At 40.5% G+C, this 57671-nt stretch carries 43 protein-coding genes and 1 pseudogene (3 of these 44 only partly in view); 28 read left to right on the top strand and 16 right to left on the bottom strand.

Annotated elements, in window-relative coordinates; genetic code table 11:
* Nucleotides 1-31, top strand: partial view of a hypothetical protein gene (locus HNW13_RS06650; protein ID WP_192114959.1) — the final stretch only. It extends 1259 nt beyond the left edge of the window; 31 of the gene's 1290 nt are visible here — the last part of the coding sequence; the start codon falls outside the window, past its left edge; the stop codon is at nt 29-31.
* Here the strand turns inward: HNW13_RS06650 and HNW13_RS06645 are convergent.
* Nucleotides 1-748, bottom strand: partial view of an IS5 family transposase gene (locus tag HNW13_RS06645; protein WP_124011573.1) — the 5' portion only. The gene continues 2 nt to the left of window position 1, outside the view; the window shows 748 of its 750 coding nt (coding positions 1-748); the start codon lies at nt 746-748; only part of the stop codon is in view: it crosses the left edge, with 1 base visible at nt 1. The genes HNW13_RS06650 and HNW13_RS06645 overlap by 33 nt on opposite strands.
* A 185-nt stretch (nt 749-933) precedes the next feature.
* On the opposite strand from HNW13_RS06645, the gene HNW13_RS06640 reads away from it, so the two are divergent.
* The gene (locus HNW13_RS06640; protein ID WP_192114960.1) at nt 934-2700 is read left to right on the top strand and encodes an ATP-binding protein; all 1767 of its coding nucleotides are present in this window, start codon (nt 934-936) and stop codon (nt 2698-2700) included.
* On the opposite strand, the gene HNW13_RS06635 is transcribed toward HNW13_RS06640, so the two are convergent.
* From HNW13_RS06635 to HNW13_RS06625, 3 genes are read right to left on the bottom strand one after another with little or no spacing between them, the layout of a single operon-like run.
* Entirely contained in the window at nt 2689-3996 is a 1308-nt protein-coding gene (locus HNW13_RS06635) for an ATP-binding protein (protein WP_192115167.1), read from the bottom strand. The genes HNW13_RS06640 and HNW13_RS06635 overlap by 12 nt on opposite strands.
* Nucleotides 3996-4574 (bottom strand): chemotaxis protein CheC, encoded by a 579-nt coding sequence (locus HNW13_RS06630; protein WP_101087163.1) that lies wholly within the window; start codon nt 4572-4574, stop codon nt 3996-3998. Before HNW13_RS06630 ends, HNW13_RS06635 begins: the two co-directional genes overlap by 1 nt.
* Nucleotides 4571-4936, bottom strand: a complete 366-nt coding sequence (locus HNW13_RS06625; RefSeq protein WP_162023171.1) for a response regulator — start codon at nt 4934-4936, stop codon at nt 4571-4573. Before HNW13_RS06625 ends, HNW13_RS06630 begins: the two co-directional genes overlap by 4 nt.
* Before the next feature lie 185 nt (nt 4937-5121).
* On the opposite strand from HNW13_RS06625, the gene HNW13_RS06620 reads away from it, so the two are divergent.
* A complete protein-coding gene (locus HNW13_RS06620; RefSeq protein ID WP_162023172.1) occupies nt 5122-5667 on the top strand; it encodes a heme NO-binding domain-containing protein in 546 nt (181 codons plus the stop codon).
* Nucleotides 5660-6568 (top strand): ATP-binding protein, encoded by a 909-nt coding sequence (locus HNW13_RS06615; protein ID WP_101087160.1) that lies wholly within the window; start codon nt 5660-5662, stop codon nt 6566-6568. Before HNW13_RS06620 ends, HNW13_RS06615 begins: the two co-directional genes overlap by 8 nt.
* Nucleotides 6569-6590: 22 nt before the next feature.
* Here the strand turns inward: HNW13_RS06615 and HNW13_RS06610 are convergent, their stop codons facing one another.
* Both HNW13_RS06610 and HNW13_RS06605 read right to left on the bottom strand, forming a co-directional pair.
* Nucleotides 6591-7481, bottom strand: a complete 891-nt coding sequence (locus HNW13_RS06610) for a dienelactone hydrolase family protein (protein ID WP_101087159.1) — start codon at nt 7479-7481, stop codon at nt 6591-6593.
* A gap of 192 nt (nt 7482-7673) precedes the next feature.
* A complete protein-coding gene (locus tag HNW13_RS06605; protein ID WP_101087158.1) occupies nt 7674-8633 on the bottom strand; it encodes a helix-turn-helix domain-containing protein in 960 nt (319 codons plus the stop codon).
* A 215-nt stretch (nt 8634-8848) separates the two neighbouring features.
* Between HNW13_RS06605 and HNW13_RS06600 the strand changes: the two genes are divergently transcribed.
* The 3 genes from HNW13_RS06600 to eat are packed head-to-tail and all read left to right on the top strand — an operon-like array spanning nt 8849 to nt 12598.
* Nucleotides 8849-10252, top strand: a complete 1404-nt coding sequence (locus HNW13_RS06600) for an ethanolamine ammonia-lyase subunit EutB (RefSeq protein ID WP_192114961.1) — start codon at nt 8849-8851, stop codon at nt 10250-10252.
* Nucleotides 10252-11145, top strand: coding sequence for an ethanolamine ammonia-lyase subunit EutC (gene eutC, locus HNW13_RS06595; protein WP_101087156.1), 894 nt, complete (start codon nt 10252-10254; stop codon nt 11143-11145). Before HNW13_RS06600 ends, eutC begins: the two co-directional genes overlap by 1 nt.
* Before the next feature lie 49 nt (nt 11146-11194).
* Complete coding sequence (gene eat / locus HNW13_RS06590; RefSeq protein ID WP_101087155.1) at nt 11195-12598, top strand: ethanolamine permease; 1404 nt, start codon at nt 11195-11197, stop codon at nt 12596-12598.
* Nucleotides 12599-13149: 551 nt separating this feature from the next.
* Here the strand turns inward: eat and HNW13_RS06585 are convergent.
* The 4 genes from HNW13_RS06585 to HNW13_RS06570 form a co-directional block, all read right to left on the bottom strand.
* The gene (locus HNW13_RS06585) at nt 13150-14052 is read right to left on the bottom strand and encodes a homocysteine S-methyltransferase family protein (RefSeq protein WP_192114962.1); all 903 of its coding nucleotides are present in this window, start codon (nt 14050-14052) and stop codon (nt 13150-13152) included.
* A gap of 579 nt (nt 14053-14631) precedes the next feature.
* The gene (locus HNW13_RS06580) at nt 14632-17346 is read right to left on the bottom strand and encodes an EAL domain-containing protein (protein ID WP_192114963.1); all 2715 of its coding nucleotides are present in this window, start codon (nt 17344-17346) and stop codon (nt 14632-14634) included.
* A 556-nt stretch (nt 17347-17902) separates the two neighbouring features.
* Nucleotides 17903-18679, bottom strand: coding sequence for a hypothetical protein (locus tag HNW13_RS06575; RefSeq protein WP_192114964.1), 777 nt, complete (start codon nt 18677-18679; stop codon nt 17903-17905).
* 270 nt (nt 18680-18949) lie between these two features.
* Nucleotides 18950-20092 (bottom strand): PcfJ domain-containing protein, encoded by a 1143-nt coding sequence (locus HNW13_RS06570; protein ID WP_192114965.1) that lies wholly within the window; start codon nt 20090-20092, stop codon nt 18950-18952.
* 303 nt (nt 20093-20395) lie between these two features.
* On the opposite strand from HNW13_RS06570, the gene HNW13_RS06565 reads away from it, so the two are divergent.
* From HNW13_RS06565 to HNW13_RS06550, 4 genes are all read left to right on the top strand, one after another.
* Nucleotides 20396-21997, top strand: coding sequence for an ABC-F family ATPase (locus HNW13_RS06565; RefSeq protein ID WP_101087233.1), 1602 nt, complete (start codon nt 20396-20398; stop codon nt 21995-21997).
* 291 nt (nt 21998-22288) lie between these two features.
* Nucleotides 22289-24529 (top strand): peptidase U32 family protein, encoded by a 2241-nt coding sequence (locus HNW13_RS06560; protein ID WP_192114966.1) that lies wholly within the window; start codon nt 22289-22291, stop codon nt 24527-24529.
* 649 nt (nt 24530-25178) lie between these two features.
* Nucleotides 25179-28163, top strand: a complete 2985-nt coding sequence (locus HNW13_RS06555) for a TonB-dependent receptor (RefSeq protein WP_192114967.1) — start codon at nt 25179-25181, stop codon at nt 28161-28163.
* A gap of 589 nt (nt 28164-28752) precedes the next feature.
* The gene (locus tag HNW13_RS06550; RefSeq protein ID WP_192114968.1) at nt 28753-29631 is read left to right on the top strand and encodes an NAD(P)-dependent oxidoreductase; all 879 of its coding nucleotides are present in this window, start codon (nt 28753-28755) and stop codon (nt 29629-29631) included.
* A gap of 712 nt (nt 29632-30343) precedes the next feature.
* Here the strand turns inward: HNW13_RS06550 and HNW13_RS06545 are convergent.
* The gene (locus HNW13_RS06545; protein ID WP_192114969.1) at nt 30344-33094 is read right to left on the bottom strand and encodes a PAS domain-containing protein; all 2751 of its coding nucleotides are present in this window, start codon (nt 33092-33094) and stop codon (nt 30344-30346) included.
* 3 nt (nt 33095-33097) lie between these two features.
* Nucleotides 33098-33505: a response regulator gene (locus HNW13_RS06540; protein ID WP_192114970.1), complete on the bottom strand. Its 408-nt coding sequence runs from the start codon at nt 33503-33505 to the stop codon at nt 33098-33100.
* A gap of 219 nt (nt 33506-33724) precedes the next feature.
* Here HNW13_RS06540 and HNW13_RS06535 point away from each other — a divergent pair, with 219 nt between their 5' ends.
* Nucleotides 33725-34405 carry an Hpt domain-containing protein gene (locus HNW13_RS06535; protein ID WP_192114971.1) on the top strand — a complete coding sequence of 227 codons (681 nt, stop codon included), beginning with the start codon at nt 33725-33727 and terminating at the stop codon, nt 34403-34405.
* Nucleotides 34406-34633: 228 nt separating this feature from the next.
* The gene (locus tag HNW13_RS06530) at nt 34634-34987 is read left to right on the top strand and encodes a YkgJ family cysteine cluster protein (RefSeq protein ID WP_101031310.1); all 354 of its coding nucleotides are present in this window, start codon (nt 34634-34636) and stop codon (nt 34985-34987) included.
* Nucleotides 34988-35182: 195 nt separating this feature from the next.
* Here the strand turns inward: HNW13_RS06530 and HNW13_RS06525 are convergent, their stop codons facing one another.
* Nucleotides 35183-36187 (bottom strand): DUF4382 domain-containing protein, encoded by a 1005-nt coding sequence (locus tag HNW13_RS06525; protein ID WP_192114972.1) that lies wholly within the window; start codon nt 36185-36187, stop codon nt 35183-35185.
* Between the two features lie 372 nt (nt 36188-36559).
* Between HNW13_RS06525 and HNW13_RS06520 the strand changes: the two genes are divergently transcribed.
* The 4 genes from HNW13_RS06520 (at nt 36560) to HNW13_RS06505 (ending at nt 42341) form a co-directional block, all read left to right on the top strand.
* Entirely contained in the window at nt 36560-37150 is a 591-nt protein-coding gene (locus HNW13_RS06520; protein WP_192114973.1) for a hypothetical protein, read from the top strand.
* Nucleotides 37151-37230: 80 nt separating this feature from the next.
* Nucleotides 37231-37818 carry a class I SAM-dependent methyltransferase gene (locus HNW13_RS06515; protein WP_192114974.1) on the top strand — a complete coding sequence of 196 codons (588 nt, stop codon included), beginning with the start codon at nt 37231-37233 and terminating at the stop codon, nt 37816-37818.
* Nucleotides 37819-37828: 10 nt separating this feature from the next.
* A complete protein-coding gene (locus HNW13_RS06510) occupies nt 37829-40717 on the top strand; it encodes a DEAD/DEAH box helicase family protein (protein WP_192114975.1) in 2889 nt (962 codons plus the stop codon).
* A gap of 328 nt (nt 40718-41045) precedes the next feature.
* Complete coding sequence (locus HNW13_RS06505) at nt 41046-42341, top strand: amidohydrolase family protein (RefSeq protein ID WP_192114976.1); 1296 nt, start codon at nt 41046-41048, stop codon at nt 42339-42341.
* A 456-nt stretch (nt 42342-42797) separates the two neighbouring features.
* On the opposite strand, the gene HNW13_RS06500 is transcribed toward HNW13_RS06505, so the two are convergent.
* Nucleotides 42798-43694: a CLCA_X family protein gene (locus HNW13_RS06500; RefSeq protein ID WP_192114977.1), complete on the bottom strand. Its 897-nt coding sequence runs from the start codon at nt 43692-43694 to the stop codon at nt 42798-42800.
* Between the two features lie 612 nt (nt 43695-44306).
* Here HNW13_RS06500 and HNW13_RS06495 point away from each other — a divergent pair.
* The 7 genes and pseudogenes from HNW13_RS06495 to HNW13_RS06465 all read left to right on the top strand — a co-directional run bounded on the left by HNW13_RS06495 (nt 44307) and on the right by HNW13_RS06465 (nt 50988).
* Nucleotides 44307-44630, top strand: a pseudogene (locus tag HNW13_RS06495) (heavy metal-binding domain-containing protein).
* Between the two features lie 154 nt (nt 44631-44784).
* The gene (locus HNW13_RS06490; protein ID WP_192114978.1) at nt 44785-45237 is read left to right on the top strand and encodes a DUF302 domain-containing protein; all 453 of its coding nucleotides are present in this window, start codon (nt 44785-44787) and stop codon (nt 45235-45237) included.
* 388 nt (nt 45238-45625) lie between these two features.
* Entirely contained in the window at nt 45626-46333 is a 708-nt protein-coding gene (locus tag HNW13_RS06485) for an SDR family oxidoreductase (protein WP_192114979.1), read from the top strand.
* Nucleotides 46334-46826: 493 nt separating this feature from the next.
* Nucleotides 46827-47657, top strand: a complete 831-nt coding sequence (locus HNW13_RS06480) for an EAL domain-containing protein (protein ID WP_192114980.1) — start codon at nt 46827-46829, stop codon at nt 47655-47657.
* Nucleotides 47658-48450: 793 nt separating this feature from the next.
* Complete coding sequence (gene gloA, locus HNW13_RS06475) at nt 48451-48837, top strand: lactoylglutathione lyase (protein WP_192114981.1); 387 nt, start codon at nt 48451-48453, stop codon at nt 48835-48837.
* Nucleotides 48838-48850: 13 nt separating this feature from the next.
* Nucleotides 48851-49951 carry an alkene reductase gene (locus HNW13_RS06470; RefSeq protein ID WP_192114982.1) on the top strand — a complete coding sequence of 367 codons (1101 nt, stop codon included), beginning with the start codon at nt 48851-48853 and terminating at the stop codon, nt 49949-49951.
* Nucleotides 49952-50127: 176 nt separating this feature from the next.
* Nucleotides 50128-50988 carry a DMT family transporter gene (locus HNW13_RS06465; RefSeq protein WP_192114983.1) on the top strand — a complete coding sequence of 287 codons (861 nt, stop codon included), beginning with the start codon at nt 50128-50130 and terminating at the stop codon, nt 50986-50988.
* 382 nt (nt 50989-51370) lie between these two features.
* On the opposite strand, the gene HNW13_RS06460 is transcribed toward HNW13_RS06465, so the two are convergent.
* Nucleotides 51371-52204 carry a mechanosensitive ion channel family protein gene (locus tag HNW13_RS06460; protein ID WP_101087229.1) on the bottom strand — a complete coding sequence of 278 codons (834 nt, stop codon included), beginning with the start codon at nt 52202-52204 and terminating at the stop codon, nt 51371-51373.
* A 284-nt stretch (nt 52205-52488) separates the two neighbouring features.
* A complete protein-coding gene (locus HNW13_RS06455) occupies nt 52489-53322 on the bottom strand; it encodes a hypothetical protein (RefSeq protein WP_192114984.1) in 834 nt (277 codons plus the stop codon).
* A gap of 623 nt (nt 53323-53945) precedes the next feature.
* Between HNW13_RS06455 and hyaA the strand changes: the two genes are divergently transcribed.
* The 4 genes in view from hyaA to HNW13_RS06435 are tightly spaced (at most 31 nt apart) and all read left to right on the top strand, a layout consistent with a single transcriptional unit that may run on beyond the window.
* Entirely contained in the window at nt 53946-55082 is a 1137-nt protein-coding gene (gene hyaA / locus HNW13_RS06450; RefSeq protein WP_192114985.1) for a nickel-dependent hydrogenase small subunit, read from the top strand.
* A 2-nt stretch (nt 55083-55084) separates the two neighbouring features.
* Nucleotides 55085-56788, top strand: a complete 1704-nt coding sequence (hyaB, locus tag HNW13_RS06445) for a nickel-dependent hydrogenase large subunit (RefSeq protein ID WP_011637560.1) — start codon at nt 55085-55087, stop codon at nt 56786-56788.
* 31 nt (nt 56789-56819) lie between these two features.
* On the top strand, nt 56820-57488 hold the full coding sequence (cybH, locus tag HNW13_RS06440; protein WP_192114986.1) for a Ni/Fe-hydrogenase, b-type cytochrome subunit: 669 nt from the start codon (nt 56820-56822) through the stop codon (nt 57486-57488).
* A 15-nt stretch (nt 57489-57503) separates the two neighbouring features.
* Nucleotides 57504-57671: the 5' end (the start) of a HyaD/HybD family hydrogenase maturation endopeptidase gene (locus HNW13_RS06435; protein ID WP_101087100.1), read on the top strand. Its footprint extends 387 nt past the window's final position; the window shows 168 of its 555 coding nt (coding positions 1-168); the start codon lies at nt 57504-57506; its stop codon lies beyond the right edge, outside the window.

Here is a 57671-nt window from a genome sequence, read left to right as displayed (position 1 = left end):
ACATTGGCAGCCAAATTATAGAGCAAGCTAGAGCCAGCAGGCTTTCAAAATTAATTTTCAATTTATCATAGCGGGTCGCTATCGCTCTAAAATGCTTAAGCCGAGCAAAAGCATTTTCAACTAAATGCCGATATTTGTATAAACACCAATCGATATCTCCATTTCCTTGCTTCGAATTTTGTCTTCTAGGGATCACTGGCTTGGAACCACATTCACGCACTTTATCTCTAATCGCTTCACTGTCGTAGCCTTTGTCTGCAATAATAAAATGACTTTGTGGCAACAGTTCAATAAGGGCATTAGCTGCTTTACTATCATGAACTTCTCCACCTGTAACAATGAATTCTATCGGTAAACCATAGCTATCTACCGCGAGATGGATTTTGCTTGTATTACCACCACGACTTAGCCCAATTGCTTGATTTTCATCAGATGATGCACCTGAACTGTGTTGATGTGCTTTTACATAACTTCCATCAATAAATTCCCATTCAGTATCACTATTAGTCGATAATGTTTTGAACAGCCTGAGTAAAATACCTTTTCTTGACCACAGTAAAAAACGACGGTAAATGGTATTCCATAAGCCAAAATATTCAGGTAAATCTCGCCAAGGGCAGCCGACACGCAATCGGTAAAGGATCCCTTCCATCGTAAATCGATGCTCTTGCTTGTTATAAACTCTATCATCAAGCAGAATAGCTTTTAGCTTCGACCACATCTCATCAGTGAGCATTAATCGGGGCATGGTAATCTCGTTGTATTTGTTTTTGGCGAAGTGAATTATACGAGATTACCTTCTTCGCACAAAATTCAAACAAAGATCAACAGCCCCTAGTAAAAAGCCAATTAGATAAATTAAATTGGTCAACAATACATTATCAAGAAACAACCCCTTTTGTTGTTCGCTATTTAATTTATCTTAGTATCGCAATGCTATCTTCATTATTAGTATTGAAATATATCACGGCATTATCAGGTCGTTTAGTGCATAACTATACGGAAACACTCGAAAAAATTACAGAATTCACACATCAATTAGGCACTGATAAACGAATCAATCAACCGCTGCATTTTAACTATTCAGCGCGAGAATTTGAGATACTGACTCAAAGTATAAATAACCTTAATGAACGTGTTATTAATTCAAGAGAAGCAATGATGAATTCAATGGCTGAAGTCAAAGCGTTGAACAATCAATTAGAAGACAGAGTGAAAGAAAGAACATTACAACTAGAACAAGAGCGCGACAGAGCAAATCAATTAGCAGCTATCAAGACTCGTTTTTTAGCGAATATGAGCCATGAGATACGCACGCCTATCACTATCATAAAAGGATTCACAGAAGAGTTACTTAACCACACAAATGGTGAAACCCAACAAGTGTTGAATCGTATTCGGCAAAATACCTTACATCTACAAAATGTTATTAACGACATCTTAGATACCGCTAAAATTGATGAAGGTAAAATGACGTTTGATTTACAGCCTATCGGCCTTAGAGACTTTCTAGTGAATTCAATTGATAGTTCATCACAAATTGCTAAATCTAAAGGGCTATCAATACAGTGCGCAATAGAGGACATATCTGACTTATATGTCATGGTTGATCCCTTTAGGCTACAACAAATTTTACTTAATTTACTCAGTAATGCCGTTAAATTTACAGCCAATGGCACGATTATACTAAAAGCACATAAATCACCTGATAATACTTGTACTGTTCAAATCATAGATGAAGGTATTGGAATGAGTGATGAACAACAACTCACTCTATTTGCAGCATTTAAGCAAGCAGACGTAAGCATAAGCCGGGATTATGGTGGCACTGGCCTAGGATTGTATATCAGTAAACAACTCGCTGATGCCATGGGGTTATTATTAACCGTGAAAAGTAAATTGGGTCAAGGATCCACTTTCACACTAACGTTGCCTACTACCAATACAAGACCCATGAGTAAGCCACTAGAACACGTTAACTCGACAACATTTACTCAACGAGTATTAGGCGGCACACTGCTTATTGTTGATGATGTAGAGGATATACGCCAACTCATTGCTGTTTATGTCAAACCGTTAAAGATGAAAATATTATTTGCTGAAAATGGTAAGCAGGCTGTTGATATCGTCGACAAAGATCAGCCAGATATTATTATCATGGATCAACAAATGCCCATTATGGACGGATACCAGGCTGCCCAAATGTTAAGAAACAGGCACTTTACCAAACCCATTATTTCATTAAGTGCGGACGTATTTAAAGAAGAACACTCACCGAATACCGTCTCGCCTTTCAATGAAGTATTGAACAAACCCATTGATAAAACGCAATTATTGCAAACCATCACTCGATGTTTTGACAAGCATCAAACCAAAGCATCAAAACCAGATAACGACGATGTAAAAACACAAGACGAGTTAGACATGTTAAATGAAATTAAAAACTTACGCCTAGAGTATCTAGATAGTTTACGAGCAATTCCCGACCAACTCATCTTACTTGCATCAAGTTCAGATCACGATCAAGTTAAGAATTTATTTCACAAAATTAAAGGAACCAGTGCTTGCTTAGGGTTAGATAATGTCAGCGAATCAGCAAAACAAGCCGAAATAGGCTTAAAGGCTGGAGAAAACCTACATGACGTATGCAAAAAATTCAATTCGAGTTTAAATAAATTAATTACAGATTCAGATGCTTAGATGTGTTTTATCAATTTCATCTGGCGGTAATAACGGCAAAATGATGGTAAAAGTCGTGCCAACATTCACAGACGAACTAACCGATATCTTACCGTTATGTTTTTGAATGATACTGTAGGACAAGGACAGGCCTAAACCAGTGCCCTGACCTACGGGTTTGGTCGTATAAAAAGGCTCAAATATTTTACGTATCGCGCTGTCGCTAATACCACAGCCGGTATGTTTTATTTCAATAGTGACCTCAGTATCATCGCCGCGCACTGAGATATAAATGTGGCCTTTATTTTCGATCGCTTGTGCCGCATTGACCAATATATTAAGAAATACCTGATTCAGTTGCATTGGCTGGCATAACAATAGAGGTACAGACTCTTGATAATCGCGATGAATTTCGATTTTGTGTTTAAATTGGCTATTGGCAATTTTTAAGGTGCTTTCGATGCCATCAATGACATTACAGTTTTCCCATTCACTGCTATCAACATGAGAAAATGCTTTCAAGCTTCTGACTATATCGGTTACCCGTTCAATACCTTCGATAGATTCACTGACTAAATCTGGCATATCGTCGCGTAAAAAAGGATATTGCATGCGTTGTTGCATGTCTTGTTGAAGATTAATAAAAGTTTGATTTTTGGTTTTATCAATCACTTTTTCATAAAAACTAACCAGTTTTAGTAGCTTACTCGAGTAATCTTGTAAAATTTGTAAATTTGAAAAGATGAAGCCAATCGGATTATTAATTTCATGCGCAACACCAGCGGCTAATTGTCCAATTGCAGCCATTTTCTCTGATTGCAATAATTGATTCTGTGCAGCTTCAAGTTTATTGTTTAACTCTAGCAAAACAGAATGTTCTTGCGCCAGTTGTTGAGTTAATCCTTTTTGGCCTTGATAATAACTGGCAAGTTCAGTCACATCTTGCACAATCATACACACTGTTTTAACCGTATTATTAGACACATCCAATGGTAGAAACTCAATATTTTGATACATCAAGGTTTCTTCACCCGTAATTGGACGGCTACTGCCAAACACAAAAACGTGCGGCTTATGTTCCCAATAAGAAAAACTGGCATTATTTAATATAAAGACACTGTTGATTTTTTTCTTTAAATACGTAGCTTGGTCTGGAAACATCTCTAATAAATTCAGCCCTCTAACATCATCGCTGCTAATCTTGAGGCGATCGGCAAAAAAGTCATTCCAATACTCAATCTCAAACTGATCATTAAGCACACAAACACCTAATGGAAGTTTTGCGGTTAGATTCTGTAACATGGACTCTGTTGCCATCATGACTCCAATAACTCATTTAATTTGGTTAAAACAATCGAAATTGAGTCAGCTTCTAAACAAATCATGATTTTAGAATCAAATCGACTAGATTCTATTTTAAATTCAACTTCCATTAATAATGTGTTGCCCCAGCGATAATGACCCGCAGAAAGAAGTGTTGGGTCAAATACTGTTGGCATACTTAATTTTGTATTCAGTGTTAATTGTTGTGCAAAACCATTTAAGCAGGCCCCTGCAAGAATATTAGATAATTCCAGTAATAACTCTTCTTGGGTAATGTTAGACAATGGCAATTCGTAATCCATCAATTCAGCAATGGCTTCACAGCCCTGTTTGGATTGCAGGGAAAGTACTTCCCCTTTCACTGTACCCAGAAAAGACTGCCTGGTATGCCACATGGTGTCTAAGTTGATCATCTCAACAAACTCTGTAGGGGTAACTGACGATATTTGAGGGATAGAAAGTGTAATCTTAGCGCCAATAAGTCTCGCAAGAGAATTGGCTGCTTGCCCCATAGAAATGTTCATTAGCTCCTGCAAAGCATCACGCTGTTCTTCACTTAAATAGTCATTCATATTAACCCCACGTCAGATAAAGCCTGCGATAATTGCTCTGCTTGTAGCGGTTTATGTAAAAAGCGAAATGCCCCTAGTCGATCGACTAATTTTTTAGCTTCGGGTTGAATATCCGCGCTAATCACAATAACAACTGTTTTAGCATGATGTTCCTGTAAATAGCTTAGGACACCAAATCCGTCCAGTTCGGGCATAGTTAAATCCAAAAAAAGCACTTCTGCTTTGCCTGCTTCAACCGCTTCAATTGCCTCTTTGCCATTTTTGGCTTCGGTGATTTCAACATCCCAATCAACAGGGAGTGCACGCCTAACTACTTTTCTTGACATCATCGAATCATCTGCAATGGTTACAGGTATAGGCATTATAATCTCCAGGCTGTCTCATTTGTCCTTTAGATTATGATGTAGTCTTACAGAAAGTCAAAATTTAATAGAGTATTTTTTATAAACAGTGGTGTTAATTCATTTTAGTTGACATAATCAGCAGAAGACAAATAAGACACAACTTTCCATTAACAAATTAAGCATCTATTACTATTGAGGTTTTTATGAAAGGTATCATTTTTAACGTACTTGAAGACATGATAGTTGAACAATGTGGTATGGGTGTATGGAATGACTTAATGGAAAAACATGCGCCTGCGGACAGAGTATATGTTTCGGCTATCAACTATCCAGAAAATGAGTTATTTGCCATCGCCACAGAAGTCTCCGAGATTTTAGGTCTTCCTTTACAAGATGTCATAAAAGCCTTTGGCCAATTTTTATTTTCAGGCTTGGCTGCAAACCATACTGCCGTTGTTGAACGTTTCACAGACTTTACGTCACTCGTTATGGGCATTCATAATATCATCCACGTAGAAGTGAATAAGCTTTACGATGAGCCCTCATTACCTACCATCATGTCGACAATGATCGATGACCATAATATTGAACTCAAATACTATTCTCCGCGTAAATTATGTTTTTGTGCTGAAGGGCTTATCTTTGGTGCAGCTGATTATTATCATCAAAATATTAGCATCAAACATGACACCTGCATGCATCAAGGTGCTGAACAGTGCATCTTAAATATAGAGTTAAAAAATGATTGATAAATCTAACCCATATTACATTGCCTACCATCGAGAAAAGAAAGCCCGAGTTGAAGTTGAGCAATTGTTAGAAGATTACACTAGACAAGTGTATGAAAAAAATATGTTGTTAGAACAGCAGATTAAACAAATTAAAAATCAACAGCAGTCACTTATACAACAAGAGAAATTAGCCTTATTGGGGACTCTCGCTGCTGGTGTAGCTCATGAAATCAATAACCCATTAGCGTTTGTGATCAGTAATGTCACCACATTAAACAGTTATGTGAACGACTTAATTGAGGTAATCCCTAAAGAACAGTTAAGTCAAAGCGACCAAAATACTATCAATTTTATTACAGAAGACTTACCAGAGCTTATCACCGATAACGATCAAGGTTTTTTTCGCATTAAAGATATTGTTAAAAACCTGCTGTTCTTTGCCAGAACAGACTCCGAAGAATTAACAGAAATTGATTTGTCTGGTGCCATTGATATGGCAGTCAAGTTATTAGGCCCAAAACTAAAAAATATTCAAGTTAAACAAGAACTTTGCAAGGTACCTAAAATTCGATTTAATTCAGGAGAGCTTAACCAAGTGCTGGTAAATATCTTGGTTAATGCCATTCAAGCCTGTGAACAGTCAGCAAATAATAGTGCGATTATCACCATCAAACTGGCGCAGCATGACGGTATGATTCAACTCAATATTATCGATAATGGTTGTGGTATGTCTCCTGAAGTGCAACAAAGAATGTTTGATGCTTTTTATACTAACAAGCCTGTAGGCACTGGCACAGGTATAGGAATGTCGATTGTGTTGCAGATATTAAAACAACACAATGCGACGATTGATGTACAGTCTGAATTAGACAAAGGTACCATCATAAAAATTGGCTTTAATTTATCGGCACCCATATAGAAAATAAATTATAAATAAGTACTTAGCCAATATTTTTATTAAAAAAATCAACAGTCCGCTGCCATGCTAATTCCGCATTAATTTCATCATATCTGCTGGTCGAATCATTATGAAATCCGTGATGGGCTTTTTTATACATGTGCATGGTATAGGGTACCTTAAATGCTTTTAAATCTTGCTCGTACTCGGGCCAAGTATTGTTAACCCTTTCATCTAACTCGCCTAATTGAATTAATAATGGCGCTTTAATATTTTGTCTTAATTCTTTTGCTGCTGGAGTGCCATAAAATGGAACACCGGCTTGAATCAAATTTGAATCAACTGCCGCGAGATAATTAACAATATAGCCGCCAAAACAAAATCCCACCGCACCTAAGTTACCATTACTGCGTTGATGCGATTTTAAAAACTGGGCGGCCGCAACAAAGTCTTGTTCAATTTTGCTGCGGTCTAATGATTGCTGCATTGCCCGGCCTTCATCATCATTACCGGGATAACCGCCTAGTGAAAAAAGTGCATCAGGAGCAAAAGCAATAAACCCCGCTTTCGCTAAACGGCGAGCAACATCTTCAATATATGGATTTAAACCACGATTTTCATGAACGACTAATACAACGGGCAATAACCCTGTTTTACTTGTGGGCTCGACTAAATAGCCTTGGCCTTTGCCATAACCTAAAGGAGAATCAAATTGAGTGTAAGTGGCTTTAATGTCGGCATCATTAAATGAAACTTGCTCAGCTAGCGCATAATTAGGCAATAATGCCGAAGTCAGCACACTCATTGAATAACCTAATGCCACTAACGAGCCTAATTTAGTCATAAATGTACGACGGTCCATGCCACCGTGAGCATAGGAGTCATACCAATCAAAGGCTTGTTGCGGAATATTATCGACGGATTTGTGCTGCATAAGTTCCCTCTTCTGATCAAATGTAATTACGCTAATTGATGGTTATTAATATTAGTTGATAACCGTTAATGTTACCTGAAGATAATGTATTCACCATCGTCAGCCGATTTTATACGCTTAATTAGCCGCTTAAGGTCAACTGATTTGGTGCGCCTAATTATCACAATTTAAGACTCTATCAATTGTGATGAGTCATGGTTGAGCTGGCTGATATCGCTTAAGCGTATGTGATGGATTTTCTCCAAAGAGTTGTGTGTAATCTTTGGTAAATTGGCCAGCATGCCAAAAGCCCCAATTGGCCGCAATCACCGAAATAGGCGTATCTTGGTCGGGTTGTTTCAGTTGACGCCTGACATTATTTAAGCGTGTAAGACGCAAAAAGCGCAATGGATTAATGCCTAAAATACTCTCAAAACTATACTGCAAGGTTCTTCGGCTCACAAAAGTAAGCTCACAAAGCTGGGTTATCGTCACCGCTTGTTGAGGATAATCATGCAAGAATTCTTTTACTTTCTCTACCACGGCTAAACGATGTTGATAGCTAGGCGCCACCACTTGTTTTGATGATTCCTGGGTTAATAAATTCAGCGCTAAAGTGCTTAACATATCTTGCTGTAACGCAGTATGTAAGCCTAATTCACCTTGGTTAATCAGTGATTCAATCATAAAACGGGTTTGGTTAAGTTGCATTGGATTAGTACTTAATCGCTCCGCCCCTTGCGACGTTAAACTCTTAAGTGACAAACCTTGTATCTCAGCCATAGTAAATAAGATCTGTTTATTAATAACCAAACCATAAATAGTAAACTGTTCTGGGGTCATTAACTCAAAATCACAATCACTGCTACGACACATAAACTGATGAGTATCAACTGGTAAACCATTGATTTTACTTTGGTCTGAAAAACGTGGAATGCCTAACCAGATTGATTCAGGCGCGATATTGCATTGCTGTCTTAGTGCACGCTGAGTAAATTCTTTAAATAAATGCGCCTCAGGATAGTCAAGCCCTTCTATACAACCATAAAAACTGCCGTTACTGACTTGATCATAAACTTGCTGCCATTGAGTTAAATTATGCGCCTGCTCATCAATATCGTTGGTTGTGACCACGCTCTTTTGTGGTGCGCACTGATTAATATGGTGCTCCATCTGTCACGTCCTCTTGATATAACATTGTTAACCCAAACTCTAACCCTGAAGAAAAAGAACTTCATCTAGCTGAAATTAATCACAAAAAATGACTTTGCCAAAACTTGATAGCCACTTGGTACGATTTAAGCTCGTGTAAACTTATAAATTAATTGATTAACGATTACAGGAGCAAAACCTGTACCAAAGTTCAATCGTTAACCTCGAGGTCATTAATGAGTCAATCGTATCGCTACACCTTAGGTAGCCAAACATATCAATTTCGACATCTTGCAGACCTAATGGCTAAAGCAACGCCACAGAGATCCGGTGATCGTTTAGCCGGAGTGATGGCTCAATCAGCGAAAGAACGAGCTGTTGCGCAAATGACACTTGCAGATGTGCCATTAAAAACCTTCCTTAACGAAGCGCTTATTCCATATGAAACAGACGAAGTTACACGATTAATTTTAGACGAACATGACACTCGTGCATTTGCTTATATTAGCCATTTAACGGTTGGCGATTTTCGTAACTGGCTACTTAGCGACTACGTAACACCACAGGTTTTAGCCGCAGTAAAAATGGGCATCACACCTGAAATGGCAGCGGCTGTGAGCAAAATTATGCGTAATCAAGATCTTATTCTTGTGGCTAAAAAATGTCATGTCACTAGCGCATTTAGAAATACCATTGGCTTGCCCGGTCATTTATCGACCCGCTTGCAACCTAACCACCCTACCGATGATGTCAATGGGATTGCAGCTTCAATACTTGACGGTTTGTTGTATGGCAATGGCGATGCTATGATTGGCATTAATCCAGCAACAGACAACGTAGCGCAAGCCATAAAACTAATGAAATTGATGGATGACGTGATCCAAAAATATGACATTCCAACACAGAGCTGCGTCTTAACCCACGTCACTAACACCATTGAATGTATAGAAGCCGGCGCACCGGTTGATTTGGTGTTTCAATCAATTGGTGGCACCGAAGCCACAAACAGCAGTTTTGGGTTTAATTTAAATACCTTAGCAGAAGCACAAGATGCAGCATTAAGTCTAAAGCGTGGCACCGTTGGCAATAACGTAATGTATTTTGAAACCGGCCAAGGCAGCTCGTTGTCTGCTAATGCTCACCATGGATTAGACCAACAAACCTGCGAAGCTAGAGCCTATGCTGTCGCGCGCAAGTTTAATCCGCTACTGGTGAATACAGTGGTTGGCTTTATTGGTCCTGAATATTTATTTGATGGTAAAGAAATTACTCGGGCTGGATTAGAAGATCATTTTTGCGCAAAACTACTTGGTGTACCTATGGGGTGTGATGTGTGTTACACCAACCATGCCGAAGCCGATCAAAACGATATGGATAATCTTCTCACCTTATTGGGGGTTGCCGGTTGCTCGTTTGTGATGGGGATACCAGGTTCAGACGACATCATGCTTAATTATCAAACCACTTCTTTTCATGATGCTTTATATGTTCGTCGTGTATTGGGCTCTCGCCCAGCGCCAGAATTTGAACACTGGTTAAGCAAAATGAACATTATGAAAAATTCGGCAGATTTTGTGTTGTCCAACACGGTACCCAATGCATTTGCTAAACCACTGTATGCACTACAAGGAGACTATTAATGGACTCCAATTGTGTAGATAAACAGAACAACCTTGTCGATTCAATTCAATCACATCATCAACATGGCAATGTAGTCTCCAATCCATGGCGCGACCTTCGCCGTTTTACTGATGCACGAATTGGCCTTGGTAGAGCCGGAATTAGCTTGCCCACATCAGAGTTATTAGCGTTCCAATTATCACACGCGCAAGCTCGCGACGCGGTGAATTTACCGCTAAATATCGATGCTCTGGCAATTGATCTAAGCAATATCTTATTACTGGATAATGTGACTTATCCTATGACAGTTAACAGTCAGGTTGATGATCGTATCACCTATTTACAAAGACCTGACCTTGGCAGAAAACTTGCTGAAAGCGGCCGCAAAACCTTACTACATCACATGAACAGTCAAGGTCAAGCTGCCGACACTCAATACGACCTTGCCATAGTAGTGGTCGATGGTTTGTCATCATTAGCGGTACAAAACAACGCCAAGCCATTTATCAACGAGTTATTAAGTCAACTACATCAGCAACACTCTGGATGGAATATCGCCCCCATCACCATAGTAGAACAAGGTCGAGTTGCCATAGGTGATGATATTGGCCAGCTGTTAAATGCCCAAGTGGTGATGGTGCTTATCGGCGAACGCCCGGGACTCAGCTCACCAGACAGTCTTGGCTTATATCTCACTTGGGCGCCTAAAACGGGGCTTAATGATGCCTGCAGAAATTGTATTTCAAACATTCGCCCTGCTGGCTTGCCCTATACCGAAGCAGCCAAACGGGCTGTTTATCTATTAACACAAGCTAAAAAACTCAAACTAACAGGAGTGAATTTAAAAGATCGCACTCAAGACGATGTGATTGAACACCAACAACAAACTCAAAACTTTTTAATTGCTGAATAACCCTAAATACATTCTACATAAAAATGTAAATACCACCGGAGAAACAATCATGTCTGAAAACAACAAAGAGTATCTTGCCAAAAGGCAACTTAAAAGCGGTACCGCTGGATGGGTTTTATTGGCAGGATTAGGCGTGTCGTACGTTATTTCTGGTGATTTCGCAGGTTGGAACTTCGGCATAGCCGAAGCTGGCTGGGGAGGATTTGCCATTGCAGCTGTACTGATGGCAATCATGTATTTAGCGTTAGTCTTGTCCTTAGCGGAAATGTCAGCAGCAATACCCGCTGCAGGTGGCGGCTATAGCTTTGCTCGCCAAGCAATGGGACCGGCTGGAGGATATTTAACCGGACTGGCGGTGTTAATCGAGTATGCTCTAGCCCCTGCTGCTATTGTTATTTTTATTGGCTCTGCGGTACAGGAGTTACTGGGATTTAACGGCCCTTGGGTGTATGCACTGTTTTATATCGTCTTTGTCGGTATTCATCTCGCGGGTGTTGGAGAAGCACTAAAAGTCATGATGGTGATCAGTGGTTTAGCTGTTGTAGCCATTATTGCCACTGCAGTGGTGTTGATTGGCAACTTTGATGCTACCCGACTTTATGATGTTGCCGTTACTGATGCAGCAGGTGCTAGTGAGTTTTTACCATTAGGATGGTACGGTGTTTGGGCTGCTCTGCCCTTTGCCATGTGGTTATTTTTAGCTGTAGAAGGTGTTCCATTAGCAGCAGAAGAAGCCAAAGATCCGGCCAAAGATGTGCCTAAAGGTATTATTGGTGCAATGATATTTTTATTGTTTACTGCGCTGCTGGTTGTAGTATTAGTCCCTGGCGCTGGCGGTGCCGCGGCAATGGGCGCAAGTGCTGTACCACTCGTTGATGCATTAAATGTGACCGGTAATCATACCTTAGCGACTATGGTAAATATTTTAGGTTTAGCAGGTCTAGTAGCCTCATTTTTCTCAATTATTTATGGTTATAGCCGTTTGGTATTTGCGTTGTCACGTGCAGGCTATATTCCGCGTTCACTGTCAATTACAACCTCACGCAAAGTCCCTGCCCGCGCATTAATAGTCCCGGCAATATTCGGTTTTATTGCATCACTCAGCGGCGAAGGTGATTTATTGCTTGCTATGGCCGTTGTGGGCGCAACAGTATCTTATGCATTAATGGCATTAAGCCATATATTATTACGCATAAAACAGCCTGAATTAGTCCGTCCATACAAAACACCGGGTGGTGTCGTAACATCAGGTATTGCATTAGTCCTGTCTTTAATAGCATTAACCGGAGTGTATGCGTTTGACCCACGGGCATTCTTATTCACAATAGGTTTATTTGTCATTGGCGCTGCATACTACTTTGGCTACAGCTCAACTAGGTTGGTAGCAAAAAATGCTGATGAAGAGTTTGCGATGTTGGCTGCGGCTGAATCAGAACTAGTCATGGAAAACTAATCAAACAACGCTTAATGCGATCTGGTTGTGATAACAGATCGCATAATATCAAAAACGTATACTTCATCTAACCAATATAATTAACTGATTTAATGATCAACTCTAACGATCTCGAGTTAAATTTTGCACTAGCCATGCTGTCAGTTCAGACATATTAATGCAGGGTGCATTTACAAGCATTTTGTAAGATTAGCACTATGGTTAACTGAACGGCCACAACGCTGGAATCAAACTCAGAAGAGTATCGCCAGCAAGAAATCTCACTGCACAGCTGAGGCGTACGTCCTTCCTAAGCTATCGCCTACTGTAGATAAACAACATAAACCTGTTCCATAAAGTAGCAAAAATACCAACAACTACTCGCCTCCAGCAGCATAAAGTAGCCATGATCAGTAATCAGTAATCACAGTCCACTGGTCATTAGTCATTAGCCATTAATCATTAATCATTAGTCATTAGTCATTAGTCATTAGTCATTAATGCCACTATTGGCATCAACCCATTTCCTTGCTTGCTCAGAAACCGATTATTGTTATCTTTCGTCCAAACGCTTAGCGCAGACGATGGGTCAGTGCTTCAATATGTTCTGGACCAATCCCACAACAACCGCCAATGAGTGATGCCCCCACGGCACGCCAGCGTTCTGCCCATGTTAGATAATCAAGTGGCCCAAGATCGTTACGGATCTCATCTAAACCATCATTGGCCGTAGCATCTTTTGCTTGCGGAGGAAAAGCATTCGCATAAGCCCCCAATCGGATGTCATTTCGGCCAAGCTTATCCAGACAGTCAGAGGCTACCTTTAGTGCAGCCTCAATGACTTCAGGCTGACAACAATTAAACAAAATGGCATCTACACCTACTTCTATCAGTCTCTCTATGGCATACACGACGGATTCACCAGATCGTAATCTAGGTTCATTTGTGACTATTTCATCCTCAAGCGTAAAAGCGACCCAAAACGGTTTACCGTCATTTGGCAGTAACCTTTTAATCGCAAGCGGTTCAGCGATAAGGCTCACTGTTTCGATCAGCCACAGATCCACATTGGGTGACATTGCTCGTATCAGCGGAGTAGCGAGCTCACTGACTTTATCAGCATCGAACAAATCGGCCCGATATGAGCCAAACAATGGCGGCAATGAGCCCGCAACTAACACAGAACTCCCCTGCTCGTCGGCCACATCGCGTGCCAACTTACTCGCAAGCGCGGCCAATGTTTCCCCCTCTACCGCAAAACGCTCAGCTCCAATATGAAACGGCACCAAGGCATAACTATTGGTTGTAATAACTCGAGCGCCACTATCGACATAAGCACGGTGCACTTGAGCCACTGTTTGTGGTGCTTCTATTAAAGCCAGAGCGGACCATTCAGGTTGACGAAATGGAGCACCTCGGCTTGCCAATTCGCGTCCCATACCGCCATCAAGCACCCACAATTCCTGCTTATCCATTATTAATGACTCCATAATATTAAGATGTCTCTACAAATCTTTATCCCGAGTGATGCTGAAATAGATCTCAATGGCACAGTCGAGTACACGAATAAACCCACCAAAAAACCAGACGTCCAGATGGCTAAAGTGTAAAGGTATAAATGGGATACTGCAATCAACCATACCGAAAATATTAAATAACTTTGTTATTGATATCGACTCATTCTAAAAGCCTAAACGAGGTATTAAATCGATATTAAATACGGCTTAGCTTACCTAAACAACACCATTAAATCGTGTCCAATATTGATTAACCTGAGCTCAGGATAACAAATCAATGACCGCAGCAGCTTAGATGAATGATGCTTGAATAGAATTGGATAATTTAAATAGGTATAAAAACTATCAAATAAAGTGTGAAGTACAACCAGATAGCATTACTCACATAGGTTGTTGGAACTGTCATGATGAAGTTGTTAGCAGTAAGATGAGTCTTTATTTGGACATTTTTGTCGTTGTTTAAATTAGTAAAGCCCAATAGTCTAATGTCGATTAGCACGACTGAGCGAAATACATATTTATGCTGACAGTAGCGGTCTATTCGATTGTTAAAGCGTATTTATGATAAACATCATCAACGTTCATCGGTTTTGAAAAATAATACCCTTGCGCCACATCACATTGATATTCAATCAAAAAATCTAATTGTTCTTGTAATTCTACCCCCTCAGCCGTGACGCATTTACCTAATGAGTGAGCCATGCTTATCACCGCTTTTACCACGGCTTGATCTTCGGCTGAATGAATCAGATTGGAGATAAATGACTGATCAATTTTTAACATGTTGGCAGGTAGTGATTTAAGATAAGCAAGTGACGAATAGCCGGTACCAAAGTCGTCGATAGCGACATGAATATCAGCTTCGATCAGTTTATGTAAAATCTCGATTGATTGCTCAGGAATGGCCATCAATGCGGTTTCGGTGATTTCAAACTTAAGCCACTTAGGTTCGGCGCCAGTATCTGTAATAACAGCCAGTAAATCGTCAGCTAAATTTATATTTATCAGTTCCAGTGCTGACAAGTTAACTGAGACCCTCTTAAAGTCAAAACCTTGCTCATGCCATTTCACTAATTGTTGGCATACCGTTTTGAGCATCCAACGACTTAATTCAAAGATTAAACCAGTATTTTCGGCAATAGGGATAAATTCAGCCGGAGAGATAAGCCCAAAGTCTGGATGGTCCCAACGCATCAACGCTTCAAATCCACCTAGGCCTTGGCTTGGTAAAAGGATTAAAGGCTGATATACCGCAAACAATTGATAATGTTCAATAACAGGTTCAGCTAACGCTTTACGTAACCCCTGCTCAATAATGAGACGGCGTTTATTATGTATCGCTTGTTGTTTGTTACAAAATGCCACCCCAAACGGTCTTTTTTTCGCTTCATACAAGGCTGAATCAGCTTGGCTTAATATCGCTTCAGCATCTTTGCCATCTTCAGGAAAAAGACTAATACCCACACGGCAACCTAAAATAATGGTTTGTTCTAAAAACTCAAAATGTTGTTGAAACACTTCAACTAATTCTGTCGCAATGGCATTCGCTTCATCGGCGGCTTTATTGGGTAATGCAATACAAAATTTATCACCGCCAAAACGTGACACTGTGAAGGTTCCATCTAGCGTAGTACTAATGCGTGTAGCCGCCTGCTGTAGAATATAGTCGCCAGCACTATGTCCAAAATTATCATTAATAATTTTAAAACGAGTAAGATCTAAAAATAGTAATGCCAGTGGCTGTTGATTTTGCAGACATGTTTGAATATTTTCGTCGAGTAAAATCTTAAAAAAGTAACGGTTAATTAAGCCCGTTAAGTCGTCATAGTGCGACAGCTGATACAACATATCTTGTTGCTGTTTACGCGATGTCACATCGTGGGCAATACCTTCGCAACCAATGCATTTACCTTCATCATACATAGGTCGTTCAAGCACCTCAAAGGTATGAATAACGCCATTCGCATCAAATATTTCTATCTCAAATGGCGCTAATTTCTCTCCGTTAATAATGCGTTGGATATATCCTGAGATCAGTTGGTTTTTCGGATTGTCAGTTAACAATTTATAATAATATTCGCCAAATCCAGTAATAGTGAGCCCTAAAATATGAGTCACAGAAGGGCTGACATATTGTATAAAACCATCAGTATCGTGCTGATAAAAAATGTATTCATCTTCTAACGACTCAACCAAACCACGGTATCTATTTTCGCTAATGGTAAGCTGAAGCGTCCGTTCCAAGACGTTTTTTTCAAGATTATTTTTTAATTCGTTTAATGCCATATTGGCATTTGCAGTATTAATATTCGCAATGGTTAAGGCTTGATTATTCCGTCTAGCTTGCAAAATCCACACACTAAGCAACAAAATTAATACACCTGCCACCGCCGCAAACTCAATCAAATCTTGGTTATCTTTCGGCAGCGTAATATTTGCCCCCCAAGCTTCATTAATGGCAATTTTTTCAGCAGAGCTCAACGAGCTCAACCCTTTCTGCATAATACTGGCTAAAATGGGAAAGTCTTGTCTGACTGCAATGGATTCATTAGCATTGTTTTTTTCGTAAAAGGCGAAGAATTTCAAATCAGAAAATGAGTACTTTAACTGGTAATAATTTGCTGCAGCTAAAAAGGTGATTGCAGCATCGGCTTGATTAGCCTGCACAGCTTCCATTGCTTCACGCATGTTATCAACCACAAATGGCGTTACGCTGGGGAACTCTTTAATAAGTTTATCGGAATATTGATAATCCTTCACTATCGCAATGGTTTTATTAGCAATATCACTGCGGTTATGAATTTGATGGTTATTTTTTTTACCAATAATCACCAGCGATTTATAAACAATTGGACTAGTGAACAAAAATTGGTTTTCGCGCTCAGGAGTGTTGACCATGGTTAACACCATATCAATCTCTTTTTGCTGCAGATTTTTGATGACATCCGGCCAGCGATGTTCATCATTTATGACAAACTCTATGCCTAACTTTTGCCCAATCAACAACAAAGTATCAACTGCCATTCCAACAATTTGATCGTTTTCATTGATATAAGTATAAGGAGGGAAATAACCATCCACACCCACACGGATTGGTTGATGTTCGCTCAGCCATTGTTGCTCATGTTCATTAAGGGTTATTGGCCTAACAGCGGTCATCTCGACAACATCAGCACGTGTAAAGTTAGCGAATGACAGCAATAACAATATACAAAAAAAGACGTTTGCATACACATAGGGTTTATTTGGCATTATTATTTTATTCCTGGTGCTTATATAGCCAATGCTAAAACTAACACCGGTAAAATGTAATGAATTAATGAACTGCTTAGAGGATCGTACCATATTTAAAATAATAACTAGCAGACTTAAGTATTAAATAAATTTTTTCAATCACTTAGCTATAAATAACGCGAGTTTTTAATCAACATTTCTAATCAGTTTAATGAATCTATTTATACAAAAAAGATTATCAATATACAAACTTTAATGAGTATTTTATTCAATAATCTTTAGTAAACTGCATGTTTGCGATCAGGTACTAAAGCAGGCTTTGTAAGCCCCGCTAGGGAGTGTAAACGGTCAGCCAACCATTCGTTGTACTGTTATCGGTGTGATACTTGCGATAGACAAACTGCGTCGTCGGTAACTGCTCCTGCGTTACTCTATCTCCTGCATCCATGCAGTCGTCGGTAACTGCTCCTGCGTTACTCTATCTCCTGCATCCATGCAGTCGTCGTTTAGGACTGCTATTAGTGTTTTGCCTTGAGGTTTACCCGTTATCGCTAAGTAATAACAGCACAGTCGATTATTGACTCAAGCTTAACTCACTAAACGACAACGACATCTTGCCTAATCCTTGATATTCAATCTGCAGTGGTTTATCCATGTCGACTTTAAGCACACCGCAATATGAACCAGTAATAATGGCCTGGCCGGCAGTAATCTCAATGCCGCGAGCGGTTAAAAAGTTCACTAACCAGTACAAAGGTGATGCAGGTAAATGGCAAGGATGACATCCGTCATAGGTATTGGTAGTGTGTTGTTGAGTGACCAATATTTGAATTTTGCTAGCCATTAATGCCTTAGCTTTGTCAATTTCAGGGCCTAAATACAACCCCTGGTTACTGAGTCCGTCAGCCAATTTTTCAACAAATGTGGCTGGATAATCTCGGCTAAATCGTTGTTGAATTAACTCCAATGCCATATGAGTAGCGCTAATTTGCTGATTAATTTCGGCTTCAGAGTAATGACGATGAGCCTCAAAAGTTTGACCAACAACAAAAGCGATTTCAGGCTCAATCAGGGCTAGCTGCGCCGATGATAAAATGGCGCAATCATGTTGATTAACAATGGCATCCGCCAAAATAGGTGCAACAATCAAATCGCCATTGTCTCGCGGCGTTAAACATTTCCAGCCAGTAACATTATGTTGATTCAGGGCAATCATCGCAACTTGGATTTCAAGTGCCGTTTCAATACTGTCTATATGCTGTTCAAGTAGTAAATTTGACTCAGGATTAACACAATGCCTCTGTGAAAAAAGATGTTTGGCAATGTCGTTTATATTCGTTTGTTGAACCATTACGGTTTCCTATTGCGATAGTGAGTTCTTAAACAAGCGAAGTTTTAGTCGCGAGTAAGTGATTATTATAAATACATCTGCGGTTAGTATTAACGCCACACATTATTCACAGCTGTATCGATGTTAGTGGCGTTAATGCTAGTCGCGTTAAAGTTAGTGGCGTTAGCGTTAGCGTTAGTGGCGTTAATGGCGTTAATGCTAGTGGCGTTTCAGCTGATGACACCGCACAAACAACCACAGCATCAAAGCTAGTATAAAGTAACGCTCACGTTATCCAGCTTTGCGTTGCTTTAATTGTGCTTTAGTTTGCTCAAACCACTGATAAACAATCTCGCGTGTTTGCTCCGATGGCATTGAATTAGACGCACCTCTAATCTGGTCGATTTCGCACATCAGCGGCTGGGTTTTAGTGATTTTGATGCCAATAGTCATTCGCTCAGGCTTAGCCATTTTAAACGCACAATAATGTCCGTTGGCAATGCTTTGATGATAAATAGCAATACAGTGGCCTTGTTCGCGACCTTCTGCGACGAGCTCATCATAACGGCTAATAGCCTTAATTTGGCCATTGGCTGTAAGCAATTGAGGATAGGCGAAATCAGCATTTTGCGGGCGAGTTTTAACAAGCTCCATTTCATTGCGTTCAACCACCCAGCGATCATGTAACTGGCGTAAATCACTAATCGACGACAATTGACTAACCCGTTGCAGCGGATCGAAAATCCCTAATGTCATTCCCATATGTAACGTGTCATTAAGGTACGCCATTAATTGGCTGCGACCTTGTTGCTGATTAAACGCCAAATCGAGCCCGAGCGGAGTGCCAGTAAAAAATGGGTACATGTGATCAACACTCAAAGCATTTAAGTTAATCTGTTGATAAAGCTTAAACCGACTAAAGTGACAAAAACGGACATCTAACTGACGTTTAACATGCAGTAAATCGGCTTCTCGTTGATAGGTTAAGGTTAACTTATCAATAAACTTAAGCGCTGCTTTACTGCTGTGATAGCCTAGGACCGATAGAATTTGGCGCTGTCCAAGTAAGCAAAATGCCAACGCTTGTTGATTATCGACACAGCATTGCTCGCAAATAAGCAATAACAGCACCGGTCTGCTGAGTAATATTTGTAATGCGGGTTCACAATTAGCAGCCAACCACAGCATTTGGTATTGATGCTCAGCAAAGGGCGCGGTTATGTCCAATAACGGTGCCGGAATAGACGTCAACCAGGCTTGACCTGCTTCGGTTTGAGTCACTAAATCAAGTCCTAGCCCTAACCCGCCTTCAAGTTGCTCATTAGATTGATGATTAAACGTTCTAAAACCAGCTAAGCCATCATGCCAGCTATGTAATTCAACATCATAATCAAAACCCAAATCACGCATAGGGATGGTTAATGCAGCGGTCATGTCGACTCCTAAAACAACCAAATCAATAATGTAGCTGATATTGAAACTAATATGGCATCAGTTTCTATTACAAACGATTCAACCGCGCAGATATCAGCCAATTTACTCAGTTCAATGCTTTCCTAGCCCAGCGTTAACGCCATTGTCTGCTATATAAGCAGATTATAAATCGACAACTTAGCACTAACCTGTATAATCCGCGGCCTATTTACTTACATATACTCATGTCTGTCTTATTCACACGTGGCTGTTGTCTTGCCTATTGTTGATAAATATTCAGTAGTACACAGTTGGAACATTGCTTTGATTTCTACCGCTAATATCACCATGCAGTTTGGCCCTGAGCCATTATTTGAAAACATATCGGCTCAATTTGGTCACGGTAACCGTTACGGTTTAATCGGCGCAAATGGCTGTGGTAAATCCACGTTCATGAAAATTTTGAGTGGTGCTTTGGCTCCAACATCAGGAAACGTGTCGATTACACCAGGCTTTAAAGTCGGTACGCTTAGTCAAGATCAATTCGCGTTTGAACAATATAGTGTTGTCGACGCAGTGATCATGGGTGATGTCGGACTGTGGAAAGTCAAACAAGAACGCGACAGCATTTACGCCAAAGCTGAAATGACCGATGAAGACGGCATGCGAGTAGGCGACCTAGAAAGTCAGTTCGCGGAAATGGACGGCTACACAGCTGAAAGTCGTGCGGGTGAAATTCTGCTAGAAGCCGGTATTGAAGAGTCATTTCACTTTGGTTTAATGCAACAGGTTGCTCCAGGTTGGAAACTGCGCGTGCTATTAGCACAAGCTTTGTTCGCTAACCCAGACATTTTGTTACTCGACGAACCTACCAACAACTTGGATATTCATACCATTAGTTGGTTGGCAACAGAGCTAAACAAACGTAAATGCACCATGATCATCATTTCGCACGACAGACACTTCTTAAACTCTGTTTGTACCCACATGGCTGATATCGATTACGGCGAATTACGTGTTTACCCAGGTAATTACGAATATTTCTTAGCTCAATCAGGCTTAATTCGCGAGCAACTGTTAGCGGGCAATGCCAAGAAAAGTGCTGAAATTGACGAGCTGCAAGACTTCGTTAACCGTTTTGGTGCTAACGCATCTAAAGCAAAACAAGCTAGCTCACGCGCTAAAAAGATGGACAAAATTAAGTTAGATGATGTTAAGTCATCTAGCCGTATTACCCCATCAATTCGTTTTGCAGAAAGCAAAAAGCTGCATCGCCAAGCTCTCGTGCTTGAAGAATTGTCTCACGGATTCGACGAAGTGTTATTCGAACACGGCGACCTTATTCTTGAAGCGGGTTCTAAACTGGCGATTATTGGCGAAAACGGTGTGGGTAAAACTACCCTATTACGCTGCTTAGTGAATCAATTACAACACAATCACGGCCGTATTAAATGGTCTGAAAATGCTGCAATTGGTTACTGCCCACAAGACAGCACCGCAGATTTTGATAATGACATGACTTTATTTGATTGGATGTCATTATGGCGCACACCAAAGCACAATGATTTAATGGTTCGCGGCATGTTAGGTCGTCTATTATTTTCTGATGACGACGCCAACAAAAAAGTCCGCAACTGTTCAGGTGGTGAGAAAAACCGCTTGTTATTCGGTAAGTTAATGATGATGGATATTAACGTACTGGTAATGGACGAGCCAACCAACCACATGGACATGGAAGCGATTGAAGCGCTAAACCAAGCCTTGAAATTATTTGAAGGCACATTGATATTTGTCAGCCATGACCGTGAGTTTGTGTCATCTTTGGCAACACGCATTATTGATGTAAAAGGCAAAAGATTGATAAACTTCCAAGGTACATTTGATGAATACCTTGCAAGCCAAGCTGAAGCAGAAGCCAGAGGCTAACATCTTTTTTGGGCATGTATTACTCAATGTCCATTAACGGATAACATCGTTAAAGTAAGGTCTTCATGTTGCATAATGTTGCAATGACGAAGACCTTTTTTGTTTAATTCATCATAGAGATGAAAGCTAAGCAGTTAGCAAAGCAATACAAAGGGCTGTTTGAGCGACGTTTGTTATCCCGAGTTCAGGTTATTTATATTCGAAAAGCCTAATCAATAGTAATCCGTTGCAGATACACGTAAAATCGACCTGTAAAATTAATAACCAACGACATAAAATAGCGAAAATATCATGAATAGAAAAATCGAATTATTGGCACCCGGTGGAGATGTCGATGCGATCAAAGCTGCGATTATAGCCGGTGCAAATGCCGTTTATTGTGGCCTAGATACCTTCAACGCCCGTAACCGAGCGGCCAACCTGTCATTCGATGACTTAATTGGTGTTATCGCGCTTGCTCACCAATATCAGTGTGAAGTGTTTCTCACCATGAACATCGTTATTTTAGAAAACGAAGTTCCGACATTGGTTAAATTGCTCAATCAGTTAGTGAATACGGGTATCGACGGCATTATTGTCCAGGATTTAGGCCTGTTTAATCTAGTGACTAAACATTTTCCAAGCCTAGCAATTCACGCTTCTACCCAGCTGACAACTCATAACGAAGGTCAAATTGGCTTCTTAGCCAAAATCGGTGCCACTCGTGTCAATTTATCTCGCGAGCTAAACCTTGGCGAAATTAAAAGCCTTACCACCCTCGCCCACGATCACGAAGTGCTTACCGAAGTTTTTGTTCACGGCGCATTATGTATTGCCTTCTCGGGTCAATGTTATTCAAGCTCAGTGAGTGTTGGTAATTCTGGCAACCGTGGCCGCTGCAGCCAGGCATGTCGTGATGAATACGAAGTCACAGCAGCCGGTAACAAGTTTCCGCTTAACTTAAAAGACAACTCAGCTTACTTTGATTTACCAGAATTAGTTGATGCAGGTGTCGACTCGCTCAAAATTGAAGGCCGCATTAAAGGTGCACAATATGTCCATACCGTGGTGGACAGCTGGCGCAAACAGATCGACAAATTTATCGAAACAGGCAAGCTATTAGCCGATGACTCGAACTTACATAAAGTGTTCAACCGTGATTTTACCAACTCGTTTTTAAAGGGTAACCTCACCAAAGACATGTTTATCGATAATCCACGCGATAACAGCTTTAAACATGCTAACGACAAAAGTAACGCGATATCAGTGGTTCAAATTCAAGAAGCCCAACAAACACTGTCGTCAGAAAAAGACGCCATTGTGCAATTGGTAGCCGAAAAAATTAATCACCTGAGCATTGCCAAGCCTACGCTAGCACTGGCATTTTCTGGTCAAGTCAATCAACCATTGTCGGTCACTGTGACCACGCCAGATCAACACTTTGTGATTGAATCATCTATCTCTCTAACCCAAGCAACAGAATCACGGGTTGATGAAGCCGCAATTGAAAAACGCTTTAAAAGCTTAAAAGGCAGTGGTTACTTGTTACAAGCGTTTAATTATGACGGCTTGCAGGCTGATTTAAGCTTACCGTTTAGCCAGTTAACTCAGCTTAAAAACCAACTGTTATTACAGCTAACACAAAGAGAATACATAGGCGCAGTAACCTTACCCAAGTTACCTAAACATCCTAAAGTGACCGACACACCGACATTGTCTTTGCTTATTAGTGATGAAAAAGACGTCAACTTGTGTGATGTTACCGATGCCGATATTTACTTTAAGCTGCCAGAAAGCTTTAAGAAAAACGACAACAAGTATATTGATATCTTTTTACGTAACCCAAGGTTAATTCCGTGGTTTCCGGCTGTGCTTATCGGCAAAGATTACATCGAAGCGGTAAGAGTGTTAGAAGTAGTAAAGCCTAAGCGTATTGTCACAAATAACACTGGCGTTGCGTTTAAAGCCTATGAAATGGACATCGAGTGGATTGCGGGGCCGTTTTTAAACACCACTAACTCTTATGCCTTGTTAACATTACAAGAGCAATTGAATTGTGCTGGTGCGTTTATTTCGAACGAGATCAATCGTAACCAAATTAAAAACATCGCCAGACCAGAAAACTTCAAACTGCTTTACAGCATCTATCACCCTATTTTGATGATGACCAGCAGACAATGCTTTTTCCAACAAACAGTAGGCTGTAATAAGCCCAGCATTGAAGACGGTTGCATGCTCAAGTGTGAAAAAGCCACTACCATCACTAATGTGAAAGGTATTTCGTTTGCAGTAGACAAACAAAAAGGCGGTTACCCGAGCATCTATAACCACGAGCAGTTTTTAAACATCGAAGCCGTTGAAGATCTATCACACTTATTTGATGAGTTCTTTATCGACCTCACCAACATAGGATCTGGCTCAAAAGCAGAAATAGATAAAACTCAGCTGGTTGCCCACTTCGAAAACGTCCTTAAAGGCGTCACCGAATCTAAAGTAGAACTAAATCAACTTGTGACCATTTCTACTAACGCCCAGTATCAGCAAGGTTTGTAATAAAATTTGTTAATGACTCAATCAATAGAATATGTAAATGGTTAACTCAATAACCTCAACTCGGGATAGAGATGAGAATATAGTTACTCTGTATTGATTATCCATCATAGAAACAACAAGGGTCGCATTAGTGCGACCCTTGTTGTTTCTGAAGTGATCCACGGTTAATTCCGACTGTAACACTTTTTATCGACATTAATTTCAAGCTAACATATTGGCAAGCTATCTCGCGAAAACCTCTAGCAACCTTCTAAAAGTGGCTACTTTGATGTGTTAACCACAGCAACGACAACAACTACCGACCACTTGTAATACCAATATACAAACCTACCTTACCAATATTCATCTCTAAATCTGACTCTGTAAAACCAGTATTCATCGTATATAAGCCTTATATCGACCGCATCAAGTGAAGAATCTCTGTTTTAAACGCGATAGTCACAAGCCAGAGTATGACTGCATTGTAGAATAATGACTGACAAGTAACTCTCATCAACATAAAGATTAGTAAGATTAATTTTGGTAAGACAAATAAAATAATTTGGTAATGAACAATTGCAATTGTTGGTAACGTGTTATATAAATGTATCTGTTGATTAAAACAACAACATTGGTAATACCAAATCAAACAATTTCTTTGGGGGGAATTATGAAGTTGAATAAAATAAGCGCCATGTTCAGTGGCGCAAAAAACAAAGCCAACAATATAACCATTTTTGGCGCGACTTTAACAGCCATGTTAACGATGCCAGCATTTGCAGCAGAACCTGTAGCACAAACTGAAGCGGAAAAAGTTAATACAAGTGAAATTGAAGTTATAGCCGTTCGAGGTATATTTGGCAGTTTAAAAGCCGCTAACTTACTTAAACGTACTGACGAACGTATTGTCGATGTTATCGTTGCCGAAGATATTGGTAAATTACCTGACAACAACATTGCCGAAGCATTGCAACGCATAACAGGTGTTTCTATTGAATCTGATTTTGGTGTCGGTGAATCTGTCACTATCCGTGGTGTATCAGAAAACCTTATTCTGCTCAATGGCCGCTCAACAGCAGGCCCAGGACGTGGCTGTATTAGTTTAGATGACTTCCCTGCTAGTTTCTTAAAAACAGTTGAAGTGATTAAGTCTCCAACGCCTGAAATGATTGAAGGTGCTTTAGGTGGCACAGTTAACATGCAGACAGTACGCCCATTAGAACTTAGTGAGCCGCTAATTGCGATTACCCTCGACGGTGAATACGCAGACAAAACTGAAAATGTTGCACCTAATTTTACCGCCGCAGTCGGTAATAGCTGGGATTTAGGTGATGCCGGTACCTTCGGTGCTGCAGCTAACGTATCGTACCAAGACCGTGAATTACGTCGTGACGAGTATTTTAACAAGGTTGATTTACAAGACGATATCGATTTAGACGGTGATGGCACTGTTGATGTATCTGGTGGCCCTAACGGAAAATACCTTCGTAGAACAGAAAGTACAGTAGAGCAAAAAACAGAACAACGTGAACGTACAGCATTTGGTTTATCACTACAGTGGGCGCCAACCAGCGAAGAGCTTAATTTCTACGTTGACATGAACTCGACAAAACTGGATGGCGGCCAAGCGGCTTATTCAATTCTCGATGTTGGTGGTACCGTGGTGCCAAGAAGTGATTCCTACTACGATGGTAATGGACAACTGCAAAATTACGACCTAAGTGGCGTATTGGTTATTCCTAAAACCTGGAGTGACTTTACAACATCAGAAACAACTTCTCATGCTATTGGTGGTGAGTGGAATATTACTGATAACATCGAAATCTCGGGTGAATATTCAATCTCGAAATCAGAAGAACGTCAAACAGCTTCTGAATTTAACTTACGTCCAATTGAACGCACAGACCCTACCCTTGATTTAGTCACACATACCAGCACAGCAAGCATGACTAATGGTAGTGGCATTCCATCTTATGTCTTTGAAGACACAGGTATGTTAACTAATCCAGACAACTTGGTATTCCGTGAGTTTTACCACAAAACATTAGACACAGATAACGAAGAACAAGCATTACGCTTTGACTTTAAAATCCATGATGTAGGTGTAGATTTTATCTCTGCAATAAAAACGGGCGTTCGTTTTACCGATAGAGATTACAGTTCAAATCGCTTTGACTTAGCACCTAACGGAACCACGCTTAAAGATGCTTATAAAAAAGCTAAAAACGCAGACGGTTTATACAGCCCAACCTGGATTGATAACCCAATTATCAGCGATAGCTTTAAAACAATAAACGCCAGTAACTCGTTCGACCAAACCGGTATTGCGGGTCAAAACGACTTATTAACATACAACGTGTATGACGCTGAAAAGCTGCAAGATGCTCAAGCAACCTATTTGTTAGCTCAGCAAATGCTAGCAGGTACCACTTATGCAATGAACGGTACTTTAGCTGACAACATGGTTGAAGACACTGGCGCCTATAAGTTCATCAACGAAAAGACTCGTGCTATCTATGCACAGTTTCATTTAGATTTTGATGACATTACTGCAGTGGTTGGTGGGCGTTATATTCAAACAGAATTAGAATCAAGCATTGTCGATTCTGTAGACAGTAACGGTAACAAAATCCTCAATACTGGTAGTAACGATTATTCAGACTTTTTACCTAGCTTGAATGTTACCTACACTTTATCAGAAGAAACCTTAATGCGTTTTGCGGCTGCTAAAGTGATGCGCCGTGCTGATTTTGATGAATTAAGTCCTGCATTATCAATCGATAACTCTTTAGTTACCGGTACTCAAGGTTCGTACCAGTTAGAACCGTATCGTGTTACTCAATATGACCTTTCTGTAGAGCATTACTTCGGCGACGGTGGTTTACTTTCTGCAGCAATTTTCTATAAAGACGTTAACTCGTTCACGCAAACCGACAGCAGCTGTTTAGCTGACTCAAGCACGATAAGCGGACAAAATACCACGCAGTGGAATAATATTTGTTTACTTAACACTGCGGGTCAAAGCCAAGGTGACATTGTTAATGCGACTCAAGACCAAGGTTTAGCATATGTTGATGCTCAAAAAGCCGCAGGTCAAACAGGTATCGTCATCGACACTGATGTGAATGGTGGTAGCGGTGAAGTCAGAGGTTTGGAGTTAGGTTACCAGCAACAGTTCAGCTTTTTACCCGGCATTTGGGCAGGTTTAGGTGTTAACGCAAACTATACCTATGCAGATAGTGAGCAACCCGATGGCAATCCATTACTGAATATTTCTAAGCACACCGCTAACACTCAAGTTTACTGGGAAGGTGAAGAAGTTCAGTTACGTTTAGCCTACAACTGGCGTGACCGTTATTTAGACGACCAAAGCACCAAGCGTGTACAAACTGTTGGCGCTTTAGGTTATAACGTTTTCAACCAGAATGACCCTTCTGCTGACAACTACGACCCTACCGTGGGTAACAGCTACCGAGAAGATAGAGGCCAACTTGATTTTTCAGTTAGCTGGGATATCAACGAAAACTTCACTGTTGTAGCCAATGCGGTAAACCTAACGGGTGAACCAATTGTTTATACTACTGAGCTAGATTCTATCTGGGCTTACAGTGAAGCAGACCGTCGCTACACTCTTGGTGTTCGAGCTAAGTTTTAATCAACTGATGTCTTAAAGTAGAGCCTATCAAATTGATAGGCTCTACTATTAACGACAACAATATTATTGACCGTCACTACAAACGATATTAGAGCGTTAAATGGCTCTGACACTAGCAGCGGCGTTACGTATGTGCAGGGTCATATAAACGATTTATTAGTTGATAAAAATGTCGAATTACAAACAGCGATACCTTGCTACCACACCATCATTAATTCTAGTTTTAGTTAACAACCAACAACCCATCCTTACCAATCATATTTTTGGTATAACATTGGCAAGATAATTGGTTGACAAAAATCTTGGTATTACTTACAATTTTGTAATACCACTTGATAACCAATTCAAGCAAGAGTAAGCATCATTGTTACCGATATTTTCAGTCCGGCAATATTAAATGATAAATAATGAGTCGTTTTTGAAGAGTAAACAGGAATACACCATTTGAAAGGGCACTAACCTACTCAATTGGCTTATAGCAATCCTGAACTCAAGATGACTCTTTATACAAATTACATAGCGCATCGGCACATTCGGTGAGCTGAATAAAATTGAAATACGCATTTACCAATATATTTAGGAGTTAGACATGACAAAACCAGTCATCGGTTTTATCGGCCTTGGCCTTATGGGCGGCAACATGGTTGAGAACTTACAAAACAGAGGTTACCAGCTAAATGTAATGGACCTTAATAAAGAAGCGGTTGCTACATGTGTTGCTCGCGGTGCAAAAACCGTAACGACAGCAAAAGAACTTGCTGCATCTAGCGACATCGTTATGCTGTGCTTAACCACATCTGCCGTAGTTGAAAAACTGGTTTATGGTGACGATGGTATTCTCGCGGGCATTAAAGAAGGTTCTGTACTAGTTGATTTTGGTACATCAAGTCCTTCATCTACGCGTAAAATTGGTGCAGACCTTGCGGCAAAAGGCGCAGGTATGATTGATGCCCCACTCGGCCGTACTCCTGCTCACGCTAAAGACGGTTTACTAAACATCATGGCAGCTGGCGATCTTGAGACCTTTAATAAGGTTAAACCAGTATTAGACGAGCAAGGCGAAAACGTATTCCATTTAGGTGCATTAGGCGCAGGTCACACGACTAAGCTAATCAACAACTTTATGGGTATGACTACCGTTTGTGCTATGTCTCAAGCCTTTGCTGTTGCAGATCTTGCTGGTGTTGACCGTGCGCAACTGTTCGACATCATGTCAGCGGGTCCATCTAACTCACCGTTCATGAAATTCTGTAAAAACTATGCAGTAGACGGTGTAAGCGATTTAGGCTTCTCTATTGCTAACGCTAACAAAGATCTTGGCTACTTCTTAAAAATGGTAGAAGACTTAGGCACAGAATCTAAAATTGCTGAAGGTTCATCTGCTAATCTACAAGCTGCATTTGACGCGGGTTTAGGTAACGGCAATGTACCTGAGATATTTGACTACTTTGTAAAACTAGCCAAGTAATTCATAAAGCTGAGTGAATAAAACCTTTTCATCTGTGACGATTGCAGATGAAAAGGTCTATATCAAAACTAAAGCCAAAACTAAAGCCAGCTTAAACTAAAGCCAAAACTAAAAATATCATTAAGACTCTACATTACCCTTCGCTACACAACCTTTCACTGCAGCACTTTTAACCACACCACTTTTAACTTCACCACTCTTCACTACACTTCTGTTCATTAAAAAAGTCACTCTGTATAAAGTCATTCGGTATAAGTGTTATTACCGCTGCCAATACCGCTACGACTACTGCTGCCAATACCCGCTACGATTACCGCTAACGTCTACAGTATCGATTCAATACTCATCAACGCTTCGACTTTATGTTCCGCGTAACACCAATGCATGCTGGTTCAACATAATATAATCGCAGACTTCAATATCCATGACTGCATGAAAACACCAACTGATTTGCCGGACGATTACAGCCATCACTTCTTCTGTATTGATATTATTTAACAATGGATCAGGACCATTGGCTCTCTCGAGTCATGCATGTCGACAACGGCTGTTTCAAATCACACTCAGATTAAGTCACACTCAGATTAAGTCACCATTTTATTATCACTAGTGGTCAATACTAGCTGGTTGCTTTGAATAAAATGTTGTCGAAATATGTTGCCAAATCCACACTTATGTAGCGGTAGATTAAACTCACGATATTGTTTTTTCGTTAAACAGATAAGGGTAATCTAACAAAAAACCGAGCGCCACAGCCGGGTTCGGAGCGATAGTCAATGCTTCCGTTCATTGCTTCAACAAGCTCCTTACAAAGGGCTAAGCCTAAACCCGTGCCTCCTTTCACTTTAGAGCTGCTTGCATCTGCTTGCGAAAACTTTGCAAATATTTTGCTCTTAAAATCTTCAGGGATTCCGGCCCCTTGGTCTTGTACAGCAATTTCAATTTCATCATAAGTGACAGTCGCAGACAACATTACACTCCCCGATTCGGGAGAGAATTTAACCGCATTGGATAGAAAATTAGTCAGAATTTGTAACAGACGATGCTCATCAACATATACAAACAACTCATCTATTTGCTTATCTACATGTAACGCCAAAGTAATTTTATGCAGGTCTGCGTATGGTTGATGATCATTGATAGCTCTTTGTAAAAGTGGAACTACATTTAATCGTTTCATTTCAAACAACATTTTACCAGCAGCCAGTTTTTCAATATCTAATAAGTCATTGATCAAACGACTAAGCTGCTTGCAGTTACTGCTCGCAATCTCAACCAACTTCTCCGCTTTTGCAGGTAGTGTGACCAACTTACCAGACTGCAATAAACTTAATGCGCCATAAATTGATGTTAACGGAGTGCGAAGCTCATGACTCACGGTTGAAATGAATTCATCTTTAATTTTCTGTAATGTCATCCGCTCGGTAATATCTTGTACAGAACCTATCATTATCTTATCCGGATTCTGATCTTCGGCAACCAGCTGTCCTAATTCATGTACCCAGCGAACATCCCCATTAGGGCGGATGATTCGGTAAACTTCGTTAACAATACCTGTCGAACGAGTCTGCTGCTCATTTTTAAGCACTTTATCGATATCGTCAGGATGAACAGCATTTTTAAACAATGTAGAACTCGGCACCACATCTTCAGCGTTAAACCCAAAAATTTGATAAATAATAGGTGACCACCAAAATGTTCCATGCTCAAGCGATGCATGCCAATAACCAATTTTGGCTTGCTCACTCGCTAAATCAAGGCTTTGCTGAGTAACATTCAGCTGAAGATTGAGATCCTCAAGTTTGAGATAGTATTCTTTAGTTTGGGTAATATCATGAATATAGCCATGCCATAACGTACTACCATCTGGCATCCTTTCCGGTGTTGCTCTGCCTAATAACCATATTATCGATTTGTCATCCCGGTAAACACGATATTCCTGTTCCCATATAGTCAGTTGTTGGCTAGAGACTTCAATACTCTGAACAACTGCAGGAACATCTTCAGGATAAATTGTAGAAAATGCATTGGAAGCATCTGTAAGAACATCTTCCGGTTTAACACCATAAATATCTTCGATTCCAGAACTAGCATATGGGAATGCGCTACGTCCGTCTGGCCACACCTGATACTGATAAACCACACCCGGAAGCTGCTGTGTCAGTTTGTACAATTGGTCTTGCAGTTTTTTTTCTTTGCTAACATCCATAACAAAACCGTCAAGGTGTTGAACGACACCATTGCTGTCATATTCAGCAGCGCCGCGTTCTTCTACCCATATAACAGATCCATTTTTATGCAAAAGACGGCAATTTAATACCCAACTAGAATGACTAAGCACAGCTTTTTCGATGACTTCAAATACCAATGCCCTGTCATCAGGATGAACCATACTAACAATACTGCGCTGACCGTTATTGATAAAATCGCTGGCAGGATAGCCTGTAAGTGCATAAATATGTTCACTCATATACAGCATGGTCCAATGTTCATCATGCAGACATCGGTAAGTCATTCCCGGTATATTGGCAACCAAGGTCTTAAACTGATCTCGGCTTTGTAATAATGCTAAGTTACTATTATTTTCTTTGGTGATATCAGCATGTGTGCCATACATCATCAATGGCTTACCATCTGCGGTATAAGAAACGACTTTGCCTCGATCATGCGCCCATACAAAATGACCATCTTTGTGCTTCATTCTGCATTTAACGTCATAAAATGGAATTAAGCCATTGAGGTGATCATCTAAAGCTGCATCTGAATAATCCAGGTCATCGGGATGTATCATGGATAACCAAGTATCAATGGTAATGGGTTCTAGCTCGGCAAGCGTATAACCGATAATATCAGCCCAACGTTCGTTGCAATGGGTTTCACCCGTTTGAATATTCCACTGCCAAGTACCGATCCTCGTTCCGTCAAGCACCGACCTGTACATTTGCTCGCTTGCCACTAATTGCTCATGTGCTTGATCTTGTAATCTATCAATAATTTCTTGTTCAATACTTTTAGCAAAACCGTATGCAATATCTCGTTCTTTGTCAGTGAACTGGCGAGGTTTGCTATCAATAAAGCAAAGTGTGCCAATTTTTTCACCATTACACACTAAAGGCACACCGGCATAAAATCGGATAAACGGCGCAGAGACAACTAATGGATTGTCAGCAAACCGACTATCAAGCAGAGCATCAGCAACTTCAAAAATACCATCGCCTAAAATGGTATGGCCACAAAATGAAATATCTCTGCTTGTCGCGCATGCATCTAAACCTTGTTTCGACTTAAACCATTGGCGATTGGAGTCTACCAATGAAATAAGCACAATTTCCGTGCCTAAACAAAGTTGAGCTAAATGCGTTAAACGATCAAAACGTTCTTCTGGGCCCGTATCTAACAGCCCAGTATTATTTAGCGCGGTAAGTCTTTCTGTCTCGGAAATAGGAAATACAGGAGTTTGCATAAGTTACTCTTGATTGTGGATTTCTTGAGAGATTAAGCAAGCTTGATAAATAGATTCTAACCTATCACCTAGACTCATAGCATCGAAGGGTTTTTCAATCACAGCAACGGCACCAACATCCAAATATTCTTGTTTTTCAGACTCCTGAATCCTCGCGGTCATAAAAACAGCTGGAATGTTTAAACAATTTGGTTTTTTACGAATTTCAATCAGCGTTTGTATACCATCCATACCCGGCATCATGGCGTCTAACAATATTAAATCTGGTGCGAAAGCCTCCACTTGGCTAATGGCCTCATGTCCGCCATCACAAGCCAACAGGGTAAATCCAGATATATCAACGAGAGCCATTTCAACAATGATTCGAATCGACTCATCATCCTCTACGTGTAAAATTTTATCTAATTGCATGCCGACTCCAGTTTGATTGGCGTAAACCCCAAATATATCGAATTTTATCGACTAATATTGCATTATAATTTTTGTTGAAGCAAACTAAGCTATTGATTAACAATAAATCCTAACTTTTTATGATGATAGGACATCCATTGAAACTCAATAATACAGTAAACTGCTGTTATCTTTTCTATAGTGTACTTAGAAAGTCATCATGTTCCGAGAGTCATACATATGAAATCTACTAAAATTACTGCTCAGCAGCAGCCCTTTGATGAAATGAATAAACATGACATTAATAATTTTAGATCAGAATCTGATAATAGGGAGCTAGAAAGTTTACTTAAGCCTTTTGGTGGTAATGAAAAGTTTTATCGGCGTTTACTAAAGGTTTTTGAAGCAAATCTGGATCAGCAACTGAATAATCTAGAACAGATGATCTTGCAAAACAACACCAATGAGATATTGGTCATTGTTCATACCCTTAAAGGGACTTCTGGGACAGCGGGCTTAACATCAATCTATCAAGCCTTATGTGCCTGGGAGATAAAACTCAAGGACACGAATAGTTCAAATGCTTTTGAGATACTTTGTGTCGAACTGGCGCCCCAGTTACGTTCAGTGACACAAGCTGAACTGTCAAAAATCCATGCTTTATTAGCAGAAAAAGAAGTTGAAACACAACGCCCAACAGTTGATTATTCAATCCCAGAGCTCACCGCGATGCTCGCAGAACTGAAACAACACCTCGAAAATAACAATCTAGAAGCGGTGAATATCATCCTAAACCTTCAAAATATGTTGGCTAATAATTTATTGGTTAAGCATGAATTAGCAGTGCTATATGATGCAGTAGAAATATTAGATTTCGACAATGCACTTGTTGCATTATCTTCATTATCCAACAAGTTGTAATAGCCATTTAGCCGTTACTTGGTGTAAAAGCAGATTTATCTTTGATGCCACTAGGCAAATATTAAACAAAAAGTGTTATTCCATTATTATACCATCCCGCACAAAGGGTCCATTGCTACTAAATAAGTGGCTACTAAATAAGTTGCGGCCAAATATATACCTTGGCAACTTTTAGTCAGCCCACTATCGACGTATAATGTCCGCGAACTCTTTAAACGTTAGGCATTAATGAAAAATAACATAGAGATAGTCGATCTGCTGCGTGAACGCATTCCGTCATTTGAATGTAAGCCAGGTTGTCACGATTGTTGTGGTCCAGTAACCACATCTTCAGAAGAAATGGCACGCCTCCCCTTTAAAACTAACGCCCAACATGAAGCCGCATTAAAAGAGTGGAACTGCGTATACTTAGGTCCAAATGGTTGCGAGGTTTATGAAGAGCGCCCATTGATATGTCGTGTTTTTGGTACAACACCACGTATGCCTTGCCCTGAGCACCGTCGACCGGAAGTGATGATTGATACAAAAACGGAGGCGCAGATCCATCACTATATCGCCAACACCCGCCAAGTACTGGTTTGACATTTAATCGGTAGTAAATACAGCAGTGATAGAACCTGCCAGAACAGATAATATTTATGTCTGGTAAGGCGGCCGAGGAATACCAGTCAATGCATTAACAAGGCATGCCAACGACACACGTACAATGATTATGCTGATATAAAGGCATTTTCGTATTCACGAAAATGCCAGCATAAGACTAAATGTTAGATGAGCTTAAAACTCACCATTCGCGACAGTACCATTTGTCACTTCAATATCTTGTAAATCAGCATGTAAAAAGAAAGGACTTTCTACATCATCAAGTGTATTTTTTACATCTGGATCATCGTACTGTGCAACACAGGTGTAACCCAGACTATAATTACCCGCTACCACAAAACCAAACTCATAGCCTTGGCCTATCACTTGATTGTTTTGATCTAAAATAGCGTTAACTCTTGCAGAAGCAATAGGCGCAGCGTCTGGAGCAACGACGGCATCAATATTAAAATCAGCCATATTTTCTAATAGCGCAGTATCTTGATATAAATAAACCGCATGGCTAAATGCACTTCCGCCAGCGGCAACTTCACATTGAGTCATCATGTCAGCAGGAATACTTCCCTCAATCGCACCAACTTCAGAAATGTTATGTAACTGCACCGACGTAGGTTTTAAAGTCCAGTAGTCTTTATTGCCATGGGGGTCTTGTAATCCACTAGACAGATCAAACTCAGCAACAAAGCTATTTGTGCCTGCTGCAATCGTAAATGCCTTATTAAAAAATAGCCGTCCAGTATCGGTATCCGTTGCACCGACTCCGCCACATGAACCATTACTGTTTGTCGTTAAACCAAATAAATTATCGTCATTGGTTATGACATATGAACTGTCCGCATTCGGGGTTTCACTTCTTTGCATATAAATACACATTTGGTATTCACCAACAGGAATACTTTGCCCACTCACAAGTGTGTCAACGGCTTGTCCTTGAAATTCAAGTAAATTAACTTGTTTCAAAGCACCATCATCTGACACATCAAACGAAATACTCCCCGAGTCATTTTTTAACACAACTTGTTTAAAAGCGATCGTCACGTCTTTGGCATCACTTGGGTTATCTGATACACCTAAACTAAATACCCCCATTTGAGGAGAGTCTGTTTTATCGTCACTCCCCCCACAAGCTACCAGTAAAGTCGATATCGAGACGGCAAGTAACGTATTAAGCTTTTTCATAATAAACCTCATTAATGGTGCATTTTTTACTGTTTGTTTTACAACTGTAAAAAGTATTGATCACTAAATAAATCATGTTCGATTTTTATACAATCAAAACTCAATAACCCTGTAAGTATTCAATTCAGCAATATGGGCTGTTTACTGAGCTCTATGACAAAGCTCAGTAAATAACAAAGCTCAGTAAACAATTAAATTATTATATTTTTTTGATAAACAAAAATTAACGGCAATTTAACACCCATTTCACTTCAAAAAATATGATATTAAACGATATTTAATCAATCTCACAACCATCCCACAGTTCCATCTAGCCAGCTTGAGCAATAAGCGCTATTGTTGTCCCAAATGAACGTACACGATGGATTTTGATTGTTTACCTATAATATCAACGGTAAAGCCAGCCGCTTTTTCACTTACGCAGATCTCATTAATTGTGGTGCAACCGCGCTCGAACATAATATTGAAAATCTGCCATTACAACCTGACACCTGGCGCGCCCTGAATTTATTGGCCACTCAAATACTGGACCCAATTGTCGACCAATTTGGCCCATTGCGTTTAACTTATGGTTTTTGTTCACCCGAACTTGTTAGAAAAATAGCTAAAAATCGTAATCCGCATATTGCCCCAAAGCTTGATCAACATTGCTCGCACGAACTCAATCAAAATCAAAAAATCATCTGCGACCGCCTAGGTGCCGCCTGTGACTTTACCCTAGTAAGCAGCAACAATGACCAACCGATTGATATGCAGCAAGTTGCATTATGGATGTGTGAAAACCTGAAATTTGATCGCCTCTACTACTACGGAAAAAACCGACCAATACACATCAGCATTGGCCCGCAAATGAATCAGTTCATACAAACAATGAAAACTAATGCCGATACAGGCCATCGCGTACCGTCTAAAAAAGGCCGTGATGAAACGGCAATCGCGGTAATACAGCAAGTTGATTATTGATTGTAATAGGTTATAAAATCACACTGAAGCATTCAGACTTAATCATTCATATTTAAACGATTTAAATTATAGGGTTAACCATGTCTACTATTGCGTTTTATGATCAACATTCGCATGATTTTTTCGAGTCGACTGTGAATGCTGATGTCAGCGAATTGTATCAAGCCTTTGTCGCACAACTCCCTGCTAACGCACGTGTATTAGATGCTGGTTGTGGTTCTGGTCGTGACAGTAAAGCCTTTATTCAATTGGGCTTCAATGTTACCGCCATTGATGCCAGTGCCGAATTAGCCAAAGCGGCATCTGATTATATTGGCCAACATGTCACGGTTTGTACCTTTGATGAAATAGACACATCGCTTCAGTTTGACGGCATTTGGGCTTGTGCATCTCTGCTTCATGTTGAAGCAAGCGCTCTACCCAACACCTTTGAAATTTTGGCTAACAGTTTGGTTAATGGTGGCGTATTCTATTGTTCATTTAAATATGGTGATCAAGAGCGAATTCATAACGGTCGGTTTTTTACCGATGCTAATGAGTCACTATTAGAACAGTGGATTCAACAAACAGGTTTAATGATTAAACAGACTTGGGTGACTACAGATGTGCGCTCGGGTCGTGAAAACGAAAAATGGCTCAATGCCATCCTCATAAAGACGTTAAAATAGAGATGTAAAAATGAAGCTAGCAGAAGGACCTGTATTAACCAGCGGTGGTTTGGATGACCCTTTTTTACCAAAATTAACGCAAGCCATTAACCGTGCGACTAGCATTGAAATGTCGGTGTCGTTTATTCAACGATCTGGGCTAGATTTAATTTTTGATGCTTTATCCGATGCATTAGAACGCGATGCAAGCATTTCAATAGTCACCTCCGACTATCTTTTGATTACCGACCCTGTCGCATTGCGACACTTAATGATTTTGCAATCTCGTGGTGCAAAAACCAAAATATTTACCTGTAATAGCAATCAAAGCTTTCATATGAAAAGCTATATTTTCGTCCAGCAACAAACCGGATTAGCAGATATCGGGAGCGCTTTTATTGGCTCAAATAACATCAGTAAAGCGGCATTCACACACGCATTTGAATGGTGCTTGCGCCACGACTTATTGCCGAATCAAGATCCTAAAGAGTTTAACCATATCCGCCAACAATTCTTGAATATTTTCAATCATTCGCAGGCAATCGATCTAAGTGATATCTTCATCAACGACTATGCCCAAAAACGTAAATTGTATAAACCACCTTTAGCTATTGTTCATGAAACAGAGCCAGAAGAACCAGTACCTAACTCTGCCCAAGCAGAAGCCTTAATTGCATTAGCGGATACACGTTTAGCTAAGCAATCCAAAGGACTGGTTGTATTAGCCACGGGCATGGGTAAAACATGGTTAGCTGCATTTGATGTATTGCAATTCAATGCTAAAAAAGTCCTATTTGTTGCTCATAGAGAAGAGATATTAATTCAAGCAGAACGGACTTTTAGAACCTTATTACCTCAAAGTACAACTGGCCACTTTAATGCCAAAACTAAGGCCATTGATGCGGACATTGTATTTGCATCGATTCAAACATTAGGCAAACCGGAATATCTTAATCAACTAGATCAAGCTCACTTCGACTACGTCATTGTTGATGAGTTTCATCATGCTGGCGCCGTCAGTTATCGGTTATTACTCAACCACTTTACCCCGCAATTTTTACTCGGTTTAACGGCCACGCCAGAGCGCACGGATCAAGCTGATATTCTATCGTTATGTGATAATAATTTGGTGTTTGAAAAAAACATAATCGACGGAATTGAATCGGGTATTTTGGTACCTTTTCATTACCAAGGTATTAAAGACGAAACGGTCGATTACCGAGAGTTGCCATGGCGAAATGGAAAGTTTGATCCGCAACAATTAATGAATCTATTTGCTACGCAGAAGCGCGCTAAACATGTGTTTGGTCATTGGAAAACCCACAAGCAGCAACGCACCTTAGCATTTTGCGTCTCTAAAGCTCATGCCGACTTTATGGCTCAATGGTTTTCTGCTCGAGGTATTAAAGCTGTGTCGGTGCATAGCGGCTCAGAAGTTAGGCGCGGCGAAGCACTTAGCCAATTAAACTCGGGTGAAATAGAGGTGATATTTTCAGTCGATTTGTTTAATGAAGGTACTGATTTACCCTCAATAGACACTATCTTAATCTTACGTCCGACTGAATCCAAAATTCTATTTTTACAACAGTTAGGCCGTGGATTACGCACATCTCCCGAAACCAATAAAACCTTTGTGTCTGTTATTGATTTCATCGGTAATCACATCAGCTTTTTAAATCGCCCAATGGCGTTATTGCAAGCAGCGAATGCCAATGAAGCGATTAAGCGTCTTAACAATCCTGAAATCGATTCTAAGTGCTTAATCAATATCGATCCTGAATTGGTCGACTTTTGGCAACAGCTAAAACTTGATTACACCAAAACAGATCAACAATACCAATTACTCAAAGATGATTTAGGTCACCGCCCTACTGCCACTGAGTTTTATCACAGTGGTTATGTTTGGAGTAAAATGACCAAGCAAAATGGTAGTTGGTTTGAACTGGTATTAACCCAAGAACGTGAAGACAAAACATTACTGGCGTTAACGCCCTATTTGCCATTTTTGAGTCTAGGCGTTGAAAAAGCCACAATGACGAAATGCTTTAAAGCCATTTTACTCGAAGCATTTATTGAGTTAGACGGATTAAACTATCCCCCCACAATTGAAGCGGTATGCATTAAGAGTTGGCAGGTATTTAAACGTTATCCGAAATTGTGGACTCAAGATGTTAAAACCGATTTACAGCTAATCGACGCCGATTCCCCAAAATGGCGTAAGTATTGGTTAGACAACCCAATTACGTTTTTATGCAAACAAGATAAGTCAGACACACAGTCTTGGTTTGCTGTAAAAGAAAATAGATTACATGCAAATGTTGATGTAAAAGTTGATGATATTGAAGTAATGTCTACCGCAATGAGCGAATTAAGCGAATTGTTGTTAGCGCGTTATAGCCAACGCCAATCAGCATCGACACTCACTCCAATAAGCAAAACTGTACAATCGAATGTGGTTACACTTCCAATTGAAGTGAGTCGCGATGAACAGGCATCCCTTAGTTATTACCCAGATCTAAAAATTGCCTGCGGTCATTTTAAAACGGGTACTGACGACAATAGTGAAACACTGACGTTAAACTCGACCTTTAGTAAACTCGATCCATCGATTTTTTTTGTTGCTCCAGCAAGTGGTGATTCGATGAACGGCGGTAAAAATCCAATTGAAAATGGTGATTTATTGTTACTAGAACGTATTACAGCAATTAATGCTGGTTCGATTACCGGTAAAATCATGGCGATTGAAATCCAAGATGATGCAGGCAATAACCAATATTTATTACGTAAAGTGAGTAAACTCACTAATGGTCAATATCAACTTAATGCCCATAATCCAGCTTACTCACCAATACTCGCCAATGACTCAATGCAGACCTTTGCACGCTTAAAGCAGGTATTAAATGCCTCTGATTTTGTGTAAATCATAAACATCTACCATTTAGTACTTCTCTAAAAAGCCACTCACGAGTGGCTTTTTTATGCGTTTTTTAATCGGTCTCTCTATTACGCTCTTTCTATTACGCTCTTTCCGCCAAACTGGCTTCAATTACTGTCCGCTAATACAAATTGATACACAAAATGATTACGGTTAAATTTAACACGTTGTTAATATAAATTATCAGTTTTAGCCTTTACCTCTCGCATACTTTCCACCTTATTAAACTGATAAATAATTGATTGTGCCTAGTACGATACAAAGTAAACAATGTCCGCGCCTAACAATAACAACACAGGATTTTAAAATAGTCATGCCTTTAAAAAACAATAAGATTAATGCGATTTCATTCGCCCTTAGCCTAATTTTAGGTACCACTTTTATCACCCCAGCGATTGCCCAAGACACGCTGATTTTAGCCGATGCGTATATCGACGTAGCCAAAGGTAAAAGCATTAATGATGCTGCGATTATCGTATCAAACAATCAAATCATTAAGGTTACTACCGCGGCAAACATCAACAATAAAGCCGATTACAGTTTGATTGACCTTAAGGGTAAAACGCTGGTGCCTGGTGTGATGGATATGCACGTGCATTTATCCTTTGATGCCGAAGATAACTTTTTAGAGTCGATGAATTATTCAGTGCCTAGGCAAACAGTTAAAGCCGTTAAAAATGCTCAAAAAACCTTGCTAGCGGGCTTTACCACAGTGCGAGACTTAGGCGCATCGGGTTATTCCGTTATTGCCACTCGTGATGGAATAGATGCTGGCGATATTCCTGGGCCCCGTATTTGGGCTGTGGGCCATGCAATTGGGATCACTGGCGGGCATTGCGATGATAACTTCCCTGCACCAGAAGCTCATGCAAAAGCTCAAGGTGTTGCAGACGGCCCTTGGGAAGTGCGCACTAAAGTACGTGAAAACATTAAATACGGTGCCAATGCGATTAAAGTCTGTGCCACTGGTGGGGTATTTTCTAAAGGTACTCAAGTTGGTGCGCAGCAAATGACTTACGAAGAACTCAAATCTGCTGCAGATGAAGCGCATATGCGCGGCCTTGTTATTGCCGCCCATGCTCATGGTACCAGCGGCATTAAAGATGCGATACGCGCAGGTATCGATAGCATTGAACATTGTAGTTTTATGGATGATGAAGCCATTAAGATGGCAATAAAAGCAGGCACGTATTTGTCTTGCGACATTTACAACACCGAATACACCCTCGCCTATGGCGCGGCTAACGGCGTACCAGAAGCCAATATCAACAAAGAAAAGCAAGTGTCGCAAGCTCAGCGCGACAGCTTTAGAAAAGCCGTTAAGGCTGGCGCTAAGATGGTGTTTGGTTCCGATGCCGCTATTTATCCTCATGGCGATAACGGTAAGCAGTTCTCGCGCATGGTGACATTTGGCATGACGCCTATTCAAGCGCTGCAGGCCGCTACCATTAATAGTGCTGCCTTGATAAAACAAGATAACCTAGGTCAGATTAAAGCAGGATTTATGGCAGATATTATCGCTGTCGATGGTAATCCGCTGGATAACATTAGCTTGATGGAAAACGTCACCTTTGTGATGAAAGACGGTGTGGTATACAAACAGCTTTAGAGCACAAGCTAAAGGCTATCGCTATCTAGAATGAGTGTCTAAAATGAGTCTCTAACATTAGTCTCTAAAATTAGTCTCTAAAATTGGCATCTTAAGGCTGCTATCAGCTTGAATATACTTAGCGGTCTAGTCCTGATGATTTATCGCAGGACGGAACTAGCAACAACATACCAAGGCCTGGCTTAATCGCTTGGCCTTTTTTTATTATTTTATAATCTAAGTGAGCTGATATGACTTGAAGGGATGTAATGACAAGACCTTATGACTAAAGGCTGTTTGCTTTGTTATGGACTGCTTTTTCACGCTAGGTTTTTATTGACTCAAGATGATTATTCGTCCAAAGGCTGTTACTGGCTCAAGGCTGTTACTGGCTCAAGGCAGTTAGTCGGCTCAAGGCTGTTATTTGACTGATGCCTATTGTCGACTCAACGCTGCACCTTATTATATCAGCTACTTTTAACCATTCTGCTTATCAAACGCGAGCCCTAAAGGTTCAAAATATTCCATCATGGCTTGATATATTTCACGGCAGTGTTGTGCGTCGGGATAAGCGCCATGTTTAGCTAGTGGCGAGTCGATAGTACTGTTAACCAGGTACGGATTGGATATATTGGCATAATCTTGTGAATACATTTCAATGCAAGATTCAAAGGCGCGCGCCATCATTTCGGTCGGTTTAGCAAAGTAATGGCAGCGTTGCTGTTTATCGAGTGCGATGGAGCGACGCACATAGTCGTGTGGCTCTTGGCCGTTGGCGCTCAGCAAGGTCACTTTAAATAAGCTAGAGAGTTTATTATTCAACGGGTGAGCGATTATGGATTTATCGGCCAGCCAATTGTCGCTGGCACAAGCAAATAAATTGGCACGACTTAAGTTAGCCCTAGTTGTATTGGTCGTTTGCTCTGATATTACAAGCGACGACAAATACGGGTCTAATATACTGTCGTCGATAAACATTTTATCGGCGATATAGTGATCGAATGCATGCCAAAATTCATGAGCTAACGACCCTGCTCCGGCATTTTTGGCTAATGCCAGTTCCCGGTATGCTGGCGAATAATGAGCTTGCACACCTTTTTGGCCGCCATGGCCAAAGGCAAAGTGTAAGCTACCGCGTAAACCAATCAACTCTGGCGGTACTGCTAATATGTTGGCTAAGTCTGCTAGTGAGTCAAATATCAAATTAGCCGCAAGTGCCGACTCCTCACGGTTAACCCATTTGCCAACACGGATATGCTGCAAACCAAAAGTGTGTTTAATATCGAGAAAACTGACCGAATCGCCATTTCGATAGTCGGGCCCGATACGTTCAAAATGACGTTGATGATTTAATAATGAATGATGTGAAGCCAAACATACCTCTGTTGTCACTAAAGCGATTGCCAAAAATGTTTACACAAAAACGAATGCTGAACCTAGTAGTTAATTATGCCATGGTTAACGCCATAAACCGCCCTATAAAAATAAAGTGATAGTAAAAAACACCGCTAACGTAGGCTAATGCCACCAGCACACCACTAGAATAACTATTCATAATTATGCAAAAATAAAAGTATTACCCTCGGTAAATTTTTAACCTTCATTCATTTTAATGCATATCTACTCAAAATAAGTCTGCGCAGGTTACATAAAAGCGACCTATAAAACACCGAGCGTATTTTACTCTGCCATTAAGTTGTCTATTACAATACTCACTAAGTGACCTATTACGTCCACCAGCATTTTATGGATCGTCTAGATTACGATTCTGTATTATGAATCTACATTACGGCTATTGATTACGGCTCTTCATCACGACCCTTTATTGCTTCTCTTCAATACGACTCATCATTACTTCCCTTTATTACAAGATGCGCCTAAAGCGTAAACAACAGTATTGGGGGTCAGTTAAGTATCACTAATTGGATTCCTATTTAAGCGTGTTAGCAGTACGATGGTTTACGATTGATTTTTCATGGAGGATTTATGATTTATACCACGACTGAAACCATTCCTGGTCGGGACATTATCGAGATTGTCGGCGTTGTAACCGGTAATGTGGTTCAATCTAAACATATTGGTCGAGACATTATGGCCGGCTTAAAAAGCATTGTGGGTGGCGAAATCCGCGGTTACACCGAAATGTTATCTGATGCCTGAGATGTCGCAGTTGAGCGTTTAGTTGCCAGTGCGGCACAAAAAGGGGCTGATGCGATTGTGGGGTTCCGCTTTACGACAAGTGCCATTATGGATGGCTCGTCTGAAATTATGGCTTTTGGTACTGCGGTTAAATTAGGGCCAAGCAGATAAATACGCCTGAAACTAAACGGGTATTAATAGTATTTGCGAACAACAAATACTTAAGTCGATTTTTATATCCTTGATGTTAGCCGAGTTTATCGCCGAAATGCTTCTAATGACCAAACATAACTAGTATGACCAAACATAACGAATAGGTGATTTTATGATTAAAAATATTTCTTTAGCCGTTGCCATGTTGATAACGTCTACTCATGCCTTTGCGGTAGAAAGCCTTATCACTGTTGAAAGCCATTACTCGGCCAAAGAAACGGCAGATAGGTTTGAGTCGATCATAAAAGACAAAGGTTTTACGGTTTTTTCCAGGATTGATCATCAAAAAAATGCCGCCGGTGTGAACTTAACTCTGAGACCAACTGAAGTGATTATTTTCGGTAACCCTAACATCGGTACTCAATTAATGCAGTGTAACCAACTTGTCGCGATTGACTTGCCACAAAAGGTATTGATTAGCGAGGATGCTGATAACAAGGTTTGGCTGTCGTATAACAATCCGCAGTACATTAAACAGCGTCATAGTATTGCAGGCTGCGATAAGGTTATTAATAAAATCTCTGGTGTCCTCAATACATTAAGCCTTGCTGCAACGTCTAAGTAGTTATTTCGCAGCTAGTCGTTTGAGCAAGGCTATTGGCGCGAACATTTTGAACGAGTAAATTGAACGAGTATATTGAACGAATATATTGAACGAATATATTGAGTGATCATTTATAGCCACCAGCTTATTAATTCGGAGCGAGTATACGAGGAATAAGCAAAGCATAACGATGATCACTCAGCCATTGTGTGTTATCGAATGACGATTCTTATCGCAACACAGAGTAAACAAATCGAATCACATCAGCAGTGGCACAACTTCAAGATGGTATTTATCAATATTTTATATCTATATTTTACATCTATCTTTTTCACAAGAATTTACACAAGAATTTTTCAATAGAATTTACCAGAAAAGTTATATAAAACAATCGATTTAGAGGTTTTCAATGAATAGTGAAGTGGTATTAATCAGCGGTGCGAATAGAGGTATTGGTTTAGCGTTAACAGAGCAATATCTTGTCAACGGTTGCAGCGTCATAGCAACCTGTAGAGATGGCGCAACAACGACTGAGCTTTTGTCGTTGAAGGCTCAGTTTGCTGACAAATTATTGATTGAGTCACTGGATATCACGAGCTCTGAATCAATCCAGCGCTTAGCGAATAATCTCAGCCAACAAAATATTAGTCTCGATTTAATTGTTAATAATGCGGGCTTTTTAGATGGAGATAATCACAGTATTCATGCTATTGATTATACTGACGCTGAAATGTGTTTTAAAGTGAACGCGCTCGGGCCATTATTTTTAACACACTGTTTATTAAAACTATTGAATAAAAATCGTTTATGCAAAATAGCGATTATCTCTTCTTCTAAGGGATCACTATCACAAGCACAAGGTGTCGACTGGTATGGTTACCGAATGTCTAAAGCCGCAGCCAATATGTTAACTGTGAATTTATCGACTGAACTGGTTAATAATAACGTCGCGGTGGTATCGGTTCATCCTGGTTGGGTGCAAACGGATATGGGCGGCAGCTCTGCAAAGGTAAAGGTTAATGATTCCGCCCTTGGGATTATAAAAGTGATCAACAATTTATCGATTCACAATACCGGTCAGTTTTATGATGTTAACGGTGAACAACTGCCGTTCTAATCAGCGCATCAATCCGTACAACAAACTACCGACCGCTTTATTGGTAATTCATTGGTCAGATTTGGGCTACTGTTAGTGCGTAAAGATGGTGAATATGATGTTTTTTTATTAAGCAATTAGCCAACAAATTGACCGATATACTATTTAATACTCGATAATGTGTAATGATATTTGTGTGTGGCTTGCCTTAAAAATTGAAATGGGTAAGATGTTGTTTTAATGTCTTTATCGTTGATATTATTATGATGTCTGAGTGTTAATCCACACAGTGTGGCAACATCGATTAAGTCGACAGTTAATCAAATTAAAATTGATACAATTAAGATGAGTTTTATCTTTTCCTGCCGCATAGCGGCTAAGCTCAACAAACACTTAATGTTGATTTGCAACGCGCTGCATTGGTAATGTTTTTAGTCATTACCATGCAAGGTAGAATCCTAAGTTGCGTTACGGCATAGCTTAAGCGAGCGTTATATTAATTGAGGTTGCTACAATGGAAACAAAGCCAATAATTTATGACAGATTTACTTGTAATAAATGTTTTGATAAAAGCAGCCTTGATTTTGATTTCACCATGGCTTTTCAGCCAATTATTAACTGTAAGACCAATAGCATATTTGGCTATGAAGCATTGGTACGTGGTTTACAGAATGAATCGGCCTTTTCGATCATTTCTCAAGTCAATGATGATAATCGTTACCTCTTTGATCAACTTTGCCGCGTTAAAGCCATCGCACTGGCGGCGAAACTAAAGCTAGATTCAATGCTTAGCATTAACTTTCTCCCAAATGCTATTTATAAACCTGAGCGCTGTATTCGCACAACCTTAGAAGCCGCTAAAGAGTATAACTTCCCAACCAACAGAATCATGTTTGAATTTACAGAAAATGAGAACATTAGTGATACTGCATTTGTTAAGAGTATCGTTGAGTATTATAAGCAATCAGGATTTATCACCGCATTAGACGATTTTGGTTCTGGCTATGCCGGTTTGGGACTGTTGGCTGATTTTCAAACCAACATTATCAAATTTGATATGAAGCTTGTTCGTAATATCGACCAAGATAAAACCCGACAAGCTATTATAAAAAACTGCTTAAACTTGTTTACTGAACTTAACATTACCTCTTTGGCTGAAGGCGTAGAGACAATAGAAGAAATGCAATGGTTACGCGATTGTGGCATTGAGCTGATGCAAGGTTATTTATTTGCCAAACCTGGCTTTGAATCCCTACCGCTAGTTGATTTTGACGAGATATACCGCATCGAAAGTCAGATTAAGACTCAACCTACTCTGAGCTTAAATGACGGTGCGGGTATATAAGCTTAAGGTCGAGACTCATCATTACCTCAATGCACATTATTATTTATGCCATTGAGTGTATTCCACTCGAGTATGGCGCAAGTGTTCAAAGGCAATAGGGTTAGATGTTTCGTGCATAGGTTGAATGGCTTGTGGTATTTCTTAGTTAACAGTCTGTGACATAACCGGCATCGAAATAGCGGTAAAGATTATCGCAACAATGGTTAATCTTATTTTCATGCTGCTGCCCAATATTTATTGAGCCTAAATATTTCTACACTGCGTCATTAATGCGCCTATGCTATAGGCGTAATACTCTTTGCAACAACAAAAACGCACTATCACCATGGTTTAATGGTTAAAAAGCAGTTCATACATCTGTGCCTAAGCTAAAATTTAGACGATAAAGCGTGCCTCTTTTTTGCAAAAATCAGAGAGATCACAGACCGTTTTCATTTGTATTTGAGGGGCACATTGTCAACTTTCGGTTTGCTTTGCATGATAATGTTTATTGTCACCATGATAACCAGCAAATAATTTGTTAATTATGTTCAAAAAATTTTGGATGTTAATTGTTAAACCCTCCATTGATAACGTTTTATTATTAAAAGGATAAGTTTTAATAATTTATTGTTTAGCCTTGTTCACTGTATATTACGTCTATCGAACATCATTCATCATTCATACGCACGCACGCACGCACGCCTTATAGTGTAATTTATCCGATTGTTTATGCGGTTGTTTATTCGTTTGTTTATTCGGGAATGGGCACGTTCGCCGATGCGTTTAAAAGATGTCGCTTAAAGAGAGAGTTATGAAATTTTTACACACTATGTTGAGAGTCATTGACCTAGAAAAATCAATCGAGTTTTATACCCATGTGCTAGGCATGAAAGTGCTAGAAAGAACCGAAAACAAAGACTATCGCTACACCTTAGTTTTTGTGGGTTATGGCACTCAAGCAGACAGCACCACAATTGAATTAACCTATAACTGGGACACCAATGAGTATGACCATGGTAATGCTTTTGGTCATATTGCGCTGGGTGTAGGGGATATTTATAGTGCCTGTAATGACATTAAAGCACGCGGTGGCAACGTCACCCGTGAACCAGGACCGGTAAAAGGTGGTTCAACCCACATCGCCTTTATCGTCGATCCTGATGGATACCAAATTGAGCTCATCCAAATTAGCAAGTAAAGAGGAATACAGAATGAACAATGCACTATTTCAACCAATACAGCTCGGTAAACTCTCTTTAAAAAATCGTATTGTTATGCCACCAATGACGCGCTCGCGCTCAACCCAACCGGGTAATGTGGCTAATGAGATGATGGCTGAATATTATGCTCAGCGAGCATCCGCGGGTCTTATTATTACAGAAGGCACCCAAATATCAGTCATGGGCCAAGGCTACGCATGGACGCCAGGTATTTATTCTGCAGAACAAATTGCCGGGTGGCAGAAAGTCACCAAAGCGGTTCATGCACAAAATGGCACTATCTTCGCTCAGCTTTGGCACGTTGGTCGAGTGTCTCACCCTGATAATATCGGTGGTCAACAACCTATTTCGTCTTCTGCACTAAAAGCCCAAAATGTAAAAGTGTTTGTGGATAATGGTACCGACGAACCCGGTTTTGTTGACGTGGTAGTGGCTCGTGAAATGTCTAAAGCTGACATTGAACACGTGATTGGCGAATATCGTCAAGCAGCGTTAAATGCGATTGAAGCCGGTTTTGATGGCGTAGAACTGCATGCTGCTAACGGTTATTTAATTAACCAGTTTATCGATTCTGAAGCGAATAATCGTATCGACGAATATGGTGGTAGTATCGAAAACCGCCTGCGCTTCCTGGGTGAAGTGGTTGGTGCAATGACCCAGGCCATTGGCGCTGATCGTGTTGGTGTTCGTCTTGCGCCATTCACATCGCTAAATGGTACTGTTGATGCAACGCCGATAGACACCTACATTGCCGCGGCAGCATTACTTAATAGCCTCAATGTGGTCTACATCCATGTGGCTGAAGTTGATTGGGATGATGCCCCAGAGACACCAACAGTATTTAAAGATACGGTTCGCGACGTTTATAAAGGTGTGCTTATTTATGCGGGACGTTATAACGGCGAAAATGGATCTCAGGCCATTGATGCTGGTGTAGCGGATATGATTGGTTTTGGCCGACCATTTGTCTCCAATCCAGATCTGGTAAACCGTATTAAGCATAACTATCCATTAGCGTCTCACAACCCAGAGACATTATTTGGTGGTGCTGAACGCGGGTATACTGATTACCCCGAATACAGCCCAAGCTAATAGTAATCACACTGTTTAGTTGAGTTAATATGTGAGCGATTCTGTCGTAAGGTAGGATCGCTTTATACGTATACATCATTTATTAATCACGACATATCTTTTGGTTTTCTCGTATCATTGCGACTTGCCAAGAGCCTTGCCCCTTTAGCCATCCCTCAGCTGGAACAAACGGTTTGATGAAACAAGAAGCGTTGCGCGGCAAAATATCCTTATTACTGGCCACAATGCTTGCGGCTGTGGGATGGATATCCTCCAAACTTGTTATTTTAGAGATGCCTGGAGAGGTGTTTATTGCTGCTCGCTTCTTAATCGCGAGTCTGATTTTATTGCCTTTTTGTTATAAGCAGATTTATGCACTCAGGTCTAAGCAAATTGCCGCGCTTTGTGGCGTTGGCATGGTATTAGCCGCTTCGATTGAAGTATGGGTTCACGCGATTACCATCTCTAGTACTTTGTCTGAAGGTGCTTTTATCATGAGCCTGGCGATGATTATAGCCCCGTTTATTTCTTGGCTATTATTCAAAGTAAGACCTAACCGCATGTTTTGGATATCGCTGCCTATTACTTGTATAGGCATTATGTTATTGACCATCACAACTGGCTGGGAAGTTGATAACAGCCAGTGGTTTTTCTTATTATCATCGGCACTGCTGTCATTGCATTTTGTATTGAATAAGCGGGTCTTGACCAATATAAAACCGTTAACATCCATCTGCGTACAATTATTCATGGTGGGCATTGTGGGTTGCGTGATTATGGCTGCGGTTTCACCTGAACATTTTGAGATAAATGGTCATGTGCTATTTTGGTTTGCGGTATCAACGGTTATCGCAACCAGTGTGCGTTATTTGCTTCAAACTGTCGGTCAATTTAGCGTTAAAATTGAAACCGCTTCGCTGATCATGATTTTAGAACCCATTTGGACATTAATATTGTCTATCAGCTTTCTTGATGAGGTAGTTGAAATGCAAAAGCTTATTGGTGGCGGGGTTATTTTATTGTCACTGTTTATTTACATCAAATATTCTAAAAAATAGTGCGTAAAAAGCTTTATTTATGACATCTACAACATCTACAACATCTACAACGCTGAGTATATCAATGTTGTAATAACCTATTTTTCGGTTTGTTAACCACGGCGCTGTATTCGCTACGCAAATGCATACGGTGGGAGGTACACAACGCCTTATATACTGAGGTGTAACTCAATTGTTGAGACTAAGCTGAGATGAGTCTATAAACGCTACTGAAAGGTCATGATGACGAGTAATAGACACATGCAAAGACTTTGTATTGATGTTATTGATGTTATTGATGCTAAAACACAGTGAAGTTAATGATTAATCCCAGTGTTGAACTGAGATTAATCATGCCGTGCGGACTAAACATGTAGAGCGATAGAGAGCGATTTAAGATGAATTAGCTAAAGTTTTCGTGGTAAGCAATCATAAAGTCTTCTCTTATTAACTGCTCTAAATGTATGGCGCGTTCGGTGGGGCAAAAAATCATGATATGCACATTTTGCTCGCCGTTGATGCCGCTGGTGATATGAATATGCGGTTCGCTGCCAGGTAAATCGACACCAGCATGTTTTTCTATCACACCGTTGTAACGCTTAGCCACTTCGATAAAGTCTTCACAGTGCTGTTCTATTTGGCGGGTTAACCCAGGAAACAGTGTATAGAGATTAACAAACTGGACCACGGTAATGGTTATGTTGTGGTAAACATAACGTTTCATAAAGTTGAGGTTTTTCACCGCATAGGTAAAAAACATACTGTTAGGTAATGTCGCGGTTTTACCGGTGTAATGATATTGACCTTGATCAAGGTCGATCTCTTGGATAACGGTGGCCATTAAGTTATGTTCAATCACTTCGCCATATATTTTCCCTACTTCAATCCAATCACCAATCACAAATGAACGTGAACTCGCGCGTTGTATTGAGCCGGTAAAGCAAAGAATAATTTCTTTTGATGCTATCACTATGGCAATGGCAATGGCGGTAACAGACAGTGCAAACTTGCTAACTTCGGATTGCCAAAGCATGAACAAAATAACCAGTATTAAAATGAAGGTGCCATTTTTAGTGCGTGACATCCATTTGCGTTGCACATCAGAAAGAAAAGCGACGTCGCCACGAATACTTGAAATGATAAAACGTTTTATCACTGAGATAAGCATTATTATTAACACCGTTAATAATAATTTGTGTTCGAGAAAAAAATCGACGATCAAAGCTATATTATCTATCAAACTTGTTACCTACGTTGTTTTTGTTTCCACACTCATGGTGCTGAATTACGGACATTCCGGCCGTCACTCTATTGGCAATAGCAGCAGAAGACAAGGTAATTAGGCCATAACAGTATGAGGTCTAACCTGGTGCAGCAGTAAAAACTTAGTCAACGTCGGTAAATTAGCCCCTTCATATACACGAAAAAACCATTAATGTAGCTGACATTAATGGTTTTATCCGTATCGAGATTCGCAATATTGACGTGATATTGAAGTGAATATTTTAGCTGGTGATCATTTTAGTTAGTTTGGTAGTAAATAACGGTTGGTGTTATCGCTATAACATCATCATATCGATACCCCAAAGCATTTGGCTGCCCTTTTACCGGCTTAACATCTGAGTTGTCGCTTAGCTTAACTCCCCAATGATTATTACTGATACCATCGAAAATAATATTTATTACGCCGTCACTTTCTTTAACCATCGCGGCAATGTGGTGCTTGGCCATAATGTCTCTTACCTTAGCTGAGCGTGATGAGCACAAATCACACGCTTCTATATTGGTGACATTTTTAAAATATGTGGCATCGGCTGAAGGTACAAACCCAGCTACCGCTGACGGTTGATATTGAATAATACCTGCGGGGGTGAAAAATGCATTATTGACTCTAAATACATTATCATCTGAGCGCTGAACAATAGTGATATCGACGTTGTCCTTAAAAAAACGACTGATTACGTCTTGCTCTATCAGCAATATGTTGATGGCCTTAACCCTTTGGTCTCGACATGATTTTTCATTGCACAGCACTCTATTGGGCAAACTGGTGACAAATTGGGGATCGGCTTTAAATATCGCGTGACTCATTACACCTAAATTGAAGTTAGCAAAATCATTTTTATCCTCTGCAGAGGTAAATTTTGTTGGATGCACATCAAGCACCCCATACGGTGAGGCTAACCCAGGCAATATTTCTGCAATGCCATTTTTGGGTAATAAACCCCGTAAATGATTAATTGTTGCACGGTACTCTTTATCGGAGTCTGCCGTGAGGAAGTTAGGCAAGTTGTTTGCGCTGGTAACGATAGGCACGAGCAATGGACATAACAAAAATAGATAAGTGGCTCTCATGGGTGAGTAACATCCTTTTAATGTCATTGTTAACGTCATAGTTAATGTCATTGATGTTTAAGTAAAACACATCTTTGTTGTCATAATGTTATAAAAACAAGCAAAGTTAAAGCCGTGTCTAATCAAATTGTGAGTTTATCTTATGGATAAATTAGCATTTTTTGTCCAGCTTACTTCGCTGTACGTTGTCATTATTAGCATTCTTTAATCAATGATACCTGCTCTGTATTCGGTAAACGGATGACACGTTCACTCATAATAAGCAGAACCAGTTATTAGCCGTTTAACCATGACGTTATCCTGTGGCGGAGATGGCTAGTGATAAGTATCCAACGAGCATCCGCTCCGCACACAACTAGATTGAACAAGATTTAACTCGCCAACATCAGCAAGTCTATAAATAATAACGTCAATAAAATGGTGATCTGCGACAATTTGTCCGATTTCATTTTTGTTAACTTGATCAACATCATGTATTCGACGATATAGCCCTACATATGCTAAGGAAATATCTTACAAGTTGATTTACATCAAAGACCATTTTTGGCTGAGTTTTAATATTGATACCGATGGATTGCAACTAATTATTAGCCACTGAGCTAACTTAAGCAGAAGGTATCAACATGGACACACATGCAGCCCTTTATAAACAGGGTCAAGACCGCCTTGATTATTTACGCCAATTTGCCCAACGTCAGCCCGTGTCACTACAACAAAAAATGGCCAACATTGGGATATCTCGTCGAGACTTCATTAAGTGGACCGCGTCGGTCACTGCAATGTTTGCCTTGCCCCTACCCTTTAGTAATCTGGTTGCCGAAGCGGCAGAATTAGCCGACCGAGTGCCGCTAATTTGGTTACATTTAGCCGAATGTACTGGCTGTTCTGAGTCATTAATTCGTACCGACACGCCCAACCTCGACACATTGATTTTCGATCATATCTCGCTTGAATATCACGAAACCTTAATGGCAGCCGCTGGCTGGCAAGCAGAAGAGAACCTAGAAAACGCTCTTGAAACCTACAAAGGTCGGTATTTGCTGGCCGTTGAAGGTGCGGTCCCTACCGCCAATAACGGCACCTTTTTAACCGTGGGTTGTAAAGGTCATACGGGTTTACACATTGTTAAGGAAGCAGCTGAAAATGCTGCCGCGATTATCTCCGTTGGTACTTGCGCTGCTTTTGGCGGTGTACAAGCCGCTGCACCTAACCCGACTGGGGCAAAAGGTGTTTACGAAGTGGTCGATAAACCTGTGATTAACTTAGGCGGTTGCCCTCCGAGCGAAAAGAACATTGTTGGCACGCTAATGTATTTCATTATGTTCGGTAAGTTACCTGCACTGGATATGTTTAATCGTCCTAAATGGGCTTACGGCGCACGGGTACATGATAACTGTGAACGTCGTGGGCGCTTTGATGCTGGTGAGTTTGTTGAAGAATTTGGTGATGAAGGTGCTAAAGAAGGTTACTGCCTTTATAAAGTCGGCTGTAAAGGCCCATATACCTACAACAACTGCCCTACTGAGCGTTTTAACCATCACACCAGTTGGCCAGTGTTAGCGGGTCATGGCTGTATGGGTTGCTCTGAGCCGAATTTTTGGGATGACATGGCGGACTTTGAAAAACCGCTAGGACGCCAACTTTTACATGGCATAGATGCCACCGCTGACACCATTGGTGCGGTCATTTTAGGCGCTACCGTTGTTGGTATTGGCGCCCATGCAGTTGCTAGCGTATTTGCTAAGCCTTTGGAGGAATAATCATGAGTAAACGTGTCGTTATCGACCCTATCACCCGTATCGAAGGCCATTTACGTGTCGAAGTTGAAGTGGATGACAATAATGTCATTACCAAGGCTTGGTCTTCGTCGACCTTATGGCGAGGTATTGAGGTTATTTTAAAAGGCCGAACTCCAATGGATGTGGGCTTAATTGTGCAGCGTATTTGTGGCGTATGTACCTATTCGCATTATCGTTGCGGTACTGAGGCCGTTGAAAATGCCCTTGGGGTTAAGATCCCACTTAATGCTAAATACCTGCGCAGCATAATGCAGTCATCACTCTACATGCATGATCATATTGTGCATTTTTATCATCTACATGGTTTGGATTGGGTGGATGTGGTATCAGCATTAAGTGCCGACCCAGCCTTAGCGGCTAAAGTGGCAATGAATTATTCTGATGCACCGATTGCTGCCGGTGAAGGTGAATTAAAAGCGGTACAGGCACGAGTGAAAGGCTTGGTCGAAACCGGAAAACTGGGTCCATTTGCCAATGCCTATTGGGGTAATGGTACTTATCGTTTTACCCCTGAGCAAAACCTCATTGCGTTATCGCATTATTTAAAAGCACTTGAAGTACAACGTGTGGCAGCTGAAATGTTAGCTATTTTTGGCGGCAAATCGCCACATCCACAGTCTATTGTTGTGGGCGGCGTAACCTCAGTACGTGACATGTTAAGCCCTGCCCGTTTACAAGAATGGAAACAAAAGCACGCTATCGTGCAAGACTTTATTGAGCGAGCTTACCAAGCCGATATTGTGATGGCAGCAGAAGCATTTGGTACAGAAGCCAGTGTACTTGGCGGCGTAAATGTTAACAGTTTCTTGTGCGGTGAAGATTTTATTACAACCGATGGCGAGTACTTATTTAACCAAGGGGTCATTTTAAACGGTGATTTAGCCAATGTATTGGATATCGACCCGAGCTTGATTAAAGAAGATGTGACTCACGCCTGGTATAAAGCTGATGGTCCGCAACATCCATATCAAGGAACCACCATTCCTGATTACACCGGGTTTATTGAGCGCGACACTGTGTATGGCAAATTGCCCACCATTAATGGCGATGGTAAATACTCGTGGGTTAAGTCTCCGCGTTACCAAGATGAACCGATTGAAGTAGGTCCACTAGCGTGTTTGTTGGTTAACTATGCCCGTGGCAATCAAGTTGTGGTCAATGCGGTTGATGGTTTGTTAGCTCGCACTGGTTTGCCTCTTGAAGCATTGTTTACCACTTTAGGCCGTACTGCTGCACGTATGTTGCAAACGGTGTTGGTTGGCCAGGCCAGTTTGCAAACCTTTGATGCTTTACTGGTGAATATACAGTCGGATCAGTCTACTTACGTTAAACCTGAAATAGACCCAGACCGTGTTTACGAAGGTTATTCGATGATTGAAGCCCCTCGCGGCATGTTAAGTCATTGGATCCGGATTAAAGATGCCAAAGTCGAAAACTACCAAGCTGTGGTTCCTACTACCTGGAACGCAGGCCCTGTGGATGCTAACGGTAAAATGGGCCCATACGAAGCTTCGTTGATTGGTTTGAAACTTGAAGACCCAACTAAGCCGTTAGAAGTCATTCGCATTATTCATTCCTTTGATCCTTGTATGGCGTGTTCCGTTCACGTGATGGATTACAAGAAACACACCCTAGGTCAATTTAAAATTGATCCAAATGGGTTTTAATCAAAGGTAATGGAGTAGGAGGGATAAAAGTATGGAACATATTGCAACCCATAATCGGCAGCTGATATTTACTCCAGCGATTCGAATATTTCACTGGTTACGCGCTCTGGCCATTTTGGTATTAGTGATCACCGGATTTTATATCTCGTGGCCATTTTTAGTGGCGCCTGCCAGCACTGATGTATTGGTACAAGGTTGGATCCGCTTTGCCCATATCATTTTTGGATTTTTGTTAACCAGTATTACCTTTGTGCGTTTTTACTTGTTTTTCTTTAGTCGTATTAACAATGAAAGACGATCATTTAAAGATGTGCTATCGCCTCGAAGCTGGATATCGCAAATAAAATCCTATTTTTGGATGGGCAGTTTAGACAAAGCCGGCGTTTACGGACCATTACAGTTTATGACCTATGTGGCCATTTCGTTTGTCGCCTTGATTATGTGTATCACCGGCTTAGTGCTGTACGCCAATGTGTACCATTTAGGTATTGGCGGAATGCTCGGTGATGTATCGGCATGGATAACCGGCCTCTGTGGTGGTTTAGCGCCACTGCGGATTTATCATCATTACTTAACATGGGCCTTCATCATCTTTGTGGTGATCCACATGTATATGGCGGTGTGGTCGGGTATTCGCTTTAAACATAATTCAGTCGATTCTATTGTGTCTGGTTATGACTATCACAAAGTACATAAATAGGATGAATGAATAATTGTGAAAAAAATATTGCTGTTAGGTATAGGCAATGTATTGTACGCCGATGAAGGAGTCGGCGTGCATTTTGTTAATTATATCAAAGACAAATACCAATTCAGCCACCAAACTGACAGCATAGATATTGTCGACGGTGGCACCCTAGCTCAAGGCCTTATTCCGATGATA

It is taken from the genome of Shewanella sp. BF02_Schw (assembly GCF_014596695.2).
In the GTDB taxonomy this organism is placed as follows: Bacteria; Pseudomonadota; Gammaproteobacteria; order Enterobacterales; family Shewanellaceae; genus Shewanella.
Note: the sequence above shows the minus strand (reverse complement) of the source record. Positions and strands in the feature narration are given on the sequence as shown.

Excerpts from the sequence above, each read along its gene's own strand:
- HNW13_RS06490 (WP_192114978.1), top strand. The coding sequence starts at position 44,785 with ATGATTAAAAATATTTCTTTAGCCGTTGCCATGTTGATAACGTCTACT.
- HNW13_RS06620 (WP_162023172.1), top strand. The coding sequence starts at position 5,122 with ATGAAAGGTATCATTTTTAACGTACTTGAAGACATGATAGTTGAACAA.
- eat (WP_101087155.1), top strand. The coding sequence starts at position 11,195 with ATGTCTGAAAACAACAAAGAGTATCTTGCCAAAAGGCAACTTAAAAGC.
- HNW13_RS06530 (WP_101031310.1), top strand. The coding sequence starts at position 34,634 with ATGAAAAATAACATAGAGATAGTCGATCTGCTGCGTGAACGCATTCCG.
- HNW13_RS06580 (WP_192114963.1), bottom strand. The coding sequence starts at position 17,346 with ATGCCAAATAAACCCTATGTGTATGCAAACGTCTTTTTTTGTATATTG.
- HNW13_RS06545 (WP_192114969.1), bottom strand. The coding sequence starts at position 33,094 with ATGCAAACTCCTGTATTTCCTATTTCCGAGACAGAAAGACTTACCGCG.
- HNW13_RS06575 (WP_192114964.1), bottom strand. The coding sequence starts at position 18,679 with ATGGTTCAACAAACGAATATAAACGACATTGCCAAACATCTTTTTTCA.
- HNW13_RS06605 (WP_101087158.1), bottom strand. The coding sequence starts at position 8,633 with ATGGAGCACCATATTAATCAGTGCGCACCACAAAAGAGCGTGGTCACA.
- HNW13_RS06485 (WP_192114979.1), top strand. The coding sequence starts at position 45,626 with ATGAATAGTGAAGTGGTATTAATCAGCGGTGCGAATAGAGGTATTGGT.
- HNW13_RS06505 (WP_192114976.1), top strand. The coding sequence starts at position 41,046 with ATGCCTTTAAAAAACAATAAGATTAATGCGATTTCATTCGCCCTTAGC.
- HNW13_RS06625 (WP_162023171.1), bottom strand. The coding sequence starts at position 4,936 with ATGCCTATACCTGTAACCATTGCAGATGATTCGATGATGTCAAGAAAA.
- eutC (WP_101087156.1), top strand. The coding sequence starts at position 10,252 with ATGGACTCCAATTGTGTAGATAAACAGAACAACCTTGTCGATTCAATT.
- HNW13_RS06455 (WP_192114984.1), bottom strand. The coding sequence starts at position 53,322 with ATGAGAGCCACTTATCTATTTTTGTTATGTCCATTGCTCGTGCCTATC.
- hyaA (WP_192114985.1), top strand. The coding sequence starts at position 53,946 with ATGGACACACATGCAGCCCTTTATAAACAGGGTCAAGACCGCCTTGAT.
- HNW13_RS06640 (WP_192114960.1), top strand. The coding sequence starts at position 934 with ATGCTATCTTCATTATTAGTATTGAAATATATCACGGCATTATCAGGT.
- HNW13_RS06540 (WP_192114970.1), bottom strand. The coding sequence starts at position 33,505 with ATGCAATTAGATAAAATTTTACACGTAGAGGATGATGAGTCGATTCGA.
- HNW13_RS06615 (WP_101087160.1), top strand. The coding sequence starts at position 5,660 with ATGATTGATAAATCTAACCCATATTACATTGCCTACCATCGAGAAAAG.
- HNW13_RS06535 (WP_192114971.1), top strand. The coding sequence starts at position 33,725 with ATGAAATCTACTAAAATTACTGCTCAGCAGCAGCCCTTTGATGAAATG.
- HNW13_RS06600 (WP_192114961.1), top strand. The coding sequence starts at position 8,849 with ATGAGTCAATCGTATCGCTACACCTTAGGTAGCCAAACATATCAATTT.
- HNW13_RS06585 (WP_192114962.1), bottom strand. The coding sequence starts at position 14,052 with ATGGATAAGCAGGAATTGTGGGTGCTTGATGGCGGTATGGGACGCGAA.
- HNW13_RS06630 (WP_101087163.1), bottom strand. The coding sequence starts at position 4,574 with ATGAATGACTATTTAAGTGAAGAACAGCGTGATGCTTTGCAGGAGCTA.
- HNW13_RS06470 (WP_192114982.1), top strand. The coding sequence starts at position 48,851 with ATGAACAATGCACTATTTCAACCAATACAGCTCGGTAAACTCTCTTTA.
- HNW13_RS06560 (WP_192114966.1), top strand. The coding sequence starts at position 22,289 with ATGAATAGAAAAATCGAATTATTGGCACCCGGTGGAGATGTCGATGCG.
- HNW13_RS06635 (WP_192115167.1), bottom strand. The coding sequence starts at position 3,996 with ATGGCAACAGAGTCCATGTTACAGAATCTAACCGCAAAACTTCCATTA.
- HNW13_RS06610 (WP_101087159.1), bottom strand. The coding sequence starts at position 7,481 with ATGCAGCACAAATCCGTCGATAATATTCCGCAACAAGCCTTTGATTGG.
- HNW13_RS06465 (WP_192114983.1), top strand. The coding sequence starts at position 50,128 with ATGAAACAAGAAGCGTTGCGCGGCAAAATATCCTTATTACTGGCCACA.
- gloA (WP_192114981.1), top strand. The coding sequence starts at position 48,451 with ATGAAATTTTTACACACTATGTTGAGAGTCATTGACCTAGAAAAATCA.
- HNW13_RS06510 (WP_192114975.1), top strand. The coding sequence starts at position 37,829 with ATGAAGCTAGCAGAAGGACCTGTATTAACCAGCGGTGGTTTGGATGAC.
- HNW13_RS06515 (WP_192114974.1), top strand. The coding sequence starts at position 37,231 with ATGTCTACTATTGCGTTTTATGATCAACATTCGCATGATTTTTTCGAG.
- HNW13_RS06570 (WP_192114965.1), bottom strand. The coding sequence starts at position 20,092 with ATGACCGCTGCATTAACCATCCCTATGCGTGATTTGGGTTTTGATTAT.
- HNW13_RS06550 (WP_192114968.1), top strand. The coding sequence starts at position 28,753 with ATGACAAAACCAGTCATCGGTTTTATCGGCCTTGGCCTTATGGGCGGC.
- HNW13_RS06480 (WP_192114980.1), top strand. The coding sequence starts at position 46,827 with ATGGAAACAAAGCCAATAATTTATGACAGATTTACTTGTAATAAATGT.
- cybH (WP_192114986.1), top strand. The coding sequence starts at position 56,820 with ATGGAACATATTGCAACCCATAATCGGCAGCTGATATTTACTCCAGCG.
- HNW13_RS06525 (WP_192114972.1), bottom strand. The coding sequence starts at position 36,187 with ATGAAAAAGCTTAATACGTTACTTGCCGTCTCGATATCGACTTTACTG.
- HNW13_RS06555 (WP_192114967.1), top strand. The coding sequence starts at position 25,179 with ATGAAGTTGAATAAAATAAGCGCCATGTTCAGTGGCGCAAAAAACAAA.
- hyaB (WP_011637560.1), top strand. The coding sequence starts at position 55,085 with ATGAGTAAACGTGTCGTTATCGACCCTATCACCCGTATCGAAGGCCAT.